Source organism: Lysinibacillus sp. NPDC097214, from assembly GCF_050277945.1.
Taxonomy (GTDB): domain Bacteria; phylum Bacillota; class Bacilli; order Bacillales_A; family Planococcaceae; genus Lysinibacillus; species Lysinibacillus xylanilyticus_B.
In genome coordinates this window covers 319,411-377,081 of sequence record NZ_JBNNSS010000003.1, presented here as the reverse complement: position 1 = coordinate 377,081, position 57,671 = coordinate 319,411, and the positions used below count along the sequence as shown (strand labels likewise).

At 38.7% G+C, this 57,671-nt stretch carries 48 protein-coding genes (2 of these 48 only partly in view); 4 read left to right on the top strand and 44 right to left on the bottom strand.

The annotated features are described in order from the left end of the window. The 5 genes from ACQKMI_RS09025 to ACQKMI_RS09005 all read right to left on the bottom strand — a co-directional run. On the bottom strand, positions 1-372 hold the 5' portion of the coding sequence (locus ACQKMI_RS09025; protein ID WP_427488209.1) for a glucose-6-phosphate isomerase. Its footprint begins 921 nt before the window's first position; only the first 372 of its 1,293 coding nucleotides appear in the window; the start codon lies at positions 370-372; its stop codon lies beyond the left edge, outside the window. A 49-nt stretch (positions 373-421) separates the two neighbouring features. Continuing rightward, entirely contained in the window at positions 422-2,251 is a 1,830-nt protein-coding gene (locus ACQKMI_RS09020; RefSeq protein ID WP_427488208.1) for a polysaccharide biosynthesis protein, read from the bottom strand. Between the two features lie 204 nt (positions 2,252-2,455). Continuing rightward, positions 2,456-3,220 carry a tyrosine-protein phosphatase gene (locus tag ACQKMI_RS09015; RefSeq protein WP_427488207.1) on the bottom strand — a complete coding sequence of 255 codons (765 nt, stop codon included), beginning with the start codon at positions 3,218-3,220 and terminating at the stop codon, positions 2,456-2,458. A gap of 49 nt (positions 3,221-3,269) precedes the next feature. Next, entirely contained in the window at positions 3,270-3,983 is a 714-nt protein-coding gene (locus ACQKMI_RS09010; protein WP_427488206.1) for a CpsD/CapB family tyrosine-protein kinase, read from the bottom strand. A gap of 10 nt (positions 3,984-3,993) precedes the next feature. After that, positions 3,994-4,713, bottom strand: a complete 720-nt coding sequence (locus ACQKMI_RS09005; protein ID WP_427488205.1) for a YveK family protein — start codon at positions 4,711-4,713, stop codon at positions 3,994-3,996. 309 nt (positions 4,714-5,022) lie between these two features. On the opposite strand from ACQKMI_RS09005, the gene ACQKMI_RS09000 reads away from it, so the two are divergent. Beyond that, positions 5,023-5,490, top strand: a complete 468-nt coding sequence (locus tag ACQKMI_RS09000; RefSeq protein ID WP_427488204.1) for a VanZ family protein — start codon at positions 5,023-5,025, stop codon at positions 5,488-5,490. Between the two features lie 15 nt (positions 5,491-5,505). Here ACQKMI_RS09000 and ACQKMI_RS08995 read toward each other — a convergent pair whose 3' ends face one another. The 18 genes from ACQKMI_RS08995 to ACQKMI_RS08910 form a co-directional block, all read right to left on the bottom strand. After that, positions 5,506-6,405, bottom strand: coding sequence for a hypothetical protein (locus ACQKMI_RS08995; RefSeq protein WP_427488203.1), 900 nt, complete (start codon positions 6,403-6,405; stop codon positions 5,506-5,508). Positions 6,406-6,509: 104 nt separating this feature from the next. Then, a complete protein-coding gene (locus tag ACQKMI_RS08990; protein ID WP_427488202.1) occupies positions 6,510-8,222 on the bottom strand; it encodes an S-layer homology domain-containing protein in 1,713 nt (570 codons plus the stop codon). Positions 8,223-8,516: 294 nt separating this feature from the next. Beyond that, positions 8,517-10,076 (bottom strand): ribonuclease Y, encoded by a 1,560-nt coding sequence (gene rny, locus ACQKMI_RS08985; protein WP_427414900.1) that lies wholly within the window; start codon positions 10,074-10,076, stop codon positions 8,517-8,519. Positions 10,077-10,768: 692 nt separating this feature from the next. After that, positions 10,769-11,836 (bottom strand): recombinase RecA, encoded by a 1,068-nt coding sequence (gene recA, locus ACQKMI_RS08980; RefSeq protein WP_427488201.1) that lies wholly within the window; start codon positions 11,834-11,836, stop codon positions 10,769-10,771. 429 nt (positions 11,837-12,265) lie between these two features. Then, entirely contained in the window at positions 12,266-13,525 is a 1,260-nt protein-coding gene (locus ACQKMI_RS08975) for a competence/damage-inducible protein A (RefSeq protein ID WP_427488200.1), read from the bottom strand. A 16-nt stretch (positions 13,526-13,541) separates the two neighbouring features. Next, on the bottom strand, positions 13,542-14,120 hold the full coding sequence (gene pgsA / locus ACQKMI_RS08970) for a CDP-diacylglycerol--glycerol-3-phosphate 3-phosphatidyltransferase (protein WP_323645074.1): 579 nt from the start codon (positions 14,118-14,120) through the stop codon (positions 13,542-13,544). Between the two features lie 50 nt (positions 14,121-14,170). Beyond that, positions 14,171-15,085, bottom strand: coding sequence for a helix-turn-helix domain-containing protein (locus ACQKMI_RS08965; RefSeq protein ID WP_427488199.1), 915 nt, complete (start codon positions 15,083-15,085; stop codon positions 14,171-14,173). 35 nt (positions 15,086-15,120) lie between these two features. Next, positions 15,121-15,903 (bottom strand): DUF3388 domain-containing protein, encoded by a 783-nt coding sequence (locus tag ACQKMI_RS08960; RefSeq protein ID WP_323645582.1) that lies wholly within the window; start codon positions 15,901-15,903, stop codon positions 15,121-15,123. A gap of 227 nt (positions 15,904-16,130) precedes the next feature. Continuing rightward, on the bottom strand, positions 16,131-16,388 hold the full coding sequence (locus ACQKMI_RS08955; protein WP_079560524.1) for a DUF3243 domain-containing protein: 258 nt from the start codon (positions 16,386-16,388) through the stop codon (positions 16,131-16,133). A 45-nt stretch (positions 16,389-16,433) separates the two neighbouring features. Further along, the gene (gene ymfI, locus ACQKMI_RS08950; RefSeq protein ID WP_427488198.1) at positions 16,434-17,162 is read right to left on the bottom strand and encodes an elongation factor P 5-aminopentanone reductase; all 729 of its coding nucleotides are present in this window, start codon (positions 17,160-17,162) and stop codon (positions 16,434-16,436) included. Beyond that, positions 17,159-18,460 carry an EF-P 5-aminopentanol modification-associated protein YfmH gene (yfmH, locus tag ACQKMI_RS08945; RefSeq protein ID WP_427488197.1) on the bottom strand — a complete coding sequence of 434 codons (1,302 nt, stop codon included), beginning with the start codon at positions 18,458-18,460 and terminating at the stop codon, positions 17,159-17,161. Before yfmH ends, ymfI begins: the two co-directional genes overlap by 4 nt. Next, a complete protein-coding gene (gene yfmF / locus ACQKMI_RS08940; RefSeq protein WP_427488196.1) occupies positions 18,457-19,728 on the bottom strand; it encodes an EF-P 5-aminopentanol modification-associated protein YfmF in 1,272 nt (423 codons plus the stop codon). The genes yfmH and yfmF overlap by 4 nt, the downstream gene beginning before the upstream one ends. Before the next feature lie 261 nt (positions 19,729-19,989). After that, a complete protein-coding gene (locus tag ACQKMI_RS08935) occupies positions 19,990-20,949 on the bottom strand; it encodes an ABC transporter permease (protein ID WP_427488195.1) in 960 nt (319 codons plus the stop codon). Position 20,950: 1 nt separating this feature from the next. Beyond that, positions 20,951-21,997, bottom strand: a complete 1,047-nt coding sequence (locus ACQKMI_RS08930) for an ABC transporter permease (RefSeq protein ID WP_323645080.1) — start codon at positions 21,995-21,997, stop codon at positions 20,951-20,953. Next, on the bottom strand, positions 21,997-23,544 hold the full coding sequence (locus ACQKMI_RS08925) for an ABC transporter ATP-binding protein (protein WP_427488194.1): 1,548 nt from the start codon (positions 23,542-23,544) through the stop codon (positions 21,997-21,999). Before ACQKMI_RS08925 ends, ACQKMI_RS08930 begins: the two co-directional genes overlap by 1 nt. 620 nt (positions 23,545-24,164) lie before the next feature. After that, positions 24,165-25,253, bottom strand: coding sequence for a BMP family lipoprotein (locus ACQKMI_RS08920; protein WP_427488193.1), 1,089 nt, complete (start codon positions 25,251-25,253; stop codon positions 24,165-24,167). 53 nt (positions 25,254-25,306) lie between these two features. Continuing rightward, on the bottom strand, positions 25,307-26,035 hold the full coding sequence (locus ACQKMI_RS08915; RefSeq protein WP_323645083.1) for a GntR family transcriptional regulator: 729 nt from the start codon (positions 26,033-26,035) through the stop codon (positions 25,307-25,309). A gap of 185 nt (positions 26,036-26,220) precedes the next feature. Then, complete coding sequence (locus ACQKMI_RS08910; protein ID WP_427488192.1) at positions 26,221-28,509, bottom strand: DNA translocase FtsK; 2,289 nt, start codon at positions 28,507-28,509, stop codon at positions 26,221-26,223. Between the two features lie 138 nt (positions 28,510-28,647). On the opposite strand from ACQKMI_RS08910, the gene ACQKMI_RS08905 reads away from it, so the two are divergent. Beyond that, on the top strand, positions 28,648-28,917 hold the full coding sequence (locus tag ACQKMI_RS08905) for a hypothetical protein (RefSeq protein ID WP_427488191.1): 270 nt from the start codon (positions 28,648-28,650) through the stop codon (positions 28,915-28,917). A gap of 102 nt (positions 28,918-29,019) precedes the next feature. Here ACQKMI_RS08905 and ACQKMI_RS08900 read toward each other — a convergent pair whose 3' ends face one another. The 6 genes from ACQKMI_RS08900 to ACQKMI_RS08875 form a co-directional block, all read right to left on the bottom strand. After that, positions 29,020-30,687, bottom strand: coding sequence for a ribonuclease J (locus ACQKMI_RS08900; protein ID WP_427488190.1), 1,668 nt, complete (start codon positions 30,685-30,687; stop codon positions 29,020-29,022). Positions 30,688-31,208: 521 nt separating this feature from the next. Next, positions 31,209-32,126, bottom strand: coding sequence for a 4-hydroxy-tetrahydrodipicolinate synthase (dapA, locus tag ACQKMI_RS08895; protein WP_323645086.1), 918 nt, complete (start codon positions 32,124-32,126; stop codon positions 31,209-31,211). Between the two features lie 13 nt (positions 32,127-32,139). Continuing rightward, positions 32,140-33,177 (bottom strand): aspartate-semialdehyde dehydrogenase, encoded by a 1,038-nt coding sequence (locus ACQKMI_RS08890; protein WP_323645087.1) that lies wholly within the window; start codon positions 33,175-33,177, stop codon positions 32,140-32,142. Between the two features lie 85 nt (positions 33,178-33,262). After that, the gene (locus ACQKMI_RS08885; RefSeq protein ID WP_427488189.1) at positions 33,263-33,853 is read right to left on the bottom strand and encodes a dipicolinate synthase subunit B; all 591 of its coding nucleotides are present in this window, start codon (positions 33,851-33,853) and stop codon (positions 33,263-33,265) included. Next, positions 33,847-34,626, bottom strand: a complete 780-nt coding sequence (locus ACQKMI_RS08880) for an NAD(P)-dependent oxidoreductase (RefSeq protein ID WP_427414916.1) — start codon at positions 34,624-34,626, stop codon at positions 33,847-33,849. The genes ACQKMI_RS08885 and ACQKMI_RS08880 overlap by 7 nt, the downstream gene beginning before the upstream one ends. Before the next feature lie 9 nt (positions 34,627-34,635). After that, on the bottom strand, positions 34,636-34,899 hold the full coding sequence (locus ACQKMI_RS08875; protein WP_370075185.1) for a YlmC/YmxH family sporulation protein: 264 nt from the start codon (positions 34,897-34,899) through the stop codon (positions 34,636-34,638). A 131-nt stretch (positions 34,900-35,030) separates the two neighbouring features. Here ACQKMI_RS08875 and ACQKMI_RS08870 point away from each other — a divergent pair, with 131 nt between their 5' ends. Continuing rightward, complete coding sequence (locus tag ACQKMI_RS08870; RefSeq protein ID WP_427488188.1) at positions 35,031-35,171, top strand: hypothetical protein; 141 nt, start codon at positions 35,031-35,033, stop codon at positions 35,169-35,171. A 673-nt stretch (positions 35,172-35,844) separates the two neighbouring features. Next, positions 35,845-36,081, top strand: a complete 237-nt coding sequence (locus ACQKMI_RS08865) for a hypothetical protein (RefSeq protein WP_427488187.1) — start codon at positions 35,845-35,847, stop codon at positions 36,079-36,081. A gap of 25 nt (positions 36,082-36,106) precedes the next feature. Here the strand turns inward: ACQKMI_RS08865 and ACQKMI_RS08860 are convergent, their stop codons facing one another. The 15 genes from ACQKMI_RS08860 to rseP form a co-directional block, all read right to left on the bottom strand. Beyond that, positions 36,107-37,330 (bottom strand): M16 family metallopeptidase, encoded by a 1,224-nt coding sequence (locus tag ACQKMI_RS08860; protein ID WP_427488186.1) that lies wholly within the window; start codon positions 37,328-37,330, stop codon positions 36,107-36,109. Between the two features lie 477 nt (positions 37,331-37,807). Next, entirely contained in the window at positions 37,808-39,922 is a 2,115-nt protein-coding gene (gene pnp, locus ACQKMI_RS08855; RefSeq protein ID WP_400934376.1) for a polyribonucleotide nucleotidyltransferase, read from the bottom strand. Positions 39,923-40,209: 287 nt separating this feature from the next. After that, entirely contained in the window at positions 40,210-40,479 is a 270-nt protein-coding gene (gene rpsO, locus ACQKMI_RS08850) for a 30S ribosomal protein S15 (RefSeq protein ID WP_427488185.1), read from the bottom strand. Positions 40,480-40,964: 485 nt separating this feature from the next. Next, the gene (gene ribF / locus ACQKMI_RS08845) at positions 40,965-41,921 is read right to left on the bottom strand and encodes a riboflavin biosynthesis protein RibF (protein WP_427488184.1); all 957 of its coding nucleotides are present in this window, start codon (positions 41,919-41,921) and stop codon (positions 40,965-40,967) included. 13 nt (positions 41,922-41,934) lie between these two features. Then, complete coding sequence (truB, locus tag ACQKMI_RS08840) at positions 41,935-42,846, bottom strand: tRNA pseudouridine(55) synthase TruB (protein WP_427488183.1); 912 nt, start codon at positions 42,844-42,846, stop codon at positions 41,935-41,937. Between the two features lie 519 nt (positions 42,847-43,365). Further along, positions 43,366-43,707 carry a 30S ribosome-binding factor RbfA gene (gene rbfA, locus ACQKMI_RS08835; RefSeq protein WP_323645107.1) on the bottom strand — a complete coding sequence of 114 codons (342 nt, stop codon included), beginning with the start codon at positions 43,705-43,707 and terminating at the stop codon, positions 43,366-43,368. Between the two features lie 102 nt (positions 43,708-43,809). Continuing rightward, positions 43,810-44,088 carry a DUF503 domain-containing protein gene (locus ACQKMI_RS08830; RefSeq protein WP_004225006.1) on the bottom strand — a complete coding sequence of 93 codons (279 nt, stop codon included), beginning with the start codon at positions 44,086-44,088 and terminating at the stop codon, positions 43,810-43,812. After that, positions 44,088-46,349 (bottom strand): translation initiation factor IF-2, encoded by a 2,262-nt coding sequence (infB, locus tag ACQKMI_RS08825; RefSeq protein WP_427488182.1) that lies wholly within the window; start codon positions 46,347-46,349, stop codon positions 44,088-44,090. Before infB ends, ACQKMI_RS08830 begins: the two co-directional genes overlap by 1 nt. 14 nt (positions 46,350-46,363) lie before the next feature. After that, positions 46,364-46,672, bottom strand: a complete 309-nt coding sequence (locus ACQKMI_RS08820; protein ID WP_323645110.1) for a YlxQ family RNA-binding protein — start codon at positions 46,670-46,672, stop codon at positions 46,364-46,366. Beyond that, positions 46,669-46,947: an RNase P modulator RnpM gene (gene rnpM / locus ACQKMI_RS08815; RefSeq protein ID WP_323645112.1), complete on the bottom strand. Its 279-nt coding sequence runs from the start codon at positions 46,945-46,947 to the stop codon at positions 46,669-46,671. Before rnpM ends, ACQKMI_RS08820 begins: the two co-directional genes overlap by 4 nt. A gap of 186 nt (positions 46,948-47,133) precedes the next feature. Further along, complete coding sequence (nusA, locus tag ACQKMI_RS08810) at positions 47,134-48,273, bottom strand: transcription termination factor NusA (RefSeq protein WP_323645114.1); 1,140 nt, start codon at positions 48,271-48,273, stop codon at positions 47,134-47,136. 30 nt (positions 48,274-48,303) lie between these two features. Further along, a complete protein-coding gene (gene rimP, locus ACQKMI_RS08805; protein ID WP_323645115.1) occupies positions 48,304-48,774 on the bottom strand; it encodes a ribosome maturation factor RimP in 471 nt (156 codons plus the stop codon). Between the two features lie 732 nt (positions 48,775-49,506). Continuing rightward, a complete protein-coding gene (locus ACQKMI_RS08800; RefSeq protein WP_427488181.1) occupies positions 49,507-53,838 on the bottom strand; it encodes a PolC-type DNA polymerase III in 4,332 nt (1,443 codons plus the stop codon). A gap of 571 nt (positions 53,839-54,409) precedes the next feature. Continuing rightward, positions 54,410-56,116, bottom strand: coding sequence for a proline--tRNA ligase (locus ACQKMI_RS08795; RefSeq protein ID WP_427488180.1), 1,707 nt, complete (start codon positions 56,114-56,116; stop codon positions 54,410-54,412). Positions 56,117-56,481: 365 nt separating this feature from the next. Next, on the bottom strand, positions 56,482-57,671 hold the 3' portion of the coding sequence (gene rseP, locus ACQKMI_RS08790) for an RIP metalloprotease RseP (RefSeq protein WP_427488179.1). 73 nt of this gene lie beyond the right edge of the window; only the last 1,190 of its 1,263 coding nucleotides appear in the window; the start codon falls outside the window, past its right edge; it ends in the stop codon at positions 56,482-56,484.

Genomic DNA, 57,671 nt, shown 5'->3' with positions numbered 1-57,671 from the left:
TAAACTTTCAAGTAATTGTTTTATATACGCCCCACTCATATTTTGACCAACATATACAACCTCAATACCATTTCGATGTTGCCCAAAGTATGGCGTAAGTGCATCTTGAATCGCTCTAGCACCTAAAAAGGACCCTCCTACACCAACTACTACAAGCACATCCGCTTGTAATTTTATTTCACCCGCTACACACTGAATCGAATTTAATAAATTCTCTTGATTTTCAAGTGGTAGATGCAACCATCCTGTTGGCTCATCTATTGTTGTTTCCAAGTGATGATGTATGTTGGCTACAGGAACTTCGTAATCAGACCAATTAATTTGAATGAGTGAATCATTCAATATTGTCGTCTGTAGAAGTTGTGTCGTCATTTACTATCCCTCTTTTCGTAGATTTGTAGTTTATTGGAGTCTTCCATAGTTACATCCCTATTGACAGTGGACTATAAGTATCCCAGTTTCCATTCGCAACCTCTATCACTTGCTTTTTGGTCATTTCTATATCAAGCGTTTCTAGCTCCCTAATAAATTCCAATAATTGGGAACCGTCCATAGAATTTGCTTTCCCCACATGAATCTTCGGATACACATGCTCCTCCTGAATCTCCTCCGAGTTCAGCAATTCCTCATACATCTTTTCCCCAGGACGAATGCCTGAAAATTCGATTTTGATTTCATCTTCAGAGAAACCAGATAAACGAATCAGATTTTTGGCTAGGTCGACTATTTTTACGGGTTCTCCCATATCGAGTACGAACACCTCTCCACCTTTTGCGAGTGTACCTGCTTGCAGTACAAGCCTTGATGCTTCTGGGATCGTCATGAAGTAGCGTGTCATGTCAGGATGTGTCACAGTGACAGGACCACCTGCAGCAATCTGGGCTGTGAAACGCGGGACTACGCTTCCTCGTGAACCTAGAACATTTCCAAATCGTACAGCGGCAAATTTCGTATTGCTGTAAGTGGCGATATTTTGAATGATCATTTCGGCAATGCGTTTTGTTGCGCCCATCACATTTGGAGGGTTGACGGCTTTATCTGTTGAAATTAGTACAAAATTCGATACTCCTACTATATGGGCAGCATCTGCGATATTTTTTGTACCAAATACATTATTCTTTACAGCCTCACGTGGATTATATTCCATCAATGGAACGTGCTTATGCGCGGCGGCGTGATAGATGACATCCGGTTTATACATTTCAACTATCTCGAAAATTCTTTCGCGATCTTGTACATCCGCAATAATTGGTACTAATTCTGTATGACTTTTCCCATTTTCGTTTAATTCCATATGTATCGTATAAATAGAGTTTTCACCATGCCCTAGTAAAATAAGCTTGGATGGCTGGAATTTTAGAACTTGGCGACAAATTTCAGAACCGATGGAACCTCCAGCCCCTGTAACAAGAATCGTTTTATCTGTAAGCTTTTCTGAAATAGCCATCATATCTAGCTTGACTTCATCTCTTCCTAACAGATCCTCTATTTTCACTTGTCTCATGTCATTGACAGAAACATTCCCTGTCATAACATCCTCAATACGTGGCATTACTTTTACTGGAACTTTGGCAACAGTACAGCGGTTATATACTTCTCGAATGCCTTCTTTTGACAAGGAAGGCATAGCTAAAATGATTTCTGCAATATTCATATGCTCTACTAGCTTTGCCACATCTTTCGTCGTTCCGATCACACGTGTATTAAATAAGGTCAAGTTTTGTTTCGTCATGTCATCATCCAAAAATGCCACTGGATAGTATTCTGGAGAAGGGTTTTGACGTAATGAACGAGCAAGCATTGTGCCAGCTTGTCCAGCACCTACTATTAATACACGCTTTAAATCACCGCTTCTTTTCACGATCGTACGGTCATTTAAAACACGTAGTAGAAAACGTGATCCTCCGATCATAAGAATATGAAGCATCCATGTAATCGCTAATACTCGATAATACACATCTTGATTTATGATATATTGAACAATTCCCGCTATCGCAACTGTAATAGTTACTGCATAGGCAATCGTTAGTAGTTCACGGACGGATGCAACACTCCAAACCCGATCGTATAGATGGAAAATATAAGCTGTAATGTGGTGGCTAACTAAAAGTGTGAATGCACTAATTAAGATGAGTAAATTGGAGAAAATATGAATATCCGGATGAAGGAGCCAATAGCTCATATAGATTGCCGTTAGTACAATAACGGAGTCTAATATAGAAAACGCTGTGAATCTGGTTTTATAATCCATTACGACTACCTCTTTCTATAAAAATCAAAAATATAGATTAAACACTATAACAAATATGGAAACAATAAGATGATACCATATGTTAGCAGATTTTTAAACACTTTTAGCCATTTTTAGATATTTTTACCGCTTTTATAGTGATATAAGAACGTGTTCATCCTGATTATAAAAACCTTTTTAAATTAATTTCCTTCTATTTACCCATTAAAAGAATTGCCACCATTTTTTTGAACGTATTTCATCTGGTTCGTGTAGAATAAATGTTCTATTTTCCAATATCCTCGCATTATTTTCTAGTAATATATCGACAGCATCTAGTTGCTTTTTCTTTTCTAAGAAGCTAAGTCCTTCGTCGAAAAGAAATGGGCGCGTCGTTAAATTATGTACATCTGACCCATATGTATGAACGAGATTGGCCTGTACTAATTCAAGTGATAGCTTTTGAATCGATTTGCCAAAATGTCCAGCTAAGCTCCCCGCTGTTATTTGGGCTACCGCTCCTTCACGGATCAGTTGTTCGAGTCGTGCTGGTTTTTCAGCTATTGCTTTGTTTCGTTCAGGATGTGCGATGATTGGTGTAAAACCTGCCGATTTTAATAACACAATCATATTTTTGGTATATGTTGGTACATTGCTTGACGGTAGCTCAAGTAGTACGTACTGTGAGGTTGCGAGCGCTAACACTTCCTTTCGCTCTAATTTTTCAATTAAATCATTGGTTATGCGTACCTCATGACCCGTATGGATTTTTAGCTTAATGCCACGTTCATCTAATGCGTGTTGAAGCTGCGGCACTTGCTGCCATACATCTGCGGGCTGCACATGATACTGCGGATGGCATGCATGTGAGGTTGCGAGTATATCTGTAATGCCTTCCTTTTCAGCTTGCATCAGCATTTCAAGCGACTGCTCGATCGTTTTTGGACCATCATCTACCCCAAATAATATATGACTATGTATGTCGAACATTGTCGAACCTCCTTATTCATAGGAAAAAGAGTAAGCGGCATGATGTCGATTACTCTGCGGAACCATAGTATTGATAATAATAATGATCGCGTTCTAGCTTGAAGTTGTTTAGAACTACGCCTAAAATATTTGCCTGTGATTGCTCTAATGCTTCCTTTGCCTTCAATACGCCGGCTTTTTCAGCTACACCTGAGTTGACTACAATAATTGTTCCATCACAATTGTTGGATAAAATTTGTGCATCCGTTACAGATAAAATCGGTGGTGCATCAAATATAATGGCATCATATTGCTTACTTAATTCATCTATTAAGTTGCTCATCATATTAGAGGCTAATAGCTCAGCTGGATTTGGTGGTATCGGTCCACTTGTAATTATATGTAAACCTTCAACCTCTGTTTTTTGAACGGCTTGTTCTACTTTTGCTTGGCGGGTTAACAAATTGGCTAGACCAACACTATTTTTTAAGCTGAACGTATGATGCACTGTCGGCTTTCGCATATCTGCATCTATGAGTAATACTTTTTTGTTTTCCTGTGCAAAAACAACGGCTGTATTCGACGACATGGTAGATTTCCCTTCACCTGGTGTCGAGGAAGTAATCAATAATGTTTTAATATCTTTATCAGGCATTGAAAAATTAATATTCGTCCGAATGGTTTTAAATTGCTCAGAAACGACAGATTTAGCATTTGCCACCGTTATCAATTTTCTAGCTAAAGTAGTAGTAGTATTTTTCTTTCTTTTTTTCAGTTTAAACATCTGTTCCCCTCTACTTTCTAAGTTTTCTCACTTCTGGTGTTGTTAGCTCTAAATCCTTATCATCGATTGGACTAACTAATCCAATAATCGGTAATTGTAATAGCTCTTCTACATCTGATTCTGTTTTTACAGTCGTATCTAAATATTCTAGTAAGAAAGCTAAACCCACACCGACCATCAACCCTAAGACCGCTGCAATCGCGATATTTAACATTTTATTGGGCTTAACTGGAGAAGGGTCTTCGGGTAGTAATGCTGGCGATAAAACATTTACATTATCCACCTTCATTAATACTTGAATTTGCTCTTGAAAGACTTGAGCTGTTGTATTTGCAATATCTACCGCCCTAAACGCTAAGTTATCTTGTACGCTGACATCTACCACTTGAGAATTTTGTGCATTGGACACAATAATTTGATTTGCTAGTTCGCTAGGTGTCAGCTCTAAATCTAAACGCTCGATTACTTTTGATAGAATAGCTGGGCTTTTAATAATTACATTATATGTATTAATCAACTGTAAATTGGTTTGAATTTCTGTAGTTTGAATTTGTTGATCGGTTTTCTGCTGGTTTACTAGTATTTGGGTTGATGCTTGATAGATTGGGGTAAGGACATAGAAGCTAATGATAGCTGCTACAATGATTGATAAAACTGTTAAACTAATAATCATTACGGCACGTTTTCTTATTGTGCGAAAAATATCTTGTAGACTGATTGTTTCTTCCACTGCTATAAACCTCTTTCTATTGTATGTCTTTACTTATTATACACTAATTATGGGTAAATTTTTTATATTACCCAATTTATCACACCCGGCGTAAATGCATCAAGATATTGAATTACGCTCGCACAATTGATTCCATTCAAAATCCGTGACATTCGCCAGAGGCTTTATCTCCATTCAGTTGACGCTTGAACACTTACTATCACTACAATCGCATTCATTTCGCCACCTAGAGGCGATGATTTTTGCTGAATGAAGATAAATTTTATGTATCCTATTTCCTATTTTGGAATCTTATGATAATATGACGTTATGAAAAAATTAGTTCTTCCGTCGCTTATCATACTATTTTTATTGATTTCCTCGAGTCAAACGTATGAGGAACAGTCCCTAAACGCTACATTACAAACCCTACTTCCAAATAAGCCGTTTGAGGCTCTATTATCGAGCTTTTCGATTTCGTATTTCGGTACTGTTATTTCAATAGAAGAAAGAGGCTACTATTTATTTATCGAATTTATAATTCGTAAAGGCGTTCATTTCTTTCTTTTCGGACTATTGGCCCTAGGATTTTATCGGGTACTTTCTTTTTCAAAGTATCGTTTTATCATTGCCTTACTACTCACAGCTGTCTTCGCTAGTTTTGATGAATATCATCAATTCTTAACAGGCGGTCGTACTCCGTCCTACAAAGATGTGCTACTAGATAGCATGGGAGCATGTGTTTTTTTATGCTTTGTACATCTGAAGAATAAATATGGTAGAGGAACTTCTAGCTAATAAGCTAGAAGTTCTTTATTTCTTCCCTAATGCTTTGCTGTATAGTTGTGATCTAAGCGATTCTTTCGTAGCCTCATACTCATCACGGAAACTTGACGCATAGGATTTATTAAATCCATTATTCTCTAAATCTGATTCTACAACTCCCATCAGACTTTCGAACGCTGCATCTGTACTTGCTTCCATCCCTGACGCAGCCGCCATATATTTGTTGTATAAGTAACCAAAGCTGACACTTTCACCATTTCCCTTTTTGTTGCCATATTCTTCTTGAGCAAGTCCAATGAGACCATAAAGCTTTGATTCCGCTTGAGATTCAAGTGCACTAAAAGAACTTGCATATTTGTCTTTAATATTTGCAACTGTAGGTTTTTGTTCAGGTTCAGTAACTCCCGGCTTGCCAGTTGTTCCAGTTGTTCCAGTTGTTCCAGTTGTTCCAGTTGTTCCAGTTGTTCCAGTTGTTCCAGTCTTGCCAGGTTTGACTGTAATGTTGCTACCGTCTTCTGTAAGAATAACAACTTGATTATTCTTTTTTTCAACAGTTAAATTAGGTTTTACTGCATTATGTGTAATTTCCTGACCGTTCACATCGATTACTTTTACAATACGATTGTTTTTAATTACTACATATACATCTTCATTTTCTAATTTATATTTACCTGATACTACCTCATCTTGAATTTTTCCCTTTGCATCTACTTTCACTTCTGTGCCATCCGGTAATGCTAGGGTAAAACCTTCATCGACAATAGCATCTACTTGCTCATCCGCTACATCGTATGTTTTTAACTTAAATTCATATAAAATATATCCCCCTACAGCCAGGACGATAACAAGAAAACTAAGGAGGAACCATTTTAACTTTTTTCGCTTTTTCTTACTTTTACTTTTACTTTGACTTTGACTTTTACTCATCTGTATGATTTTACCTCCTTTTCAAAAAACATTAATATTAACCTTTCAGTCAAATCCCCCAAAACATAATGTTTTGGGGGATTATGATTATGACTTTTAGCTTCTTATTTCTCGTTTACAATTTTCAATTCATACGCAACAGCTGAATAGCTTGAACCGAAGTTAACTGTTACAGTAGTTGATTTTCCTTCTAGTTCGCCAATTGTTTTTGCCGAACCTTGGTTAGCGTCCACAAATTTCATAATAAGGTCCTTTGTGAAATTTTTGTCTAATAATTGTTTTTTAGAATAAGTATTACTACCCTCAGTTATTGATACTAACTTATCATAAGCAAAACCAATACCTTCTAAGCTAGGATCTGTTATGATATCAGCAATAGAATTTTCAGCGTCAAATTTCGCCATATCAGATTTCACTTTTGAAAGTGTTACATTTGGCTCAACAATTTCAAATTTCAATACATTGTTAGTTTTATCCTGTTCCACAGCTACATAACTATACTGGTCATCAAATTTACTAATTAACTTCTCGATGACACTGTCGATAGTTCCATCTAAATTAGTCGTGTTACCATTACCACCGCCGGTACTACCACCACTTGTACCGCCACCGCCAGATGTATTTCCACCTACTACGGCATTTTTAATAATATCTTTAATTTTATCTTTAAGTTCTGCGAAGTTAGTAATAACGTTTTCTAGTTTCGCGTTTGCTGGTAAATTAAGCTTATCAATCACTGTTTTTGTATCTAATGTTAATTTTGAACCTTCTCCAAGATTCACTACTGGTGCTTTAACATTTTTTAAAGTAACAGTAATATTCTTACCAATATTGATTTCTTTAGTGATTGTTGCACCATCGACTGTTACGCCGTCTTTATTGATTTGTAATGTATCTGCTTTTACATCGCTGATCGTAACTTTAGCAGCATCTACTACTAAATTCGGAATTAAAACGCCACCTGCATTAAACGTAGTGTTTTCTGCATTTAATGTTAAGCTTTTAATGCCCGTAATTTTTCCATTTTCAACAATCAACTCAACATCAGCATTTTTTAACGCTGCTGCATTTGCTTCATTGAAGATTTTAGCAACAGAAGGAGCAATTTTAAATGTACCTTTTGAAGTTACAACTTGACCTGCTTTTACTTCTGTGATTTTAGCTGATACAGTAGTTGTTTCAGAAGTTTCTGTTGATTCAGCACGAACAACAAACGATGCTAATTCACCGCGTGTTACAATTCCGTTTGGCATATACGTTATTGGTGTTGTTCCTGTTGTTACATTATTGCCATATAAAACTTTAATGTATTTTGCGTAAATATTATTTTCTGGCACATCCGTAAATGGTGTTGTTGTTTCGCCTTCTAAATCAAATGCCTCAACGATGATTTTCGCCATTTGACCACGTGTTAACGGATCATTTAGACCGTATGTACCATCTCCATTACCAGTAATAATACCTTCAGCTTTTAATGCAGCAATTGCACCATAAAACGGGTGAGTTGTTTTTACATCTTTGAAGTTTGGATTCTTTACGTTTTTCGTATCTAATTCTAAAACGCCTGCAATGATTTTTGCAGCTTGACCGCGTGTAACGATTTTACTTGGTCCGAATGTACCGTCCGGGAAACCATTAATAATTCCACGCTCTGCTAAATTACTAATCGCTTCTGCATGAACACTGTTTGCTGGTACATCTTTAAATGTTACCGCTGCTGCATCAGCAATTGCTGGAGAACTTGCTACAATTGCACCTGAAGCTACTGCTGTAGCCATTGCTACATTAAACATTTTCTTTTTTGAACTTTTTTTCATCTCTAATTGCCTCCAATACTATAATTACTTACGTATTAATACACCAGGTCGGATAGAAAATTTATAAACTAACATTATACTATTTTCTATCGAGTGACTGGATATTAACCCTTATTAATCCTGCCTCTCATAATATTACCATATTATAACTAAAAAAGTTCTAATAATTTCTTGCTATTTCTGCTAACAATATTATTAATTAGTCTCTTTTTTTAAGAAAAAATAGTTCTTTTAACTTTTTTAACAACAAAAAAAGATACCCTACATAATTAAGTAGAGTATCTTTTATATTATTTATTTCGCATATTCCACGGCACGTGTTTCACGAATAACCGTTACTTTTATATGGCCTGGATAATCAAGTTCTTCTTCAATTCGCTTGCGGATATCTCGTGCTAAGCGATGTGAGGCTAAGTCATCAATTTTTTCAGGTTGTACAATTATACGAATTTCACGACCAGCCTGAATCGCAAAGGATTTTTCTACACCATCATAGCTTTCAGAAATTTCCTCTAACTTTTCAAGTCTACGGATATAGTTTTCAAGCGTCTCACTTCGAGCACCTGGACGAGCCGCTGACAACGCATCAGCTGCAGCCACTAATACCGCGATGACAGATGTTGCTTCTGTATCACCATGGTGAGAAGCAATACTGTTTATAACGACCGGATGTTCTTTGTATTTTGTTGCTAATTCCACACCGATTTCGACATGGCTACCTTCAACTTCATGGTCTATTGCCTTACCAATATCGTGTAATAAGCCTGCACGGCGAGCTAATGCTACGTCTTCACCAAGTTCAGCAGCAAGTAAGCCTGCTAAATATGCGACCTCAATTGAATGTTTCAGGACGTTTTGTCCATAGCTTGTACGGTATTTCATGCGGCCTAAAATCTTCATTAAATCCGGATGTAAGTTATGAATACCAATTTCAAATGTTGTTTGCTCACCTGTTTCGCGGATTTGTTCATCCACTTCACGACGAGCTTTTTCCACCATTTCCTCAATTCGAGCAGGGTGAATGCGGCCATCCTGTACAAGTTTTTCAAGTGCAAGTCGCGCCGTTTCACGACGAATTGGATCAAAGCCTGATAAAATAACCGCCTCTGGAGTATCATCAATAATTAAATCTATACCTGTTAACGTTTCCAAAGTTCGGATGTTACGACCTTCACGACCAATAATACGACCTTTCATTTCATCATTTGGCAAGTTCACGACAGATACTGTTGTCTCAGCAACATGATCTGCTGCAAAACGTTGCAGCGCCAATGATAAAATTTCACGTGCTTTTTTATCTGATTCTTCCTTCGCACGTGTCTCAGCTTCCTTCGTCATCACAGCAATATCAGTTGTTAGCTCTTTTTCTACTTCTCCTAAGATTATAGCTTTTGCTTCATCTCTAGTTAAAGCAGAAATTCGTTCTAGCTCTGATTTTTGCAAGGCAACGAGCTCGTCCACTTTGCTTTCCATCTGTTCAATATGCTGTTGTCTTTCGCTTAGGGCTTGTTCTTTACGCTCTAAGCTTGCTTCTCTCTTATTTAGAGCATCATCTTTGCGATCAAGATTCTCTTCTCTTTGCAATAAACGGTTCTCTTGTTTCTGAAGTTCTGAACGACGTTCACGAATGTCATTTTCTGCTTCAGTACGAAATTTGTGAGTTTCATCTTTGGCCTCAAGTAGTGCTTCTTTCTTCAATGCCTCCGCTTCTCGTTTTCCTTCTTCAACGATAGTTTCAGCGACATGTTTAGCACCAGTGATTTTTGAGTCATTCACTTTTTTCATATAGATATAGCTAACAGCGGCACCAACGATGAGTCCAAGCAAAGCGGAGATGATAGTAATTCCATCCATATGAACACCTCCTCTTGCTATTTGGGTATTACAGTTTCAGTCGGCGCATACATCAAATTCGCCTTGGCATAATAATTGCATCTCGGATTTTAAATCATGTTTAATTCTGCACAAGGTGCAGACACGATGTCTGACATTCGGTAAAATCACAGGAAGTGGCGTTTTTACCGAAGCAGATACATTAGCCGTTTTTGCAGGATGCGAAAATCTAAGGCTAACATCTTATTATTCATTTCTTTCAAAATCCTTGACATCTGCCAGAGGCTTCATCTTCATTTAATAGGTCTTCAAAAGCCTTATAAATGAAGTCAGAATGTACTGCCTATTTAAAGTCATAATTCAGAAATTATACATATTTAATTGTATAGCTAGCCTCAAGCTCTGTCAAGGATAGTCGGGCATCTGTTCGCCCTCTCAAGAAAAAAAGTCAGTCATATCCATTAAGAGAATTAATTACCTATTACTTTTTACACTAACGCTTATTTTAGCTTTTAACATTAATGGTGCAGAAGCAGTACTTAGGAATTATTTTCACAAAACTTCGCCCAATCGGAACGAAGGTCAATTTATATCAATTTGATGAGCTACATGAATGGATATCCTAATAAATATAATAAAACCACATTCCCCAGTATGTGTAAATAAAAAAATGCATTGCTCTCACTATAAAGAGTGGGAACAATGCATTTATATTATTTTTCATCTTCAAGAAGAAGCTTTAATTCATCATCCATTTCTTCCTCATCACCATGCGCAGCAATTGTGTAAGATGATGATGCAATACCGTAAGAAGCACGGATTTTATTTGCGATGTCGTCAAGCACCGCTGGATTTTCTTTTAAATATTGTTTAGCATTTTCACGACCTTGACCTAGGCGCTCATCACCGTAAGCATACCAAGAACCGCTTTTTTGAACGATGTCTAGTTCAACACCTAAATCGACTGTTTCGCCCTCTTTTGAAATTCCTTCACCGTACATAATATCAACTTCAGCTGTACGGAATGGTGGCGCTACTTTGTTTTTCACAATTTTAATTTTTGTACGGTTACCCATAATGTCATTACCTTGTTTAATAGCTTCTGCACGACGTACTTCTAAGCGAACGGAGCTATAGAATTTAAGTGCACGACCACCAGGTGTTGTTTCTGGGTTTCCGAACATGACACCGATTTTTTCACGAATTTGGTTAATGAAAATAGCAATCGTTTTCGATTTATTGATTGCACCTGAAAGCTTACGTAAAGCCTGAGACATTAAACGCGCTTGTAAACCAACATGCGAATCACCCATATCTCCTTCGATCTCTGCTTTCGGAACTAATGCTGCTACTGAGTCTATAACGATAATGTCGATAGCGCCACTACGTACTAGTGCTTCAGCGATTTCAAGCGCTTGTTCTCCTGTATCTGGTTGAGATAATAGAAGCTCATCAATATTGACACCTAATTTTTGTGCATATATTGGATCTAACGCATGCTCAGCATCGATAAACGCTGCTTGTCCACCATTTGCCTGCACCTCTGCAATGGCATGAAGAGCAACCGTTGTTTTACCTGATGATTCAGGGCCGTATACTTCAATAATACGTCCACGTGGATAACCACCTACACCTAATGCAGCATCAAGTGCTAGCGAACCACTTGAAGATGTAGCAATTTCTAAATCAGTTTTTTCGCCAAGTTTCATGATGGAACCTTTGCCGAAATTCTTTTCAATTTGTTTTAACGCCTGTTCTAAGGCTGCTTTACGATCACTCATTCATTTTCCTCCTTCGAAAACTGTTCACTGTTTTTCTCTATCTCTACTATACTTGTTTTTGAGAGAAGACGCAAGAAAAAAGCGAACGTTTATTCGTTTTTCTTCAAAATAAAAATTTGGGTAACTTTCCATTACCCAAATTTCTATTTTAACGATATTTAATCAAGCGTGTCGATTAACCATTTTTATCCACTTTATTAGAAGGCTCTGATTTCCGCTACGGGCTACTCGCTTTCCTGCGGGCGAGCGTCGAGCCGCTTCCTTCGCTGCGCTTCGTGCAGGGTCTCGCCTGTCTCGCTTTCCCGCGGGAGTCGAGTAGCCCTACGCTACAATCAGTTAAAATGGTTATACATTAGCAAAATATCAACAAAAAAATCCTTTTATCAGCCAATAATAGACCTATATTTACCTAATCAACACGTCTAATATTTAATAACGTTTTTTAAAGCCTCTTTCTTCCAAAAGCTGCATTAAATAATGACAAGTAAATTTCGCCGCACGAAGTCGATTTGTATTACGCATGCCCGATAGATGAAGTAAATATGTGATTGGTTGCTCATCACCAATTGCGATCCCAATCCAAACCGTTCCCACTGGTTGATGATCATGCGCTGTAGGACCTGCCGCACCTGTTAATCCAATACCAATATCTGTATCAAACTTTTTTCGTACAGCGCTAGCCATAGCCGCTGCACATTCACTGCTGACAATCCCATGTGTAGTTAATAATTCTTTAGAAATACCGAGCTGTTTTATTTTAGCCTCTTCTGTATACGTAACAACGCCACCAACAAGGGCATCCCCTACACCTGGTATTTCTGCAAGCTCAGACTGAAATAATCCAGCTGTTAAACTTTCTGCCGCAGAAATTGTTAACTGATTATCTAGTAACATTTCTACTGTTTTAGAGGCTAGAGAATCATCATCTATACCGTATTGATAGTCACCTACAAGCACTTGAAGCTCTGCTACCTTTGCAGCAATAAGCTGCTGTGCTTCTTGCTCCGTTTCTGCCTTGGCAGTCACACGCAGTGTAACTTCGCCGTCAGAAGCAAGTGGCGCAACAGTTGGGTTTGTTTGCGAATCTAAAATAGCTTGGACACGTACTTCAAGCTCAGCCTCTCCAATGCCATAAAAACGCATCACATGCGATAGTATAACCCCTCCAGCATTTAACATCGCACCAAGCTTTGGCTTTGCTTCAAACTGGAACATCGGTTCAAGCTCTTTAGGTGGCCCCGGAAGCAAAATATAAGTACGCTCATCTTTCGTTAGTATCATACCAGGTGCCATACCATGATGGTTTGCAAGCACCTCACTACCTGCTAATATTAAAGCCTGCTTACGATTATTGTCCGTCATTGGACGTCCTCGCTTTGCAAAAAATTGCTCAATATATGTCAGCGCTATATCGTCAAATTCAAGAGTAACGTCAAGATGACGAGCAATCGTTTCCTTTGTTAAATCATCTTTTGTAGGCCCAAGCCCCCCAGAAAAAATGATTAAATCAGCACGAGTCTCTGCAATGGAAATAGCTTCTTCTAAACGTTGTGCATTATCTCCAACAACAGTGTGATAATACACATTTATCCCCAATTCGGACAACTGACTAGAAATAAATCTTGCATTTGTGTTCGAAATCTGACCAAGCAATAACTCTGAGCCCACTGCAAGAATTTCAGCATTCATGATCTCAAGACCTCTCTTATTTAGAGTCAAGTAAGGCACGTCGATTTAGATAGAAGTAATCCCATCCAGACCATAGTGTAAAGAACAATGCAATATATAGCATAATTGTATCAAATGGAATACCAATAAGTGTAAAGATTGTATTGTGTAAAAGTGCCGCTCCGATGGCCACAATTTGGGCCCACGTTTTAATTTTACCAAGTTGGTTTGCCGCAACAACTTCTCCTTCACCTGCCAATATTAAACGAAGGCCAGTTACTGCAAACTCACGGCTAATAATGATAATAATTATCCAAGCACTCGCCATATCTAGCTCTACCATTAAAATAAAAGCTGCTGAAACGAGCAATTTGTCAGCAAGTGGGTCTAAAAACTTACCAAATGTTGTCACAAGATTATACTTACGTGCGTAATAACCATCCACCCAATCAGTCGCTGAAGCAAAAATAAAAATGAGTGCACCTACAAAGTGATGAACAGGCATATCCGCACCGAATAGTGACATTGTTCCCCAGCCAAAATCAAACATCATAACAATGACAAAGAACGGAATAAGTAAGATTCGAGAGATGGTAATTTTATTTGGAATGTTCATTTTTCTAACACCTTTCATGATGAAAGAAAGTAGTCATCATTAGATGACTACTATTCTTTATTGAAATTGATGACGATGTTTTGCGTTACTGCTTGCTGTGCATACGTTAAAGGCTCGTCATTAATGTATACCTTGGCTTGCGTTGAATTACCTAAGCGGATACGTGCGTAATTTTGAGATGTTGCGTCGAATTCTACTACTTCTCCTGCATTATATACACGAGTATCAGTTAGTATTTCTTGTTGCTGTTGGTTTCGAATACCGATAAATGTAGGACCTGATACTTCGATACGTAATTTAAATGTATCTGCACCTGTTAACGTATAAGAAGTTGTAGCACCATCCGCTTCAACAGTCCCCGCTGAAATCGATTGCTTACCCTCTTCAGTTTGTTTTTCGTCAGGTGTTTCCTTTGCTGAATCTTTTGAATCTGTTGACTCTTGCTTGTCTTTTGTTTGAGCCTTTTTATTATCTTTTTCTTTTTCTGTATCTATTGGTTTTACTTTTGAATCGTATTCCATTTCTGGAGGCTTCTCTTCAACATTCGGTACTGCACTATTTTTAGACTGCGCGAGCACCCAAATTACTACAATAATGACAATGATAAATAAACCAACGATTATTTTCGGCATTGCCTCCATCATTTTAGTTGAAGGGCCTTTTGAAACTTTTCTTCTACTTGGGCTATTCGTCATCGATTGACTTACTTGATTGTTTGAAGTACCTGGAAGCTCACTTTTATACGTTTCTAAAATTTCCTCTGCGTTCAAACCAACAGCGTCGGCATATTGCTTAATAAAAGCTCGTACATAAAACGAACCAGGCATAATCGAATAATTGCCCTCTTCAATACCTATTAAATAACGCTTTTGTATTTTCGTTATTTCTTGTAAATCGTCTAAACTGTAGCCTTTAGACAGTCTCGCCTCTTTCAGTCGAGTCCCTAATTCTGCCACTAATAACACCTACTTTAACATCAATTTAAAAATTAAATCCTAACCTAAAATCCTCCAAATGAATTGGATTCAGAAACCATATGGTTTTTTTCTATTATCTCATACGTAATTTCTTCATCTGGGTGATGACGTAATTCAATGATATAATCAAAATCCTCTATCCTATATTCTGAATGCTGAACAAACATGTCTGGATGCTCGACGACCTTTATGGAAGGCATATTCATCATTTCACGTACTAGTTGCAAATGCCGCTCATCTGATGAACGACGTGTTACAATGCCATCTAATATGAAAATATTATTGTCACTGAATTCATCACCAGCGAGTTTATTGCGAACAGTTTGCTTAATCATTGTAGATGATAAAAAAATCCATTTTTTATTGGCACATACACTAGCCGCTACAATCGATTCAGTTTTTCCAACACGAGGCATTCCACGTATTCCTATGAGCTTATGCCCTTCTTTTTTAAAGAGCTCAGCCATAAAGTCAACTAAAATACCAAGTTCATCTCGTACGAAGCGGAAGGTATTTTTTTCATCTGCATCTCGTGGAATATAATGACCGTGCCTTATGGCTAAACGATCACGGAGTTTAGGTTGTCGAAATTTGGTCACGTTAATATGTTCCATTGTCGAAACAATTGTACGAAAACGGTCAATTGTCTCATCGTTGTCTGTATGCACTAACATACCACGTCGATCCTCATCGACACCATTTATTGAAATAATATTGACACGAAGCATCCCTAAAAGTGAAGCAATATCTCCTAATAATCCAGGGCGATTCACCTGAATTTCATATTCAAAGTACCAATCGCTCAAACACACTCGTTCCCTTCCTATTAGTTAACGTACAAAATCTCTTATAAGTTCCATCATAGCCGATTTTTTATGTAATGGAAAGTTAGAATACATGGAATTATGGGGTTATTTTTAAAAACTTACTATTTTTTTTTTGAACGTACTAAATAGGCTTACATACGTTCCCTTTTCTATGTAAAAATTGCTTTTTTATCATGAAAAAAAGAGGAGATAGCTCTCCTCTTTTTTTACTGTACAGGTTTATTTTGTACAAGTTTAACGACACAATTCGCCAATGCGTGTTTTTCCTCTTCAGAGGCAACGCCCCATAAATCCGACAACACTCGCTCTTGTTCATTTTTAGGATCGACATTTGTCGCCAAATATTCTCCAATTTGTACAGCAGCTTGTTGAATCATTTGCGATGGCACACCGCTTGATTCTGCTCGCATAACGTTTTGACCTAAAAACGATGTCCATTTATGCCAGTTCTCTAAGATAGTCATATTGTTCCTCCTCCTTTACACATGTAGTATGTGCAAAAAAGAACATTATATGTACCAGCCACCATTTAATCGAATTACTTGTCCCGTTACATAATCTGCATTTCCAGAAAGGTAGAAGCGCACCATTTTAGCAACATCCGTTGTTTGTCCAACTATACCTAGCGGAATGTCCTCTAAAATATAGTCAAGCTCCTCTTCACTTAAATGACTGTTCATCGAAGTATTAATAAAGCCAGGTGCGATGGCATTAACACGAATACGTGACAGTGCCGCTTCTTTCGCATATGACTTCACAAAAGCATGTTGGGCACCCTTCACTGCGGCGTAAAGAGTTTCACCAGCTGATCCCGCCTCTCCCCAAATCGAACCGATAAAAAGTACATAGCTAACATCGTGAGCACGAAGCTTTGATGACAGCAATGCCGTCAGACGCATTGGATTTTGCACATGAACACGCCATAATGCATCCATGTCCTCCACAGTAGTATCTTCAAGTAGAGAATAATGCGCCTGACCACTTGCAAAGACAATCGCTTGCACATTAAATATTTGTGATGCAAGCAATTGTGCCCCGGATGCTTTCGAAAAATCTCCCTGTACAAGCATAAATTCCTGTGCAGGGAAGTTTTCTGAAAGAGAGTGGTATAAAGTCTGCGCTGCTTTTTCATTGTTTGAAAAGTGTATGTAGATGGACCAGCCGTCTTCTGCCAGACTCTGACAAATAGCACGACCAATCTCACCCGATGCACCTAACACGAGGACAAACTTTTTCACTGTTCGCCCTTCACTGTAGGTAAAATTTTAAAGACAGTTTGTTGAGATTCACCTTGAACTGAAGAAAATGCCTTTTTCAAATCTTCAATCGTTAGTTCTTCTAGAACAGGTACAACATCGAACAAATTCATCTCATTAAACGAATAACGTGTAAATTGGTTGGCGATAAATTCAATAGAGTTCAGCGCACGTAGGAAGAAACCTATTTTTTTACGTTTCACTCGTTCTAAATCGGCACTTTCAAATTGTGCATCTCCATCATACTTTGCTAATTCTTCCTTAATAGCTTTCTCTAATGCAGCCGGATCTGTAGAATCCGAGCCAATCATAGCAAAACCAAAGCCATTTTCTAACGTGAAATCAAATGCATACGTTTCATCAATTAAGCCATCTTCATAGATGCGCTCATAAAATTCAGACGTGCGTCCAAAAATAAGTTCAAGCGCAATTTGAACAGACAGCTCATGTTTTAACATGTCGCGGCCAGAAAGATTTGTTTCTTTTGCTTTTAAGCCAATATAAACCTTTGGCTTTTGTACATCCATATGCAACTCGCGCTCTTTGATAGCAACCTCAGTCGGCTCTTTATCAAAGAAGCGTTGTATTGGTGTTTGTTCAGGGAATTCTTTTTTACCTTGATTGTCACGAATAAACGTCATCATTTCATTAGGGTCTACTGCGCCAATAACAAACAATAACATATTGGACGGATGATAAAACGTATTGTAGCACGTATATAAATGGTCCGCAGTAATGCCATCAATTGTCTCGATTGTACCAGCGATATCAATTTTTACTGGGTGATTATGATACATATTTTCGATCGTTCCAAAATATAGGCGCCAATCTGGCTGATCATCGTACATCGTAATTTCTTGACCAATAATACCCTTCTCCTTATTCACAGTTGCTTCTGTAAAGTAAGGCTCTTGCACAAAATTTAATAATGTTTCTGTGCTTTTATAAATATTGTCCGTCGAAGAAAATAAATATGCCGTACGTGTAAATGAAGTAAAGGCATTGGCTGAAGCGCCGAATTCACTAAACTTTTGGAATACGTCCCCATCTTCTTTTTCAAACATTTTATGCTCTAAAAAGTGAGCAATACCATCTGGGACTGTAACACTTTCCGTGTTTCCAAGTGGCACAAATGTACGATCAACAGAACCGTACTTAGTAGTGAATGTCACATATGTTTTGGAAAAGCCTTTTTTCGGTAAAATATAGACATCTAAGCCATTCTCTAATTTTTCATAATACAATGTTTCATCTAATTGATTGAATTCAATTGTTTTCATTGTGCGGCTTGCTCCTTTCCACATAAGAAATAGACCGCTTCTAACTGGATTTGCTTCGCCATTTCAACAATATCTTCTTTCGTTACAGCTTTCCATTTAGTTGCCCAAGCTTCAACTGAGAATTCCTCGGGTAAATCTTTATATTGGTCAAAAATTTCTATTTGTCCTCGAGCAGAATCCAATGACTCTTTTAGCTGATTCGTCAGCATTGCCTTTGTTTGCTCTAATTCTAAATCTGTAATGTCGCCTGCTTGCATGACAGCAATTTGTTCCTTAATTAGGGATAGTGCTTTCTCTTCATTCTTTGGTTCAATTCCAGACACAACAAAGACTAAACCATAATGTGATGCATAGGAGCTAGACGCATAGTAAGCTAAACTTTCCTTTTCACGAACATTCATAAATAATTTCGCATGAGGATAGCCGCCGAATACGCCGTTAAAAATTTGCATTTTGGCGAAATCAGGATCACCAAATCGTACTGGTGTACTAAAGCCAATATGCAGCTTTCCTTGCTTCATTTCTTGTTGTTCACGTACATAATCATTTTGTGGATGCTGTTGCGGAAGCACAGCAGGGATTTCTTCAGGTGTACGATCATTAAATGGTAGCGCTTTTTTCAGTTGCGTCACGATTTCGTCTTCATTTATATCACCTGCGACATAAATGTCTATTTTATCGTTAGCAAGCATGGATTGATATGCTTCAAGCAATGAGGCAGGGGTAATTTTTTGAATGTCCTCAATAGTTCCGTTAGCAGAAATAGAGGCCGGTTCATTTGGACGTAAAATCTGTTGAATTCGTTGTTGTGCAAATCGAGATTTATCGTCAAAAATGGACTCGATACGCTGAATGACTGTTTTCTTTTCACGCTCCACAATCGATTCCTTAAATACACCGTTTTCTAAATTCGGTTCAAAGATTGCTGTGTGCAATAAACCAAGTACCTCATTTAAAACACTTGTATTTGCCAAATAATGATCGTTAACGGCTTCTACATTCATCAGTACTGTATGCTCATTACCACGTTTGGATGTATCAAAATATAGCACTGTGCCATACAAATCATCCAAGAAACCTCGGAATGCAGCTGTTGTCTTATATTTAGCATTGCTGTGTTGCAATACATTTGTTAACACTGTGCGTTCAGACGCACTTGTAGCTGTTAAAGCTCTTCTCCATTTAATTGAAAAATTTACGGTTTTAAATTGGGTCGTTTGTCGGATATGCAAATTGACACCTTTTGCTAAAGGGATTGTTTTAAACATATATAGAACCCTCCTTATCTTTCTTAATATAACAAAGTACTACACATACTATACATGGCTATTGTCTATAATTGCAAAAAGAATCCAAAGTATGTATATGAAAAGTGCGAAATTGCATTTGGCTAATTGATGAACCTGTTCATACTAGCAACTAAAGAGCAACCTCCAACCATTATTTTCCCAAACACTTGAGATATGTACAAGGAAAAAGACTGAGCATTTTCGCCCAGTCTTTTGTGCAAACAATTGTCTGTTTGTTTTTTAGCGTTTCCCCTTAATATAAGGTTGGCCACTAGCTTTTGGTGCATTTGCTTTACCGATAAATCCTGCTAATGCAAGGATTGTTAATACATACGGTAAAATTTGAAGATATACAGCAGGAATGTCTTGAACGTAAGGAATTCCGCTTCCTGCAACACTTAACGTTTGTGCTACTCCAAAGAATAAAGCTGCACCTAATGCACCAATCGGATGCCATTTCCCAAAAATCATTGCAGCAATGGCCATAAAGCCTTGACCCGCAATTGTTGCATGTGAGAAATCGCTTGTAATTGATTGCGCGTACACTGCACCACCAAGACCACCTAATGCCCCTGAGATGACAACAGCAATATAGCGCATTCTATTAACATTTACGCCCATCGTATCTGCAGCCATTGGATGTTCACCAACAGCGCGTAAACGTAAACCAAATGGCGTTTTATAAATGATAAACCATGCCCCAATAGCTACTGCAAAAGCTAAAATTGACGTACTATAGACATCACGGAATAATAATGGTCCAAAGAACGGTATATCCTGTAAATAAGGGATTTCGAAACGAGTTATTGGTTGGGTAATCATATCTGTTTGACCTTTACCATAAATCATTTTTACTAAGAATACTGTTACCGCTAAACCTAATAAATTAATTGCAACCCCTGATACCGTTTGATCGGCACGGAAAGAAATTGAAGCAACAGCGTGGAGAAGTGAGAAGATTCCTCCAGCAATGACAGCTGCCAGCATAGCCACCCAAATTGTTGCTGCACCAAATGTTGAAGCAAATTCTAAATTGACATAAATACCAACAAATGCACCAACAATCATTAAACCTTCTAGTCCGATATTTACAACACCAGATCGTTCAGAGAACACACCACCGATTGCCGTAAAAATTAAAGGTGTTGCGAAGAAAATTGCAGAAGGGATGATGAAATATAACATTTCTAAAAAGCTCATGTTATTGTCCCTCCTTTTTCTTGCTCAACTTTTGCAATGCTACTCGAATAATGTAGCCTGATGCTACGAAGAAAATAATTAACGCAATAATAATAGATACGATTTCCTCGGGAATACCCGCAGCATTTGGCATATTTAATGCTCCGTATTTAAGTGAGCCGAATAAAGAAGCCCCGAATACAACCCCTAGTGGCGTATTTGCACCAAGCAAGGCAACGGCGATACCATCGAAACCAATACCTGTAAAGCCTGGTTTAATAGAAGCGTTTTGGAAAGTACCTAATGCCTCCATAGCACCACCAAGGCCCGCGAACATACCTGAAATCGTCATAGCTAAAATAATGTTTTTATTGACGCTCATACCAGCATAATCTGCAGCATGCTTATTAAAGCCTACCGCTTTAAGCTCATATCCACGTGTTGTTTTTTCTAAAATGAACCACATAACTATAACCATTAACAGTGCAACAATGATGCCATAGTGAAGACTTGAATTGTCTGTAAGCTCTCTTAAAAACGGAGAACGTAAAGTAGCTGATTCATGAACGCGTTCTGTTTTAAAGCCACCGTCAGACAATTTTTTAATCACTGCATTGGCAATATAAAGCGCAGTATAGTTTAACATAATTGTCGCTATAACTTCGTGAACTTTAAATTTCGCTTTTAAGAAACCTGCAATAAAGGCCCAAAATGCACCTGCAGCTGCTGCCGCAAGTAATGCTAATGGTAAGTGAATAATTTTAGGTAGTTCAAACGCATAACCTACCCATGCGGCTGCTAGCCAACCTAAAATTAACTGACCTTCAACACCAATGTTAAATAAACCTGTGCGGAAGGCAAATGCTACCGCAAGACCCGCCAATAAGTACGGTGTTATTTGACGGATTGTGTTCCCAATAGAATATGAATCTCCAAAAATACCTGTCCAAAGTGCGATATAACCTTGTACTGGGTCATAGCCGCTAACTACCATTACGATAGCTCCTACAATTAAACCGATAATGATAGAGATGATAGGAACGAGAATATTAATCACACGATTTGACATTAGTCGTTCCCCTCCTTCGCACCATTCGTTTTATTTTTACTATCTTGTCCTGCCATTAATAAACCTAGCTCTTGTTCTGTCGTTTCTTTTGGATTTAACTCATCAACAATTTCACCGTCATAAATAACAGCAATACGATCTGAAACATTCATGACTTCATCTAATTCAAATGAAATTAACAGTACTGCTTTTCCTTTATCACGTTGCTCAATAAGGCGAGAGTGGATAAACTCAATTGCCCCTACATCAAGACCACGTGTTGGTAGTGCAGCAATCAATAAGTCTGGATTACGATCAACTTCACGACCGATAATCGCTTTTTGCTGGTTACCACCTGAAAGGGCACGTGCTGGTGTCATTTCACCATTACCAGTACGCACATCATATTCTTCAATGATTTGGCGTGCTTTTTCAGACACTTTCTTGTAATCCATAACAAAGCCCTTAGCAATTGGAGATTGGTAATATGTTTGTAGTACGATATTATGACCAATCGGGAAATCTAATACTAACCCATGCTTATGGCGATCTTGCGGAATATGTCCAACGCCTTCCTCAGTAATTTTCCGAGGCTTCATATTTGTAATATCTTTGCCATTTAATGTAACAGTACCACTCTTTATTTTGCGTAAACCAGTGATGGCTTCGATTAACTCAGATTGTCCGTTACCATCGATACCTGCAATACCAACAATTTCACCTTTACGTACTTTTAAGTTCAGGCCTTTTACTTTATCGATATTACGGTAGTCTGTAACAACTAAATTATCGATTGCAAGTACTTCATCAGTTGGTTTTGCTTCTGTTTTTTCGGTTTTAAATTCGACTTGGCGACCAACCATCATTTCAGCTAATTGGTTAGGATTTGTTTCAGCAGTGTTAACTGTACCAATCCCTTCACCTTTGCGAATAATTGTCACACGGTCAGAGACTTCCATAATTTCTTTTAGTTTATGGGTAATTAAAATAATAGATTTGCCCTCTTCAATTAAGCGGCGCATTATTTGAATAAGCTCTGTAATCTCCTGTGGTGTTAAAGATGCCGTTGGTTCATCAAAGATTAAAATTTCTGCACCGCGGTATAGTGTTTTTAAAATTTCAACACGCTGTTGCATCCCCACAGTAATATCCTCGATTTTGGCATATGGATCAACATCTAAACCATATTTTTCAGAAAGTGCTTGTACTTTCTTAGCCGCATCTTTAATGTTAACAATCCCCATTTTTGTTGGTTCAGAACCTAAAATAATGTTCTCTGTCACTGTGAAATTTTCCACTAACATAAAATGTTGATGGACCATACCAATTCCTAAATCATTGGCCACATTCGGGTTTGTAATTTTAACAGCCTTCCCACGAACTCGAATTTCGCCACCCTCTGGTTGATACAAACCAAAAAGGACGTTCATTAAAGTCGATTTACCTGCACCATTTTCGCCTAGTAGTGCATGGATTTCGCCTTTTTTCAGTTGGAGGGTGATGTTATTATTCGCCACGAAATTACCGAACTCTTTTCGGATTCCTAGCATTTCAATCACGTATTCCAATTTTGTCACTCCCTTAATAGGCACTTTTATCAATTTCGCCTTAACGTAATTGTGGCTGTCGCTTCGCTTTCGCCACAGAACACATTTTGTAGCTGTCGCTACGTTGCACTGCGCTTTCGCTCAGAAAAACATTTATTGCTGACGCTTCGTTAACACTCCGCTTTCGCACAGATAAACAATACGTCCAGTTTTTGAAACCGTTATTTAGATTTGTTTTTAGACAAAAATAAACGAATCTAAATACTTGCCATAACCCCTGTTGCTCAGTGTTTATCACATTGCGCAATAACGACTTCAGCCAGAGATTCTATCTTCGTTCATTGGGCATTTTGTACCCTACTAACAAAAAAATTTACGCCTATCTTGTCCCACGAATAGAGGTAGATATTCTTCTGAATGAAGATAAATTAATACAGGAAAGGTCATCGTTAGAAACCTTTCTTCTATTAACTTGTTACCATCATTACTATTCTTACGATAAACTCATAGAAAAATTACTACCTCTATAGTAATTAAATATAGTCGAATAGAGTATTGCGAATAGTCAAAATATAACGATAGATTGAAAAATCATCATAAGGGTCTTCAAAAAAAGTCCCTTATGATGATCAAAAGACGAATTATTTCCCTACTTTTTCTGGGACTTTAATTTCACCCTTAGCAATTTTTTCTTTATATTCTTCAATAACCTTTAGTACATCTTCTGGGATTGCACCACGAGAATCCGCAAGCTTCACGCCGTCTTCAGCTAAACCATAAGTAAGCGTTTTGCCACCTGGGAATTCACCTTTTTTCGCTTTATTAGAAATATCTACAACTGCTGTGTTAACACCTTTTAACATAGAAGTTAAAGTGACATTTGTTTTATCGTCTACTTTACCTTCTTCATATTGGTCAGCGTCTACTCCGATTACCCAAATGTTTGCATTAGGATCTTTTTTCTTACGTTCTTTTGCCTCAGAGAATACACCGTTTCCAGTTGCACCAGCAGCGTGGAAGATTACATCTACACCTGAAGAGTACATGCTGTTTGCAGTAACTTTACCAAGGTCCGCTTTATCGAATGCAGCAGTATATTTTGATGTAATTTCGATTTTTGGATTTACAGCTTTTGCACCTTCAACAAATCCAGCCTCGAAGCGGTTGATAACTGGAATATCTACGCCACCTACGAAACCGATTTTACCTGATTTAGACATTTTCGCAGCCGCTACACCAGCTAAGAAAGCACCTTCTTGCTCTTTGAACAGTACAGATACTACGTTGTCCGCTTTTACTTCAGCGTCAATGATTGCGAATTTGTTATCTGGATTTTCTTCAGCTACTGCAGCAACAGAATCTTCCATCATGAAACCAATACCATAGATTAAGTTAAAGTCACGACGTAATAACGCGTTTAAATTTGAATCATAGTCTGCATCTGATTTTGATTGTAAGTAGTCGAAACCACCATCACCTTTTTTTAGGTTATGTTCTTTACCGTAAGCTTGAACACCTTCCCAAGCAGATTGGTTGAATGATTTATCATCAACGCCACCTACGTCAGTTACCATTGCTACTGAAAACACATCACCTTTGTTACTTTCGTCCGGTGAAGCGTTTTCATTTTCTTTTTTAGATTTATCTTCCTCTTTCGTACCACATGCACCTAAGATTGCACTTGCAGCTAAAACTGATGATAATACTAAGCCAAATTTACGTTTTTTCATTTGATTAACCCCCCAAAGGTATTGTAATTAGCAGGAAAAATATTAGAAATGTTCTACACCCTTTTACGAACTACATGGAAGCTGAATTTATCAGCTCGGAAATAATTTTTTGAATACAGCACTACTTGATCATGATCATCGTAATGTAACTGCTTTAATACTAAAAGAGCTGTTTCACGTCCGCAATTTAAAATCGGTGAAGCTTGCTCATGATACCCGATTGGATCAATATATGTAACAGCGTAGGCAACATGAATTTTACCGGATTGTTCAAGTGCAGAGAAAAGTGAAACTTCTTTTTTTTCTACAAAGTCAGTTGGCAGGAAGCTTGCAGGTAATCTGTCTATGCAGTAAACTACCGGCTCACCATCCGCTGTTCTGACACGTTCAATTGTGAGTATTTTATCTTCGCCATCACATTGGAAGCGTTTAAAATCTTCCTCAGCAGGTATACTTTCCGTCGCCTTTAAAAAGCGAGAACCGGGTTCCATGCCTGCTGCCTCGATCATGGAAGAAATGCTCGATAAATGCTCGATGCCTGATGTAAACAACGGCTTAGGGTTTACAAATGTGCCCACCCCATGTCGACGCACAATCACATTTTCCTCTTCCAACAGTCGTAGCGCTTCTCTAAGCGTTGCTCGACTGACTCCTAGTGATTTTGATAATTCAAACTCTGAAGGCAGTTTTTCATTTTCTTTAAAAACGCCCTTTTCAATGTCAGACTTTAAACGATCAATTACTTGAAGATAGAGATGACGATGATCTGCTTTTATAGTCACATATATCACCACCAAAATCAGAGATCAGACATCTGATGTACAACATTCCTACTAATCGTTCATAAATATAACATTTTTGTAGACTTAAATCAATTACACCTTAGTGTAATTTTCCGATTTTTGAAATGAATTTAGGCCTACTCACTGTAGACAACATTGTTCAATTTTTCGACGTTATTTTAGCACTAATTATCGTATTGATGAATGAGCACTTGTCGAGGCTTACTACCCTCTGAAGGCCCGACAATACCGCGTTGTTCCATTTGATCAACAATACGAGCAGCTCTCGAATAACCGATACGGAAGCGGCGTTGCAACATCGAAACAGAGGCCGTCTGCATACTAACAACTAACTGTACAGCCTCATCAAATAAATCATCCGTTTCCTCTAAAATTGTGTCTTCCTCGGTCGGAATCATTTCCTCCTGATATTGTGCCTTTTGCTGTTCTATAACAAAGTTAACAACTGACTCAACTTCTTGATCTGATAAAAAGGCACCTTGCACACGTTTTGGTTTAGATGCACCTGCAGGTAAAAACAGCATATCTCCTCGACCGAGTAAACGCTCTGCTCCACCCATATCTAATATCGTTCTAGAATCGATTGCTGACGACACCGCAAAGGCAATGCGCGAAGGAATATTTGCTTTAATAACACCTGTCAACACATCTACACTTGGTCGTTGAGTTGCAATTATTAAATGAATCCCTGCTGCACGTGCCATTTGTGCTAAACGTGTAATAGAATCCTCTACATCACTTGAAGCAACCATCATTAAGTCCGCTAACTCGTCTACAATTACTACAATATAAGGTAATTTCGGATGTTTTTCATCTGTTTGCTCATTGACCTTTTGCACATGACCATTGTAGCCTTCGATATTACGAGTACCAGTATGAGAAAATAGATCGTAGCGACGTTCCATTTCTGACACAACTTTTTTCAGCGCCTGAGACGCTTTACGTGCATCCGTAACAACTGGTGCCAGTAGATGAGGAATACCGTTATAAACATTTAACTCCACCATTTTCGGGTCAATCATCATCAGCTTAACTTCATGTGGTTTTGTACGCATTAGGATTGATACGACTATACCGTTTATACACACACTTTTCCCACTACCCGTCGAACCCGCAACAAGTAAATGTGGCATTTTATTGAGCTCAGCAAGTACTGCTTGTCCAGTAATATCACGACCAAATGCAACTTGCAATAATGCTTCTGGCTTTACACCATCCTTAGACTCTAACACTTCCCGAAGTGTAACAATAGCTACCTCACTATTTGGTACTTCAATGCCAATCGCTGACTTCCCAGGAATAGGTGCTTCCATACGGATATCCTTCGCAGCAAGTGCTAAGGCAAGATCATCCTGTAAGTTAACAATTTTACTTACTTTCACACCTACATCTGGTAATATTTCATATTTTGTTACAGCTGGGCCTAAATGAACTTGCGTTACTTTTGCCTTTACACCAAAGCTTTGCAAAGTTTGCTCTAGCTTTTTCGCATTTGCTTGTATAACTGAATATTCACCACTTTGGTCATGCTGTGGCGGTAATTGTAATAGATTATAAGATGGCAGTTGGTAATCTGCATTTTCCACAGCATCTGCGCCTTCAATATGGACATCATCAACAATCTCTCCATGTTCAATGTCTTCATTTTCGGCTGTTGCAAATGCTTCTCGTTCATGAGACACATTTTGAGTAAAGGCAGAGATGATTGGTTCATGAGAAATCTCTTCTTCCTCTTGTACTTCAGGCTCCTGATCGACAGCCGCAATTTCATCCTTGCTTTCTACTTTTGAACGGCGATTATTAGGTTTTTTCGGCATACTCTTTTTCTTATCACGATGTTTCTTTTTCCATTTGCCGAAAAGGTCGGGCATTTTTTTCGCTAAATATGGAACAAGTGCCTTTCCTGTTACTAAAATTAATCCGATAAAGAAAATAACCCACGCAACGACCTTCGCACCTGCTGCCTCAAATAAAACATGTAGAGCACTAAATAACAGTGCACCAACCATTCCGCCGCCAAGTGCATTACTTCGATGGATGACACCCTCAGAATTAATTAAAATTCGCCAAGATTCTCTCAAAACAGAGTCAGATAATAATCCACCAGATTTTGATAATTGTTCAAACAAAATGCCATGACTAAAAATTGTTAAACTCATAACAATTAGGAGCATACCTAATATGAGACGATCATAAATGCTTATTTTTTTCCGCCCAATCATTAGTAACGACGCAACAAATATAAGCATAAACGGCACAGCAAAATGTAAATTTCCTAAAAGAAACATTGTGATTGTTTGTAGAACACGGCCAATCATGCCATATTCAAAAATCATAATAACCGCAAATGCAATTAAGATAAGACCTAAAATTTCATACATAAGCGGATGCATTTCTTTTTTTTCTGTCGTCGCTTTTCCTTTCGTGACTTTTCTTTTTTTACTAGTCGCCATCTATTTCACCTTCTTTTGCAATCCATTCTTTAATATGTAGCAAATAATAACATGTAGAACTTGATTATTCCAAAAAAATCATCACCATAGCGTGGGGTTGATTTCCGTTCCGGCTGGGCGCTTTCCTGGGGGCGTCCGATGAGCCGCTTGGGCCAACAGATGTTTTCTGCGCGAAAGCGTAGTGCTAACGTAGCGGCAGCAGCACCGATGTTGGTCATGAAGGCGTTATCACAGGACGTGATGCTTTTAGCCTTCGTTCCCCTACGTGCTCGCTCCAGGGTCTCGGGCCAACAGGATGTTGGTCACGAAGGCGTTATCACAGGATGTGATGGTTTTAGCCTTCGTTCCTCTATCGCTGATCCTCAAGGAGTCGACCAACCTCCACTTCAATCAACTTTATATACATAACATATATCATTCCCAACTTTTGAGATTGAGTGAAAAAAAGGATTTTCCACCGTTCACATTCGGCTAGAAAATCCTTTTTCATTTAACGTTGATCTTTCATTTTTAATATTCCATAATGATTGGGATAATCATTGGGCGGCGCTTCGTTTTTTGGAATAAATACGTATTTAGTGTATCTCGAATTTCTTGTTTAATATTTGTCCATTCAAATGTATCTTTACCAACGTATTTTTCAATAACATTTTTAGCAATATCAGAAGCTTCCACCATTAACGCTTCTGATTCGCGTACATAGACGAAACCACGTGATAAAATTTCTGGACCAGATGCAATTTTCTTTTGAGCACGGTTTAATGTTACGACAACAATGAAAATACCATCCTGCGATAATAACTTACGATCGCGAAGTACTATGTTCCCTACATCACCAACACCGATACCGTCTATTAAAACATTACCAGCTTGTACACGGCCACTCATTCGCATTTTACCATTTTTATATTCTACAATATCCCCTTTATCGGCGATAAAAATTTGTGATTTTTGCATACCTAGTTGTTGAGCAAGCTTAGAGTGAGCAATAAGCATACGGTACTCACCTTGCACTGGGATAAAGTACTTTGGTTGCATTAAGTTTAGCATTAGCTTTAAATCTTCTTGGCTACCGTGACCCGATACATGTACATTTTTACTAGATGTGAGAATTTCAGCACCTGCTTTTGCGATAGAGTTCATCGTATTAGCCATCTGTACTTCCATACCAGGAGACGGTGTAAATGTAATTAATACTGTATCGTCTTTTTTAATTTTAATGTCTCGGTGATGTTTGCGGACAATTTTCTCTAATGCATCAAGTGGCTCCCCTTTATTACCTGTAGCAATAATAATAATCTCATCATCTTGATACTTTTGCATTTCTGAGATAGGGATGATTGTATCTTCTTCTACCGTTAAGTAACCTAGCTGTGCACCTAAATCTACAGCTTTTTCTAAAGGTTTTCCTACAATGACTACTTTACGGAACGACTTTTGAGCTTGTGTCAATACTTGCTGTATACGAATAAAATTCGATGCGTAAACAGCGACTAAAATACGACCTGGTGCTGAATGGAATGTTTTTGATAATTGTTCTTCAATCACAATCTCAGATGTCGTATAACCTGGTCGCTCAGCTTCACTTGACTCAGATAGCAGCATAAATACGCCTTCTTCTCCAAGCTGAGCCATTTTTGCTAAATCAGGCTTAAATTTACCTGTCGCTGATTGATCGAATTTAAACTCACCTGTATGAACAATTGCTCCTTCAGATGTATGGAACACTACCCCTAACGAATCGGGAATACTATGTGTTGTATGGAAGAATGTCACATACGTTGAGTTAAAATTCATACGACTACGGTTCGTAACCTCAAAGAATTTTACCTGATGTGGTGCAGGCAATTCCTTTAAATGTTCCTTTGCAAGTGCAATTGTTAATTTTGATCCGTACACTGGCGCTTTCACTTTTTGTAATACATAAGCAATTGAGCCAATTGCATCTTCATGACCATGTGTTAAGAAAATTCCTTTCACACGCTCTTTATTTTCTTCTAAATACGTAATATCTGGAATTACAATATCAATGCCCAGCATTTCGTCTTCTGGGAACATCAACCCGCTATCCACTACAAAAAGCTCTTCGTCAATTTCTACTACGTACATTGCTTTACCAATTTCGCCCACGCCACCAAGTGGAATGATACGAATTAATTCATTTCTCTTTTTTGTCAATTTACTTCCTCCTAAAAAATATCCCGAACAGCAACCACTTAAGATTTATTATACGGTTTGCAAAGCTTTTGCACAAATTAAAAATGCATCTTTCATGATAGAAACAGAAATTTATTGTTAATTTTATTACTAATAGATGGAAAGTAGGAGGAGGATATAGCATCGTGAAAGGTCATCAGCATAACGTGGGGTTGATTTCCGTTCCAACTTTTATACATGACATATGTTTTAACAAATGTCATTCTTAATTTTTGGCGATGAGCCATCTGAAAGGATACATAAACCAATTGAATGTAAAAATAATTTCAAAGAACCTGATGGATTCTCATTCCTACTCAAGCAAATATCAGCCATCCCAGAGCTATTATCCTACCATCGGGGGTTACCATCTATATTTAGAGGTCTCCTCCCATGCGGAAAGTAACAGTCTATATCTTTTATATTTCTTACAAAAGAAAAAAGACCGTAAACAAACTAAAAAATCTCGAGTTTGTCTACGATCTTACTATTTTAATTACTAATTAACTAAAGGTACTTACTTCTCTAAAGCTTCTCGCTTTTTCTTGATACGTATCCCAAATTCGGTCAAAGTTTGCTTTTTCTTCATCTGTCATTTCCATCATTGGCAAACGAACATTAAGTGTATCAAAGCCTAATTTGGTCATCGCGTATTTTACAGGCGATGGGTTTGGCTGTGCAAACAGCGCACGTACAAGTGGTAATAATGCTCGGTGAATTTTGGCTGCTAGCTCGTGATTTCCTTCTTCAAACGCTTTAATCATTAATTGCATATCATTCCCAACAACATGGGCAGCAACTGAAATAATTCCTGCTCCGCCGATTGCTAGTAGTGGGAGTGTTAAACCATCATCCCCACTATACACTAAGAAATTGTCATCTGAATCAACATTCTCAATAACATCGCCCATTTGATCTAAATTGCCACTCGCTTCTTTTATCCATGCAATATTAGAAATTTTACTTAAAGCAACAGAAGTTTCATAGGCAACATTGACGCCTGTACGTCCTGGCACATTATAAAGCATGACAGGTAAACTTGTTTCTTTTGCAATCGTTTCAAAATGCGCAAAAATACCGCGTTGATTTGGCTTATTATAATATGGTGCTACAAGCATGATACCATCTGCACCATTTTCTTCAGCCTTGTGCGTCATTGCTATAGAGTAAGCAGTTTCGTTATCTCCTGTACCTGCGATAACCGGTACACGACCTGCCACTTTTTCTACTGTAAAGCGTACAACTTCAATTTTTTCTTCTGTGGACATAGTTGGGTTTTCAGAGGTTGTGCCACATGCGACAATACAATCTGTACCATTATTAATCAAATGATTAATAATACGTTCTAGTTCTGGATAATTAATCGTGCCATCTTCTTTGAACGGCGTAATCATCGCCGTCCCAATTCGACCTAAATTCATCCTTACACCCCTCTTATAGTAAGTTATCCTCTAGCATTGCTTCAGCAATTTGAATAGAGTTTAATGCAGCGCCTTTCAAAAGATTGTCAGAAACGATCCATAAGTGGAATCCTTTTTTATTGTCTAAATCTTGACGGATACGCCCTACAAAAGTAGCATCTTCCCCTTCTGCATAGATAGGCATTGGGTAAGTTTGTGTTGCGATATCATCTTGTAATACGACACCAGGCGCATTGCGTAATACTTCAAAAATCTCCTGTACCGTTGCTTCTTTTTCTACTTCAAGATAAACAGATTCAGAGTGTCCCGAAACGACTGGCACGCGAACACAAGTTGCGGCTACTTTTAGCTCTGGTGCATGCATAATTTTCTTCGTTTCATTAATCATTTTCATTTCTTCATATGTAAAGCCATTGTCTGTAAATTTATCAATTTGTGGAATGACATTACGAGCGATTGGATAATGACGTTTGTCGCTACCAGAAGGTAAAATATTTGCTTCTACATCCTTACCTGCATCCCAATTTGCACTTTGTGCCTTTAATTCCTGAATAGCAGAAATACCTGCACCTGAAACCGCTTGGTATGTTGATACAATAATTTTTGTTAAACCGAATGCATGACGAATAGGTTCAAGTGCAGCCATCATTTGAATCGTAGAGCAGTTTGGATTTGCAATAATCCCCTTATGCTTAGCAAGATCACCACGATTTACTTCAGGGACAACTAATGGTACCTCTGGATCCATGCGGAAATGGCTCGTGTTATCGATCACTACTGCACCGCGTTTTGCCGCTTCTGGCGCTAGCACCGCTGATACCGAACCACCAGCCGAGAATAAAGCGACATTGACGCCTTCAAAAGCTTCAGGTGTCGCTTCTTCAATTGTATATGTCTTCCCATTAAATTCGATTGGTTTTCCTGCTGAACGTGCCGAAGCTAAAAACTTAATATCTCCAATTGGAAACTCTCGTTTAATTAGTTGTTCCATCATTTTTGTGCCGACTGCCCCTGTTGCTCCAACTACAGCAACTGTTAACTGCTTTGTCATCTGTCATCAACTCTCCTTGAATACAAGTTACATAATGTGTGCTATTGTATCACAAAAATACTGAAAATTGTGTGTAATTTACGAATTATTTTAAATATTGTACCAACAGTGGCTGTAATTGCTTTTTCTCCGTAATCGCTTCATGAACAGTCGCGACCATTTGATCAAAATCAGCAATTAAGGAATTGGGTTTTGAATGTGGTGAGTCCTGCCCGAATGGAATAAAATAAATGTTTTTAGCGTTTAGCAGCCTCATTATATTCATACCATTTAAGCCGAGAGCATCATTTGTTGATATACCTAGAACAACAGGCGAACCGTTACGTAATGTTGCCTTCGCAGCCATCAATACCGCACTATCTGTTGCTGCATTTGCAAATTTACTGATACTATTCCCTGTCATCGGCGCTATAACCATCGCATCCAATGGATTGGATGGTCCAAATGGTTCTGCCTCTTTAATAGAAGAAATAACCTTTTCTCCAGTGATCTCCTCTATTTTTGCAATCCACTCCTCCCCAGTACCAAAACGCGTAGCTGCATGTAAAACGGAGTGTGTAATAATTGGAATAACTGCTGCTCCTGCATCTTTAAAGTTTTGGATTTTAGGTACTACGTCCTCATACGTACAGTGGGAGGCCGTAATACCTAAACCAATTCGTTTCCCCGTTAGCAATCTTCTTCCTCCTCTATTGCCTTGCACAATATTGTCGCTGCATCATGTGCAAAGTATTTCCCAGGTAATGATGGCAATAGTACATACGTTTGTAGTTGTTCAGCATCTATATCTAAACAGCCAGGCTCTGAAGCCAAATCATATAGTACAACCGGGACATGTTCTTGGAATGATTCAGTAATCCACTTAGCGGGAATCGTATTGATAAATATCCCATCATTAATTGACCATTGCCGGTCATCTAAATTCGTAGCTTTATAACCATATGCCTTTGCTTCACTCACTTGTACAACTGAACGCGCTACTATATGGATATTAGCGCCCATCTTGACGAGTAAAGATGCGAGCATTTTGGCTGTGCGCCCAAATCCTGCGATAGTAAAGTTTTGTCCGTAAATACATTTTTGCTCGAGTCCGTAAAACGTGGCGATAAATCCCTCCGCTGTTAATCTTGCATTTTGCCAAATAAATGATTCTTGTTGTAAATAGCAATTTGTTTCATTTCTCTCAAGCAATTGCTTCCAATGCATAGTTAAACGCCCTGTATAAAACTTAACTTGAGATATCCCATAAAGCTGTTCCACTTCAATTTTTAGCGGAAGAATAGGAAGAATAATTCTATTTGGTTGGAATTCTAATACAAGCTTATTTAACTCTTCATTCCAAACTGATGTTCTTTTATAAAATACAGTTCTCGATGGGCTCCTTAGCATGGTAGCTAATTCCTTCAACCTTAGATCCTCACCGATAACAAGCCATTTTTCATTTTCCAAAAGCTCACCTCACTGTAAAAATTCTGACTGTACCGTCGTTGTTTTGTTAAATAAAATCCGATCTTCGCCAATTAGTATAATTTCATGCCAAGGTATCATTTCACTAACTTTCACTTTCTTTTTTTGGAATGGCAATTTATCTTTCACAATCTCAAAACCATGAATCTTTCCTGTTTGCACATCTATTAGACATTCCGTATGTGCCAATATGCCAAAGTGTACGCCACCCTCGACTTGAATTAACTCTTTATCCACCATCTCTGATAGTAGCATGCCTCATCTCCCTCCTTGAACCGTTACCCCAATATATGCCGAGTTTTTGCAATTCGTGACCCTTACCCAAAGTATGAAAATGTGCACTTACCAGCACATCTGTATATAGAGATGTGTAAGGCGAGGGATTTGTGCATATCCATTTAAGCTACGCTTGTGATAAACCCATTTATGAACAAATAACTGTACAGCTTAAGGAAGCGATACTAGCCAATAAATTACAGGATGGTGACGCACGACCATCTATCGTGCACTTGCTTTTAGCGTTATGACAGCGAAGTTGGCTTATGCTGATTTAAAGCGAGATGGATTTATCAAAACGGTAGCTTAGACAGGAAGCTTTGTTACAGAACGAAATCAATATTTTCTACGCGAGGAATTATTACGTCAAGTTAAAAAAGCAAATGCAGTAAGCAGTTAGAACGGCCAAAACTGCTGGGCTTACAAAAGAGGAAGTATAGGAGTTACTTACATTGAACAACTAAATGAATACTATTGAGATTCATGCTTTACCAAAAAGCTTTGAAGGGTTTTCTCTTAATGATGTATTTCAGTACCTCAAGGCACAATCATGGGTTTTACTGTGCTGGGAAGTTTACAGATACATACTAAAAAAGAATACTGCGAAATTTTGCTATTCGGCAAGGATGTTGTCGAACTTGAATGATCGATAAAAAACGACATCGGTGTGGTTTTTGACGATTTACATGTACCTGAAACACTTAATGCGACGCAACTCGACAAATTCATGATAAAGGGTTTAAAACGTGGGATTCAAGCTATTATTTTGAGTGATTAGCAAATTTAAAATTCCAGTGAGGAAGAAGGTAAGAGAATTTCCCCGTGGAATGAGGACGAAGCTGTCCATTGTATTTGCCCTGCCATATTATCCAAAGCTGTTAATTATGGTTGAACCCACGAGCGGGCTAGATCCGATAATCCGTGATGGGAATTCTCGATTTATTTTTAACGTTTATGCAGGATGAAACACATAGCATTCTATTTTCTTCTCATATAACAAGCGATTTAGAAAAGACTGCTGACTATCTTACATTCATACTGGAGAAATTTTATTTAGTGAAAAGATGGATGTACTGGTCTAAGTACAGCATATTAAAAGGAAATAATGAGGAAGTAAGCGAAATACCAGAGGATAAAAATAGCGTAATGAATCAAAAATAGGTTGCCCATTTAGGGCAACCTATTTTTAAGCTTCCGGACCAATAATTGAAATGGCTGGCTCAGCTTTCAAGATTTTTGCTATTAAGCGATCGAGCGATTCCATTGATACGGCATCAATGGACGCTAGTACTTCGTCTACTGAACGATGTTTGCGATGCACTAACTCACTCGTACCGTTACGATTCATACGAGAACCTGTCCCCTCTAGACCGAGTACAAAACTACCCTTCAGCTGCTCCTTCGCATTCACAAGTTCTTCCTCTGTCACACCACCTGCTACGATATCAAGTAATGTCGCATCAATTGTATGTTGGAGCTGCGATAATTGCTGACGACTTGTACTACCATAAATCGTAAATGCACCAACATCTGCATAACAGGATTGATAAGAAAATATTGAATAGGCTAAACCACGTTCTTCGCGTACTTCTTGGAACAAACGAGAGCTCATATTGCCACCAATAATATTATTAAGTGCAATAAAGCTATACATATCTGGATCTTTTACACCAATTGCTGGATAAGAAATGGCTAAATGTGCTTGCTCCGTATCGCGAGTTTTTGAAATCTCTCCTGGATAAAAATGAGGATTCGAAAGCACAGGCTCAACCACAAGTGGAGATGGCTGATAATGGCCAAATAAATCTTCAATTGTTTGGATAAGCTTTGCAGAAATATTTCCGGCTATTGAAATAACAACTGATTCTGGACCATAATGTTTAGCCATATAGTTACGTATCAAATCTGCTGTAAATGTTTTTAAAGTAGCCGCAGTCCCTAGTATTGGACGACCGAGTGCATCGTTTGGATACATGACTTCCCAGAGCTTTTCATGAACATCATCATCAGGTGCGTCTTCACTCATTAGTATTTCCTCTAGTACAACTTGTCGTTCCTTCTCTAACTCTTCCTTTGCAAACGTAGAATTAAAGAACATATCCGCTAATATTGTCACGGCAAGCTCTGCATGATGATCTAAAACCTTTGCATAATAACAAGTGTTTTCCTTAGATGTAAAGGCATTTAACTCGCCACCAATTCGGTCAAATTCTTCAGCAATTTGGCGAGCTGTTCGAGTTTTTGTCCCTTTAAAAAGCATATGTTCGATAAAATGTGTAATACCATTTTCCTCAGGTAGCTCATAACGAGATCCTGCATTAACAAAAATGCCTAGCGCAACGGATCTTACATGATCGATTTGCTCAGACACAATACGCACACCATTCTGACATGTATGTACTTGTACCAAAAAATCTCCCCCAATTTATCTCTAGTTCTACATCAAAGGCATAATGTGGGATCTTCACCAAAACGTGTGGTTGATTTCCGTTCCAACTGGGCGCTTTCCTGGGGGCGTCCGATGAGCCGCTTGGGCCAACAGGTTGTTGGTCACGAAGGCGTTATCACAGGACGTGATGCTTTTAGCCTTCGTTCCCCTGCCGGCTCGCTCCAGGGTCTCGGGCCAACACGATGTTGGTCACGAAGGCGTTATCACAGGATGTGATGCTTTTAGCCTTCGTTCCCCTATCGCTAATCCCCAAGGAGTCGCCCAGTCGTAACGAAGATCAACTTATTTACCAAGTATACGTTTTACCAAAAGTCATCCACGACTTTTGGTGATGAACCATAATGTGAAGTTTCCCCCAAAATATCCCTTATCGAACCATTTTCCTTATAGTTGATTTAAAAAAGGCTGCGCATTATACGCAGCCTTTTCTACAATTTATTATTTATCTTGCTCAGCGCGTTCTTTTTCCTCTTGGATAACTACTTTACGAGATAAATTCACACGACCTTGCTTGTCAATTTCAATAACTTTTACAAGTAATTGATCGCCAAGTTTTAAGACATCTTCAACTTGTTTTGTACGTTCCTCTTGAATTTCAGAGATGTGAAGTAAGCCATCTTTACCAGGGAATATTTCACAGAACGCACCGAATTTTTCAATACGTTTAACTGTTGATAAGTAATACTCGCCAACTTTTGCTTCACGTACGATGTCTTCGATAATTTGTTTTGCACGAGCGTTCATTTCTTCATCTGCAGAAGAGATGTAAATTGTACCATCTTGCTCCGTATCAATTTTTACGCCAGTTTCTTCAATAATTTTGTTAATTTGTTTACCACCAGGTCCGATGACATCGCGAATTTTATCAGGATTAATCTTCACGATAACAATTTTCGGTGCAAATTTAGATAATTTTTCACGTGGGTCTGCAAGAGTAGCAATCATTGATTCTAAAATGTGCATACGGCCAATTTTAGCTTGTGTTAATGCTTCTTCTAAAATATTACGTGATAAACCATCAATTTTAATGTCCATTTGAAGTGCTGTTACACCTTTAGCTGTACCTGCAACTTTAAAGTCCATATCTCCAAGGTGGTCTTCCATACCTTGAATATCCGTTAAAATAGAGTAGTGTTCTCCTTTTTTAATAAGACCCATTGCAATACCTGCTACAGGTGCCTTTAATGGAACACCAGCATCCATCATCGCTAACGTTGAAGCACAGATAGAAGCTTGAGATGTAGAACCGTTTGATTCAAGTACTTCCGATACACAACGGATTGTATATGGGAATACAGATTCATCTGGAATAACCGCATCAAGAGCACGCTCTCCTAATGCACCATGCCCGATTTCACGACGACCTGGTCCACGAATTGGGCCAGTTTCCCCTACAGAGAATTGTGGGAAGTTATAGTGATGCATAAAGCGTTTTGATTCTTCTACACCTAAACCGTCGATAATTTGTACATCCCCAAGTGCACCTAATGTACAAATAGAAAGGGCTTGTGTTTGTCCACGCGTAAATAATGCTGAACCGTGTGTACGTTGCAATATGCCTGTTTCAGAAGAAAGTGGACGGATTTCGTCTAACTTACGACCATCTGGACGTACTTTATCTTCTGTAATCTGACGACGTACTTCGTCTTTAACCATTTTATCTAGAATTGTATAAACTTGCTTCATTGTTACATCATCAGCTTCTTGCTCTTCATAAGAAGCAATAACACGGTCTTTTACCGCTTTAATAGCTTCATCACGTGCATGTTTCTCAGCAGTTTGAATAGCATCATGCATGTCAGTCTCACAAGCTGCTTTTATATCTGCTTGAATCGCTTCATCAATTTCAAATAATGTTATTGATAATTTTTCTTTTCCTACTTCTGCAACGATTTGCTCTTGGAAAGCAATAATTTTTTGGATTTCTTCATGACCGAACATAATGGCTTCTAGCATTATTTCCTCTGGTACTTCTAGTGCACCTGCTTCAACCATGTTGATAGCATCCTTGTTACCTGCTACAGATAAATGGACTGTTGATTGATTAGATTGTTCCACTGTTGGGTTCACGATAAATTTACCGTCGATATAGCCAACTTGTACACCTGCAATCGGTCCGTCAAATGGAATATCTGAAATAGCTAACGCTATTGATGAACCAAGCATTGCAGCCATTTCAGACGTGCAATCCGGATCGTTAGACATGACCATCGAAATTACTTGTACTTCATTACGGAAACCGTCTGGGAACATCGGACGAATCGGACGGTCGATTAAACGGCTTGCTAGTATTGCTTTTTCAGATGGACGTCCTTCACGTTTAATAAAGCCACCAGGAATTTTACCTGCTGCGTATAAACGTTCTTCGTAGTTTACTGTTAATGGGAAGAAATCAAGTGGTTTCGGTGATTTTGACATTGTTGCTGTTGAAAGTACAGATGTATCTCCATAGCGTACTAAAACGGCCCCATTTGCTTGTTTTGCTAACTGTCCGACTTCGATTACAAGCGGACGGCCAGCCCATTCATAGGAATAGACTTTCTTTTCGTTCATTCAATGAACCCCTCTCTATTATAAAAACACTTACTTCGTCTGTATGTACTAATAGTAAGTGTACCAAAAATGCTTGTTCTATGCTAAATATTTCATCAAATAATCATACATTTAAATTCAGTTATTGCCAATTTATTTAGGATTTATTTCTGTATCTGATTGAAACCAAGTTTTTTTGCTTGAATTTCGTGTCATATATGCTTTTTTCGCAATAGTAAAGTTAATGTCTTCTTAATGTTTATAAACATAAAGAAAAAGCGGGATTAATCCCGCTTTTAGATCGACAATTAGCGACGTAAGCCTAAACGAGTGATTAGTTCACGGTAACGTTGTACGTCAGTTTCACGAAGATATTTTAATAGGTGACGACGACGACCTACCATTTTAAGAAGACCACGCTCAGAGTGGAAATCTTTTTTGTGTGTACGTAAGTGAGCATTTAGAGCGTTGATTTCCTCTGTTAATACTGCAACTTGTACTTCTGGAGAACCAGTGTCACTTTCGTGAGTACGGAACTCAGCAATAATTTCGTTTTTACGTTGTTTTGTAATAGCCATTTGTATGGACCTCCTAAATAATTGTTAATCGCCATTAGCACAGTAAACGTTGGAGTCATCGATATACCGAGCTAAGGTTAAGCATATTATGCACTTATGAATGTTACCATAAATCAAAAGGTCAAGCAAGCGTTAACGTAAGCCTATTCAAATGCTAACGCATATTTAATTTGCATTAACCCGATAAAATATGGTTCATCACCATAAAGTGGGGTTGATTTCCGTTCCAGCTGGGCGCTTTCCTGGGGGCGTCCGATGAGCCGCTTGGGGCAACAGGATGTTGGTCACGAAGGCGTTATCACAGGACGTGATGGTTTTAGCCTTCGTTCCTCTACCTGCTCGCTCCAGGGTCTCGGGCCAACACGATGTTGGTCACGAAGGCGTTATCACAGGATGTGATGGTATTAGCCTTCGTTCCTCTATTGCTGATCCCCAAGGAGTCGCCCAGTCGTAACGAAGATCAACTTATATTCATGGTATACGTTTTAACTTTTGGTAATAACCTTAAAATATTCAATTGCTTCTTGTTTATCCTTTTCGATTTGTGCTTTCAAAGCTTCAATTCCATCGAATTTTCGTTCACTTCTTATACGTTTATACCAAGCGACATGCACTTCTTCACCGTAAATATTTTTTTCGAAGTTTAATATATGGGCTTCGATGGATAATTGCTTGTCATTTGGATCTTTAAATGTTGGTTTATAGCCTACATTACATACACCATCATACCAGTTATTTTGTACAAGTAATCGTACCGCATACACACCGCTTGCTGGGATATAAGTCCCCTCTAACGCTTGGACATTAGCAGTTGGGAAACCGATTGTGCGTCCTCGCTTATCACCATGTACAACGATACCCGTAATTTCAAATGGTCGTCCTAGGAGCAATCTTGCTGCTTCCATATCTCCCTCTTGCAATAGCTTACGGATACGTGTAGAGCTAATTTTTTCGATATCGTCGATTTTCTTTTCAACAACTGTTACGCCGTAATCTCCATTACTCAATGCACGCATATCTTCCATTTTACCTTTACCGAATGCACCAAAAGAATAATCAAAGCCAGCTGTAACATGTTGAATGTTCAACCCACGAATAAATGTATCAATAAATGCATCAGGTGAAAGCTTTGCAAAATCAGATGTGAAATGTACAACAAATGCTGTATCAACACCCTGTTCTTCAAATAGCTGCAATTTTTGCTGTAATAACGTTATATAAAATACTTTTTCGTTACGACCGCCTAGCACTAAAGAAGGATGTGGATCGAATGTCATAACAGCCGTTGGAATTTGACGCTTGTCTCCTTCTTCCTTCGCTGCCTTAATAACTGCCTGATGCCCTCTATGTACACCATCAAAAAAGCCCAGTGCCAATGAATACGGTTGCATGCTTTCTCTTTGCTGTAGCTGGTGTGGGTATTTTAAATGAATGACCTCCATACAAAAAATCCTCCTACTCTATCGTCGGAAACATCTTATGTGGCTTCATAAACCCTTCCTTTGTAGGATGGGCTTGATAGACCGCAATTGCTTTCCCACTGATTCCAAAAACAATTTTATCATGTATCTTTAATAATGCATCTGCGGGAAGCACTTGTCCATTGAAAATTTCTTTTTCATTAGCAGAAGTTATTTCAATAAATGGGTAATCTGTCAATGCATACTCAACAGGTAAAATGCATGTATCGATTTGCTCAGCTTCCATCAGCTCAGCTACCTGTGCCAACGTAAAGCAATTTTCTTGTGTAAACGTACCTGAGGCTGTGCGTACGAGCTCTTTCATATGCGCAGGATAGCCAAGCGCCGCTCCGATTTGCACAGCTAGTGTTCGAATATACGTCCCTTTACTACACGCTATCCGTACAGGGAATGTAATTTCTTGTCCTTCATAAATTTCAACATCATCTAGTAGCTCTAATGCATAAATAGTTACTTGACGTGTCGGTCTTTCTACAATTTCGCCTTTTCGAGCATATTCATAGAGACGTTTCCCATTTACTTTGACAGCTGAAAACATTGGTGGCGTTTGTTGAATGACACCTGTTAGCGAGGCTAAAACTTCTTGCAATTGAGTACGTGTGAACTTTTTATCCGTAGGATCTTGCTCAACTGTTTCTCCTTCTGCATCCTCAGTTGTCGTTGTACGGCCAATTGAAATAACGGCTTCATAGGTTTTTCCTGCATCCGTTAAATATTCTGCGATACGTGTTGCTTGACCAATACAAATCGGGAGAACTCCCTCAACACCTGGATCAAGTGTGCCTGTATGTCCAACTTTTTTGGTACGTAAAATTTTTCGTAATTTAAAGACGCAATCATGACTTGTCATGCCGCGTTCCTTCCAAAGCGGTAAAATACCGTTCATAAGCTTCCTCCTAAAATCAAATCAATTCATTTTTAGCAATTTTGATGTTCGTTACATTTTCATCACTTTTAGGATCATCACCAAAACGTGTGGTTGATTTCCGTTCCGACTGGGCGCTTTCCTGGGGGCGTCCGATGAGCCGCTTCGCTTCGCTGCAGGGTCTCGGGCCAACAGGATGTTGGTCACGAAGGCGTTATCACAGGATGTGATGGTTTTAGCCTTCGTTCCTCTATCGCTAATCCCCAAGGAGTCGCCCAGTCTCCACTCCAATCAACTTATTTGCATAGTATATGTTTTAACAATTGTCATCCACGGCTTTTGGGGATGAACCCACTTTTAAGATAAAAGTGGATGCCTGACACACCTACCGAAAAACTGGCGGGCAGTCGCCAAAACATATAGGTAAGCTCCGCACGAAAGCTTAATAAAGATGATAGAGCCAAAAAATGTTACATTCCTAATGAATGTAAAAAGCCTGCCTGCATGAACATGCATATGGCAGACTTTTTTAAGTTAAGCTTATTCTTCGTGTAAACCACGTAGCAATGTATCAATACGGTTCCCATATTCAATCGATGAATCGAATTCAAAAATTAGTTCTGGTGTACGACGTAAACGGATTCGTGAACCGATTTCTGAGCGAATAAAACCAGAAGCCTTTAATAAAGCTTTTAGTGTTTCCTCTTTTTCACGTTCATTGCCTAGAGTTGTAATATAAATTGTCGCTTGCTGTAAATCACCTGTCACCTCAACACCAGTAACAGTAACGAAACCAACACGCGGATCTTTAATTTTACGTCCAATAATCTCGCCAAGCTCTTTTTTCATTTGCTCAGCGACACGGTTTGAGCGTAGAGACATAGTTTGTCACCTCAATTTCGATGTACAGAAAGTTGTGTCCTCACTTACACATCTATTTTCATGCAAGGTTGGTAAATCAAGCAACACAACTTCTAATGTTACTTATAGATAGTCTCGCCACACATTAAGCTGTTCCCAAGATGGATTTGACTGTAAGTAGTGGAGCGCGTGATTAATTTCACGCTCGGCTGCTTCTTTTGAAGAAGAAACAGCAACAAGCGCTAATTTCGTGCGTTGCCATACATTTTGATGGTCAATTTCCGCGATGGATACATTAAATTTTTGTTTCGTGCGTGTAATCATGCGCTGTAAGACAGCACGTTTTTCCTTCAACGAATGGGCAGTTTGAATAATGAATTCAACCTCTGCGTAAACAATCATTAAGCACGTTTAACTTCTTCCATAATATAGGCTTCGATAATGTCGCCTTCTTTAATATCGTTGAAGTTTGTAATTGTAATACCACATTCGTAACCACGGGCAACTTCTTTTACTTCATCTTTGAAACGTTTAAGTGTATCTAATTCACCTTCAAAAATTACTACATTTTCGCGAATCACACGTACGCCTGAATCACGAGTTACTTTACCTTCTGTTACGTATGAACCAGCAATTGTACCAACTTTTGATACTTTAATTGTTTGTCGAACTTCTGCTTGACCAATAATTTTTTCTACGAATTCTGGATCAAGCATACCTTTCATTGCTTGTTCAATTTCTTCGATTACTTTATAGATAATGCGGTGTAGACGAATATCTACGCCTTCTTCTTCTGCTGCACGTTTTGCATTGACATCTGGACGAACATTGAAGCCGATAACAATTGCATTAGAAGCCGCAGCAAGAGAAATATCTGATTCTGTAATCGCTCCAGCGCCAGTGTGAATAATTTTCACGTTTACGCCTTCAACATCAATTTTCATTAATGATGCAGCCATAGCTTCTACAGTACCTTGAACGTCAGCTTTAACAATTAAGTTAAGCTCCTTCATTTCGCCTTGACTCATTTGTTCGAATAAGTTATCAAGCGTTACGCGTTGTTTTTCTGAACGTTGTGCTTGAATCGCTGACATTGCACGAGTTTCTCCAACTTGACGTGCTGTTTTTTCGTCTTCAAAGACAACGAAACGGTCGCCAGCTTGTGGTACATCGTTTAAACCTGTGATTTCAACTGGCGTTGATGGTCCAGCTTCCTTCACACGACGGCCTTTGTCATTCACCATAGCACGTACACGTCCAAAAGTATGGCCGACAACAATTGGGTCCCCAACTTTTAATGTTCCATCTTGTACTAAAAGCGTTGCAACAGAGCCTCGACCTTTATCTAGCTGTGCTTCAATTACTGTACCAAGTGCTAAGCGATTAGGGCTCGCTTTTAATTCTCCAACTTCAGCAACAAGTAAAATCATTTCAAGTAATGTGTCAATGCCTTCACCTTTTAATGCAGAGATTGGTACGAAAATAGTTTCGCCACCCCAAGCTTCAGGAACTAGGCCATGCTCTGTTAACTCTTGCATCACACGGTCTGGATTAGCTGAAGGTTTATCCATTTTATTGACTGCAACAATAATTGGTACTTCTGCTGCTTTTGCGTGGTTAATTGCTTCCACTGTTTGTGGCATAACGCCATCATCCGCAGCTACTACTAAAATCGTTAAGTCCGTTACTTTCGCACCGCGCGCACGCATAGTTGTAAACGCAGCGTGTCCTGGTGTATCAAGGAACGTAATTTTTTTGTCGCCTTCAGTTACTTGATAAGCACCGATATGCTGAGTAATACCTCCAGCCTCTCCAGCTGTAACTTTAGTATTGCGAATAGAGTCTAACAATGTAGTTTTACCATGGTCAACGTGACCCATAATTGTTACTACAGGAGGACGTTCTGATAAGTCCGCCTCGTTAATTTCTTCTGTTTGTTCGAAGTGTGTTTCTAAATCCGTAATATCTACACGAATTTCTTCTTCAACTTCTACACCATAGTCTGCGCAAAGTAATTCAATTGCATCCTTATCTAATTCTTGGTTAATTGTTGCCATTACACCAAGCATAAATAATTTTTTAATAATTTCTGATGGCTCACGGTGTAATTTTTTTGCTAATTCCGCTACAGAAAGTGATTCAACAAAAGTAATTTTTTCTGGTAATTCCTTTTGTTTCACTGGTAGACTTGGTTGATGTGTTTTTGGATGGCGACGTTTCCCGCCATGGATTCCTGGTCTTGGACGTTGGTTGTAACCACCGCCACCTCTGCGATTATTATTATTATTATTATTATTATTATTATTATTATTTTGTGTCATATTTCTATTTTGATTACCTTTTATATTCTTAGATTTTTCGTTAGACGAATTTGAGTTTTGACGCGTTTGTTGCTGATTACTTGTTTTAGGCTTAGAAGTAGCAGATTGTTGCTTTTGCCCTTCTTGCTTTTTTACCGGTTGCTGTTGTTTTTGCGATACATTTTGAGTAGGTTGCTTCACATTACTATTTTTAAATGTTTGGTTTAACTTTGTCACTGTGTCTTTTTCTAACATTGACATATGATTTGTTACACTCTCATTTAATTTACTTAGTGCTTCAATAACCTCTTTACTCGTTTTATTCACTTGTTTCGCATATTCATGAACTCTGATTTTGGTCATCTGCTCACCCCCGATTATTTTTCGTTGAGTAGACTAGACAATTTGCTTGCAAAACCTTTATCGGTAATAGCTAAAGCCACTCGGGCCTCCTTACCTGTAGCATGTCCTAGATCATAACGATCACCAATTACATGATACTCAACGTTGTAATACGTGCATTTATCTTGAATTTTTTTGCTAGAGTTTTTAGAAGCATCGTTTGCAAGCAGTACTATCTTAGCATTACCATTGCGGACTTCCTTTACTACTAACTCTTCTCCTGAAATCACTTTACGGGCTCTTGCCGCTATTCCAAGCAAATTATGCACTGCTTGATTGATCATAATATAGACTCCCTACGAATCATCAAAATAAGTTCATCGTAGATTTCTTCAGGGATTTTTACATCAAGTTGATGCCCTAAAACATTTTTCTTACGGGCGATTTCAATCGCTTCCTCCGATTTAGAAACATAGGCACCACGTCCGGGTTTTTTCCCGGAAACATCTACACTTACTTCGCCCTCTTTCGAACGAACGACACGAATCATTTCTTTCTTTGTTAGCATTTCTCCAGTAGCTACACATTTTCGAAGAGGTACTTTTTTATTAATAGCCATAAGAATCACCTTTCCTCTCTGAAGCTTGTCGTAAGAGGTGGACTAGCCGTGCACTACATTGGTTATATACTTGCATTTTAATTTAATACCGTACTATTTTCCATTGTAGGCTCTGCCATTATTCAGTCGGCGCAGCCCAACGCCTACTGAATAATGGTAGTTAACTAGTCACACGGGCTTTCTTACTTATTCTTCGTCGTCTTGATATAAATCAACTGTCACATCATCAAAATCACTTTCTTCATCCTCAGCAGGTATGAAAGTGCTTGTAGCAGATGGATAAATACCTAACTCACGAGCATCTGTTTCACTCTTAATATCAATTTTCCAGCCAGTTAACTTGGCAGCTAAACGAGCATTTTGACCACGTTTACCAATTGCTAATGATAATTGATAGTCTGGAACAACAACTGTAGTAGATTTTTCTTCTTCATTTACTTGAACATCTAAAACCTTTGATGGGCTAAGAGCATTTGCTACAAACACAACTGGATCTTCTGACCATTCAACGATATCGATTTTTTCGCCGTTCAATTCATTTACAATTGTTTGCACACGAGCGCCTTTTGCCCCTACACATGAACCTACTGGATCTACTTCTTCGTTATGTGCATGAACAGAGATCTTAGAACGGTCACCTGCTTCACGAGCAATTGACTTAATTTCTACGATACCTTCGTAGATTTCAGGTACTTCCATTTCAAATAAGCGGCGTAATAAACCAGGATGTGTACGTGAAACAATTACTTGTGGTCCGCGTGTAGTACGTTCAACCTTTGTAATATAGACCTTGATGCGATCGTGTGGATGATATGTTTCACCTTGAATTTGTTCATTTTGTGGTAATGCAGCTTCTACTTTTCCTAGACCTACGTAAATATTACGAGCATCTAGACGCTCAACTACACCAGTTACGATATCATCTTCACGGTCCACATATTGCTCGTAAATAAGGCCACGTTCTGCTTCGCGCACACGTTGTGTAACAACTTGTTTCGCTGTCTGTGCAGCAATACGACCAAAGTTTCGTGGTGTCACTTCCTGTTCCACGATATCTTCTAATTGATATGCAGGGTTGATTGCCTTGGCATCTTCTTCAGAGATTTGTAAACGATCATCTTCTACTTCTTCAACAACATCTTTGCGTGAAAAGACACGAATAGAGCCCTTATCTAAATTTAAGTCCACACGAACATTTTGTGCTTGATTGAAGTTGCGTTTGTAAGCTGTAACTAATGCCGCTTCTATTGCTTCAATTAACACATCTCTTGAAATTCCTTTTTGTTCTTCTAGCGCATTTAGCGCATCTAACAAATCACTACTCATTTTATTTTCACTCCTAAATATGCATTATGCTTAAAAATCGATGGCTAGTCGTGCCAATGCGATTTTATCTTGTTCAATTGTTACTGTAATTTTACGCGTTTTAATGCGTACTTCCATCACTAATGTATGTTCATCGTATGACGTTAAGTAGCCTTGGAATTCCTTCATGTCCTTGATGGGCTCATAGGTTTTAACATAAATAAATTTGCCAATCGCTTTTTCAAAATCAGTGTCTTTTTTTAATGGACGTTCTGCTCCAGGTGAAGAAACTTCTAAATAATAGTTTTGTGTAATTGGATCATTTTCATCCAATAGCAAACTTAGTCGTTCACTAACTTGAGCACATTGTTCAATGTCAATTCCACCTTCAGGTGTATCTACATAAACACGTAAAAACCAGTTACGTCCTTCTTTTACGAACTCGACATCTACAAGCTCAAGATTCAACTCTTCAACAATCGGTTTAGCGAGCTCTTCAATTAAAGATGGTACTTTGCTCATTGTTTCCTCCTGCATCTATCAAATTCTGGCGTAATAAAACAGAAATTCCACCAGTAGCTTTGGTGAAATTTAACGGTCTTACCTGCTGTTAGTCAAAAATTTGTTTTGCTACGGTATAACAACAGAAAAGAGCGGGAAGGTCCCACTCTTTTGCTGGAAAAATATCAACAAATTATTACCATAAGGATAGCATAGTTTACAGCACAATGCAAATTTCCTTTTTCTAGACATCTATTAGGTATAGCCATAATTTGTGTCTGGAAATTGAAATTTATACTTAACTTAAGCTCATCACCATAACGTGGAGGCGATTTCCGTTCCGACTGGGCGCTTTCCTGGGGGCGTCGGGGCAACAGGATGTTGGTCACGAAGGCGTTATCACAGGACGTGATGCTTTTAGCCTTCGTTCCCCTTCCGCTTCGCTCCAGGGTCTCGGGCCAACAGATGTTTTCTGCGCGAAAGCGTAGTGCTAACGTAGCGGCAGCAGCACCGATGTTGGTCACGAAGGCGTTATCACAGGATGTGATGCTTTTAGCCTTCGTTCCTCTATCGCTGATCCCCGAGGAGTCGCCCGGTCGTAACCAAGATCACCTTGTATGCATGGCATATGTCTTAACAAATGTCTTCTTTACTTTGATGACGAACTTAATTTGATCATAAATCGGATAAGTTATTCATATTTGATAGTGATACCATTAGACATCGCTTGATACATCACTATCATATTGAAGATTAGAAAAGTGATAACTGATTGGCATCAGGCATTCCTTCTAAACAACCCAATTGATCCATGTATTCTATTAATGTTTTGGATACTCGACCTCGTTGCTGTAAATCTTCCTTCGATAAAAATTCTCCGTCCTCACGTGCTGCCACAATTTGGTTAGCAACGTTTGTACCAAGACCAGGAATCGCATCGAATGGTGGAATTAAAGAGTTCCCATCAATGATAAATTCACTAGCCTGTGAACGATATAAGTCCACCTTCTGGAAGCTAATACCACGCTCACACATTTCAAGTGCTAATTCCATTACAGTTAATAGGTTTTTCTCTTTTGTTGAAGCATCTAAACCCTTCAGATTGATTTCATCAATTTTTGTACGAATCATTTGCGGACCCTGTACCATGGCAATTAAATCAAAATCATCTGCACGAACTGTGAAATACGCTGCGTAATAAAGAATTGGGAAATGTACCTTAAACCATGCAATACGAACTGCCATTAACACGTAAGCGGCAGCATGGGCTTTCGGGAACATGTATTTTATCTTTTTACATGACTCTATATACCAGCCTGGTACTTTATTCGCCAGCATTTCCGCTTCGAATTCTTCAGATAATCCTTTCCCTTTACGCACGGATTCCATAATTTTAAACGCTAGTGACGGTTCTAGATCTTGATAAATTAAATACACCATAATATCGTCACGACAGCCAATTACTTCTTTCAGCACACATGTACCGTTGTGAATTAACTCTTGCGCGTTACCAAGCCATACGTCTGTTCCGTGTGATAGTCCTGAAATTTGCACGAGCTCCGAGAATGTTGATGGCTTTGTATCTTCAAGCATTTGGCGTACAAAACGGGTACCGAACTCAGGAATGCCGAGTGTTCCTGTCTTACAGCCAATTTGTTTTTCTGTTACGCCTAAAGTTTCTGGAGAACTAAAGATTTTCATAACGACTGGATCATCTGTTGGAATGGTTTTTGGATCTATCCCTGATAAATCCTGCAACATCCGAATCACAGTCGGATCATCGTGCCCAAGTATATCAAGCTTTAAAATATTATCGTGAATGGAATGGAAATCAAAGTGCGTTGTACGCCATTCTGAATCCTGTGCATCCGCAGGGAATTGCACTGGTGAGAAATCATAAATATCCATATAATCTGGTACTACGATAATTCCTCCAGGGTGCTGTCCTGTTGTACGCTTTACGCCTGTACAGCCTTGTACTAAACGATCTACCTCGGCACCGCGGAAATGTAGGTTATTATCATTAGCATAGCCCTTTACATAGCCATACGCTGTTTTCTCTGCGACTGTACCGATTGTTCCTGCACGATATACGTAATCCTCACCGAATAATACCTTCGTATAATTATGGGCTTGTGGTTGATATTCCCCGGAGAAATTCAAATCGATGTCGGGTACCTTATCTCCTTTAAAGCCAAGGAACGTTTCGAACGGGATATCTTGCCCATCCTTTTTATACGGTGTTCCACATTCTGTACAATCTTTATTTGGCAAGTCGAAGCCTGAGCTTACTGAACCATCATTAAAAAACTCTGAATGCTTACAATTTGGACAAACATAATGAGGAGGCAATGGATTTACTTCAGTAATCTCCATAAAGGTCGCCACTAATGAAGATCCAACTGAACCACGGGAACCTACTAAATAGCCATCAGCTAATGATTTTTTCACAAGCTTCGCAGAAATTAAGTAAATTACTCCGAAACCATGGCCTAAAATTGACTTTAATTCCTTTTCAATTCGGGCCTTCACGATTTCTGGTAACTCTTCTCCGTATATAAGATGGGCCATTTCATAGGTTAAATTTGTAACCTCATCATCTGAGCCTTCAATTTTTGGTGTATATAAATCATCTTTAATTGGCTTAACATCACCAATCATATCTGCGACCTTTTGAGAGTTGGTAACAACTACTTCCTTCGCAAGATCCGGTCCTAAAAAATCAAATTCTTCAAGCATCTCATCCGTCGTTCTGAAATGAACTTCAGGCAGCTTCGATCTATTTAATATGTTGGCACCACCTTGAGAGCCAATTAGAATTTGTCTAAACATTCCATCTGTCGGATCTAAGTAATGGACATTACCGGTCGCTACAACGGGTTTATCCATTTTCTTCCCTAGCTTTACGAGCTTGCGAATAATATCTTCAAGTGTCCATTCATCACGTACGACATTGCGCTCAATTAACGGTGCATACACGGCCTTTGGTTGAACTTCAATATAATCATAGAATCTCGCAATTTGCTCTGCTTCCTCTGGGGATTTATTCATCATCGTCTCAAATAATTCACCATTATTACAACCTGATCCGATTAATAACCCTTCTCTATATTGCTCTAAGACCGCTCGTGTGACACGAGGAACACGATAGAACGTTTTTGTATGGGAGTGGGTGACTAATTTAAATAAATTTTTTAGTCCAGCATTATCTACAGCTAATATCGTACAATGCATTGGTCGTCCCTTTTTATAGGCATCCCCGCCACCAACATGCTTATTAAAGTCGTCGTGATATTTAATACCTAATTCATCTGCATCTTTTAACAGCTGTAAAAGTAAGAAGCCGGTTGCTTCTGTATCATAAATAGCTCGGTGATGCTGAGTTAAATCGATATTGAATTTTTTACAAAGTGTATTTAGTCGATGGTTTTTCATCGTTGGATAAAGTAATCGAGCTAGCTCCAATGTATCAATAACTGGATGAATTGTTCCATCTAGTCCATATTTTTTATAGCCTGTGTATAAAAAGCCAATATCAAATGATGCATTATGGGCTACTACTATGCCATCTCCGATAAATGCATGGAACTCCTTAATGACTTGCTCCACTTCTGGTGCATTTCGTACCATATCATCTGTAATGCCTGTCAGTTCAATGGTCGTCGCTGAAAGCGGGTGATGGGGATTGGCAAAGCTTTCGTATTTGTCGATTACCTGCCCATCTTTAATTTTCACCGCGGCAAGCTCAATGATCGTATCGTAAGCAGTAGATAGGCCTGTCGTCTCTACGTCAAATACGACATAGGTATCATCATCTAATAATCGGTGCTCAGCTGCATAAGCAATCGGCACACCATCATCTACTAAATTAGCCTCCAAGCCATAAATAACTTTTATACCATGCTTTTTCCCTGCTGCATAAGCCTCTGGGAAGGATTGCACAACAGCATGGTCAGTAATAGCCACGGCTGGATGACCCCACTTTGCAGCCTGCGCAACAAGTCTATCAACTGGTGTCACAGCGTCCATTGTGCTCATTGGTGTATGCAAATGCAATTCAACTCGTTTTTCTCCCTCTGGCGCCTTATCCTGTCGTGTTTCTTTTCTGATTTCATTGATATCATTTGCCATAACGATTAAATCACGAATGAATGTGTCAGTTTGTACGGAGCCTCGGACTTTTACCCACATACCCTTTTTCAAATGTTGCATAAGTTCCGCATCATCATTATCACGTGAGAACATTTTTACAACGATAGAATCCGTATAGTCGGTAATTTTAATTTGCAATAAAGAACGACCGCTTTTCAGCACTTTAACTTCTGCATCAAATACAAAGCCTTCAATGATCACACGACGTTCTTCCTCAACAATGCGTTTAATTTCCATTGTTTCATCATCTTTAATTAACATACCAAGCTGGAATGGTCGATCACCAAGGTTGGCAAGAGCCGGATTTTCTTTCTTCTCCTTCTCACGTTTTTGGTAATCTTCTATTGCTTGCTGAGCTAAAGCGGCTTCTTCTAAGCGCCTCTGCTCCATGAAAGCTTCCTGTGCCGCAATCATTTCTTCTGTTTGATCTTGGAGCACGAAATCTAGCACAATATGCGGAAAGCCGAACTGACTATAGCTTGCAGAAAGCTTTTCTGCATACTTTGTTTTCAGCATCATAAATTCCATTTCCTGCATGCAGGATAACGTAATTTTTTGCCCATTCCACATAGGGACTTGCGATACTAGGCAATTTTTTAAAGTTGGCGCCATATCATCGATTTGCTCTACTACTGTTAACCAATATTGTTGGACAAGCTCCTCCGTCACATTTTTCTCTACCGTATCAAAAGTTGTGTGGATTTCAGCGATAGCTGAAAATTTCTCAGCTAAACGAGTACGAAAAAGTTGGTATAGTGAAAAAGGAAGTATATCTCGTAATTTAATAGCGAAATTCCATAGCCTGTTCTTTTTGTGTACAGTTAGTCGTGATAATTCACCTTCCTCAAAAAAGGACATATACACATCTTCTGTTAATTCTAGTTGTTGCAAGAGCGTTTGAAACCTTGCTCTTGCTTCTTGTTGCTGTTCCAATCTATTGACACCTACTTTCAGAAAGAGGCAGACTTACATGCCCCATGTTTTATTTCCTCACCAACATTTACGATTTGAAGGAACAAATGCACTAAAGCGCTCGTTTACATCCGACAAGCGCTGGAGAGCCCGAAGCAAAAGTAAGCGATCTACCTACTTTTGCCCGAGGGATCGAAGCGACCTCGAGGATGTAGCGCTTTAGCCTAGACGGAAAAAAATTCGCACCCTTTCCACGGGCGACCGTCAAGCTTCACAAATCCTAAACATCTATGAATTCATGCTTGGCTCGCTGTCCCCGAGAAGTGGCGCGAATTTTTTATCTATTTAATACCATTTGGGACAGCCTAAAGGAAAATCAATTATGCCTCGGCATAATTGCGTCCGGAATCGGCTTTGTGCTTAGGCCTGCTGAGGGCCGACACGATGTCGGTCATTTCGGTAATGCCACAGGACGTGGCGTTCTTAGACTGAGTTCCTCTATTTCAGCGGGTGTTTGGACACCCACTGAAAAGTAGCTTAAACCCGCATTCATCTCACCACCATAGAGGCGGGAGACTTCCGATGAAAGAAATTAATGTTTGCGGAAAAATTCATTTAAGCGATCAATGACCTCTTCTTTTTTCCATTCGAACGTTTCACCCGTTTGACGGAATTTAACCTCAACCATACCTTCAGTTGCTTTTTTACCTACTGTTACACGGACAGGTAAGCCAATTAAGTCAGCATCTGCGAATTTAACCCCTGCACGCTCTGCACGATCATCTAATAGCACATCATAACGGTATGATTTCAATAAGCCATATAGCTCATCAGCTAAGGCAACCTGTGTTTCATCCTTTGTATTAACCGGTACAACATGGATATCATAAGGAGCTAATTGTGTTGGCCAAACAAAACCATTTTCATCTTGGAAATGCTCTGCAACAGCAGCTAAAATACGTGATACACCAATACCATAGCATCCCATAATAAATGGCTGTGCCTTACCTTGCTCGTCTAAGAAAGTACCATTCATTTTTTCAGAGTAAGTTGTTCCTAATTTGAAAATATGACCAACTTCGATACCTTCTGCAAATTTAATAATACCTTGTCCATCTGGAGATGGATCACCCACTTGAATAAAACGAATATCTAAGTATTCATTCACTGCAAAATCACGCTCTGGATTAACATTTACTAAATGGAACCCATCCTCATTTGCACCAGCTATACCGTTACGAATCGATTTAATAGCATTGTCAGCTACTACTTTTACGTCTACTGGTAATTTAACAGGACCGATTGAACCAACCCCACAGCCTAATAAATTGCGGATTGCCTCTTCACTAGCAAGTTCAACAGAACCAGCATCAAGTGCATTTTTCAGTTTAATATCATTAATTTCGTGATCTCCACGAGCAAGTACAACAACTAACTCACCGTCTACGTCAAATACTAATGACTTGATGACATTCGAAGGGTCAACACTTAAGAAAGCTGATACTTCTTCGATCGTTTTCTGATCTGGTGTCGCCACTTTTTCATGGTCCTTTAATGCTGCATCTGATGGTTGATAGTCTACAAGAACTTCTGCCATTTCAATGTTTGCAGCATAGTCAGATGTATCAGAGTAGGCAATTGTATCTTCCCCAATTTCAGAAAGCACCATAAATTCATGTGTACCTTTCCCGCCAATTGAGCCTGCATCTGCAATAACTGCACGATAGTTTAAACCAAGACGAGAGAAAATATTTGAATACGCACGATACATATCATCATATGTTTCATCTAAACTTTCACGTGATGCATGGAAAGAATATGCATCTTTCATAATAAACTCTCTGCCTCGTAGTAAACCAAAGCGAGGACGCTTTTCATCACGGAATTTAGTTTGAATTTGATAAAGTGTTAACGGTAATTTTTTATAAGATTTAATTTCATCACGTACTAAAGTTGTAATCACTTCTTCATGTGTTGGCCCTAATGCGAAATCACGATTATGACGGTCCTTTATACGCATTAATTCTGGACCATATTTTTCCCAGCGGCCTGACTCCTGCCATAGTTCTGCAGATTGTAATGAAGGCATTAAAAGCTCAACTGAATTGATCGCTTCCATCTCTTCACGAACAATATTTTCTATTTTTGTTAACACACGTTTTGCAAGCGGTAAATACGAGTATACCCCACTTGTATTTTGACGAATAAACCCTGCACGCAGTAATTGCTTATGTGATTTTACCTCTGCATCAGCAGGTACTTCACGTAGCGTTGGGATAAATGTTTTACTTTGCTTCATTCAGTGTTCCACCTTTTTTATAGATAAGTTTTCAAGCGTGTTGATTAACCATTTTTATCCACTCTAATTAATTAGAAGGCTCTGATTTCCGCTACGGGCTACTCGCTTTCCTGCGGGCGAGCGTCGAGTAGCCCTCCGCTACAATCAGTTAAAATGGGCATTCATTAGCAAAATATCAACAAAAAAATCCTTTTATCAGCCAATATTAAACCTATATTTTCCTAATCAATACGCCTGATAAGTTTTTATACTCTAATTAGCATAAACAAATTTAGCTTTGAACGCAATGTTTCAAAAAAATTGCGCTCAAAGCTAAGGCTTGTTCTACATACGTTACTTGAAAAACTTCACTTCACTTTATTTAGTTAAAAGAAAAATCGTTGTATATCGTTCCATGTAACTACGACCATTAAGATCATTAATAGTACGATACCTACAAAATGAACAAGACCCTCTTTTTGACGATCGATTGGTTTACCTCTTACTGCTTCGAAGCCGAAGAACAATAGACGACCACCGTCAAGTGCTGGAAGCGGTAATAAATTCATAATTCCAAGGTTAATACTTAACATCGCAGCCCAATTCATTAAATTGATGAATCCATATTGAGCTACTTGCTCTGTCGCTTTATAAATGCCCACTGGACCTGATAAAGCATCTATCGTAAATTTACCAGTAATTAACATACCGAGCAATTCAAATATTCGAGCAGTCATAGTATAAGTTTCTTGAGCGCCATAAACAATAGCCTTTAACGGATTAAATTCACGTGGGCTCTCATACTTAACCCCTATTTGGCCAAATTTTTCGCCATTTTGTTCTATTTCTTTTACCGTCATATTTAAGTTAACTTGCTGACCATTTCGTTCAACTGTAACAGTAATATCTTCACCTGGATGATCTTGTACAATGGCAGCTAGATCTTGCCACTTTTCAACTGCTTGTCCGCCAATATTAACTACTCTATCACCTGCAAGCATTCCTGCTTGTGCAGCTGGATCATTTTCCACTACTTCTGTTATGATTGGCTCATACGTAGGCACACCATGAATTAATCCAATCAGTAAATAAATAACAAAAGCTAATATAAAGTTAAATAACGGACCTGCAAAGATTGTCATAGCACGTTGACCGACTGTTTTAGCGTTAAATTGACGATCATATGGTGCGATTAACGTTTCTTTACCGTTTTCTACTAGAATACAATCTCTTGCAACACTATAACGAACTAATTTTTCTTCTTCATCATAGCCTTCTACAAACAATTCCTTTTCTAAATCGGCACGCTCAACTTCTAAAAATAATAAATCTGGTAATTGCTTATTATTTTGATTAAAGATAATTTTCTTTACAACATTATCTTCATCTACAATAAGCCCTACTCGGTAACCCGGCTGTAGTTCGGTGCCATCCATGTCATCACCAGCCATACGAACGTAACCACCAATCGGCAATAAACGGATTGTATAGGTTGTTTCACCGTGTGTTTTCCCATAAATTTTTGGTCCCATACCGATTGCAAATTCTCGAACCATAATTCCTGCTCGTTTCGCAA

What these genes read in the sequence shown, in the direction of transcription:
- ACQKMI_RS09020 (WP_427488208.1), bottom strand. Translation starts at nt 2,251, where the DNA reads ATGGATTATAAAACCAGATTCACAGCGTTTTCTATATTAGACTCCGTT.
- ACQKMI_RS09015 (WP_427488207.1), bottom strand. Translation starts at nt 3,220, where the DNA reads ATGTTCGACATACATAGTCATATATTATTTGGGGTAGATGATGGTCCA.
- ACQKMI_RS09010 (WP_427488206.1), bottom strand. Translation starts at nt 3,983, where the DNA reads ATGTTTAAACTGAAAAAAAGAAAGAAAAATACTACTACTACTTTAGCT.
- ACQKMI_RS09000 (WP_427488204.1), top strand. Translation starts at nt 5,023, where the DNA reads ATGAAAAAATTAGTTCTTCCGTCGCTTATCATACTATTTTTATTGATT.
- ACQKMI_RS08995 (WP_427488203.1), bottom strand. Translation starts at nt 6,405, where the DNA reads ATGAGTAAAAGTCAAAGTCAAAGTAAAAGTAAAAGTAAGAAAAAGCGA.
- ACQKMI_RS08990 (WP_427488202.1), bottom strand. Translation starts at nt 8,222, where the DNA reads ATGAAAAAAAGTTCAAAAAAGAAAATGTTTAATGTAGCAATGGCTACA.
- rny (WP_427414900.1), bottom strand. Translation starts at nt 10,076, where the DNA reads ATGGATGGAATTACTATCATCTCCGCTTTGCTTGGACTCATCGTTGGT.
- recA (WP_427488201.1), bottom strand. Translation starts at nt 11,836, where the DNA reads ATGAGTGATCGTAAAGCAGCCTTAGAACAGGCGTTAAAACAAATTGAA.
- ACQKMI_RS08975 (WP_427488200.1), bottom strand. Translation starts at nt 13,525, where the DNA reads ATGAATGCTGAAATTCTTGCAGTGGGCTCAGAGTTATTGCTTGGTCAG.
- pgsA (WP_323645074.1), bottom strand. Translation starts at nt 14,120, where the DNA reads ATGAACATTCCAAATAAAATTACCATCTCTCGAATCTTACTTATTCCG.
- ACQKMI_RS08955 (WP_079560524.1), bottom strand. Translation starts at nt 16,388, where the DNA reads ATGACTATCTTAGAGAACTGGCATAAATGGACATCGTTTTTAGGTCAA.
- yfmH (WP_427488197.1), bottom strand. Translation starts at nt 18,460, where the DNA reads ATGAAAACAATTGAATTCAATCAATTAGATGAAACATTGTATTATGAA.
- yfmF (WP_427488196.1), bottom strand. Translation starts at nt 19,728, where the DNA reads ATGTTTAAAACAATCCCTTTAGCAAAAGGTGTCAATTTGCATATCCGA.
- ACQKMI_RS08935 (WP_427488195.1), bottom strand. Translation starts at nt 20,949, where the DNA reads ATGAGCTTTTTAGAAATGTTATATTTCATCATCCCTTCTGCAATTTTC.
- ACQKMI_RS08930 (WP_323645080.1), bottom strand. Translation starts at nt 21,997, where the DNA reads ATGTCAAATCGTGTGATTAATATTCTCGTTCCTATCATCTCTATCATT.
- ACQKMI_RS08920 (WP_427488193.1), bottom strand. Translation starts at nt 25,253, where the DNA reads ATGAAAAAACGTAAATTTGGCTTAGTATTATCATCAGTTTTAGCTGCA.
- ACQKMI_RS08910 (WP_427488192.1), bottom strand. Translation starts at nt 28,509, where the DNA reads ATGGCGACTAGTAAAAAAAGAAAAGTCACGAAAGGAAAAGCGACGACA.
- ACQKMI_RS08905 (WP_427488191.1), top strand. Translation starts at nt 28,648, where the DNA reads ATGAGCCGCTTGGGCCAACAGATGTTTTCTGCGCGAAAGCGTAGTGCT.
- dapA (WP_323645086.1), bottom strand. Translation starts at nt 32,126, where the DNA reads ATGAATTTAGGTCGAATTGGGACGGCGATGATTACGCCGTTCAAAGAA.
- ACQKMI_RS08890 (WP_323645087.1), bottom strand. Translation starts at nt 33,177, where the DNA reads ATGACAAAGCAGTTAACAGTTGCTGTAGTTGGAGCAACAGGGGCAGTC.
- ACQKMI_RS08875 (WP_370075185.1), bottom strand. Translation starts at nt 34,899, where the DNA reads ATGCTACTATCAGAGATGGTGGATAAAGAGTTAATTCAAGTCGAGGGT.
- ACQKMI_RS08865 (WP_427488187.1), top strand. Translation starts at nt 35,845, where the DNA reads ATGGGAATTCTCGATTTATTTTTAACGTTTATGCAGGATGAAACACAT.
- pnp (WP_400934376.1), bottom strand. Translation starts at nt 39,922, where the DNA reads ATGAACGAAAAGAAAGTCTATTCCTATGAATGGGCTGGCCGTCCGCTT.
- rpsO (WP_427488185.1), bottom strand. Translation starts at nt 40,479, where the DNA reads ATGGCTATTACAAAACAACGTAAAAACGAAATTATTGCTGAGTTCCGT.
- ribF (WP_427488184.1), bottom strand. Translation starts at nt 41,921, where the DNA reads ATGGAGGTCATTCATTTAAAATACCCACACCAGCTACAGCAAAGAGAA.
- truB (WP_427488183.1), bottom strand. Translation starts at nt 42,846, where the DNA reads ATGAACGGTATTTTACCGCTTTGGAAGGAACGCGGCATGACAAGTCAT.
- rbfA (WP_323645107.1), bottom strand. Translation starts at nt 43,707, where the DNA reads ATGTCTCTACGCTCAAACCGTGTCGCTGAGCAAATGAAAAAAGAGCTT.
- ACQKMI_RS08830 (WP_004225006.1), bottom strand. Translation starts at nt 44,088, where the DNA reads ATGATTGTTTACGCAGAGGTTGAATTCATTATTCAAACTGCCCATTCG.
- infB (WP_427488182.1), bottom strand. Translation starts at nt 46,349, where the DNA reads ATGACCAAAATCAGAGTTCATGAATATGCGAAACAAGTGAATAAAACG.
- ACQKMI_RS08820 (WP_323645110.1), bottom strand. Translation starts at nt 46,672, where the DNA reads ATGATCAATCAAGCAGTGCATAATTTGCTTGGAATAGCGGCAAGAGCC.
- rnpM (WP_323645112.1), bottom strand. Translation starts at nt 46,947, where the DNA reads ATGGCTATTAATAAAAAAGTACCTCTTCGAAAATGTGTAGCTACTGGA.
- nusA (WP_323645114.1), bottom strand. Translation starts at nt 48,273, where the DNA reads ATGAGTAGTGATTTGTTAGATGCGCTAAATGCGCTAGAAGAACAAAAA.
- rimP (WP_323645115.1), bottom strand. Translation starts at nt 48,774, where the DNA reads ATGAGCAAAGTACCATCTTTAATTGAAGAGCTCGCTAAACCGATTGTT.
- ACQKMI_RS08795 (WP_427488180.1), bottom strand. Translation starts at nt 56,116, where the DNA reads ATGAAGCAAAGTAAAACATTTATCCCAACGCTACGTGAAGTACCTGCT.